This is a genomic window from Martinezella tropici (genome assembly GCF_008370325.1).
In the GTDB taxonomy this organism is placed as follows: Bacteria; Pseudomonadota; Alphaproteobacteria; order Rhizobiales; family Rhizobiaceae; genus Rhizobium; species Rhizobium tropici_B.
Genome location: NZ_VNIP01000013.1, coordinates 1 through 55746 on the forward strand (window position 1 = coordinate 1; position 55746 = coordinate 55746).

The following is a 55746-nucleotide window of genomic DNA, read 5'->3' on the forward strand; positions in this document are numbered from 1 at the left end:
CGGCCCCGCCTTGGCGCTTACCCTAGCGTGCTCATTTGAGATTGTGAGCTGACAATTCACCTGCGGGTTGTGCGAATTCATTTGCGTTGATGCGCCAAAGGTTTGGGCGCGGGATTTGCTTGAATAATGTACGCTGAGCATTTGTAGTGACAGTGGTTCGCTTCAAGAGCATACGGTATATCAGTAGTCCTTCGACAGCTACTCACCCGCGTCCATGGACCTCACTATCCGAACATCGTGCTTTCGCTGGGCGATCGATGCGCATCCTTAACATGGGAATCGCCCCCCGTTCTGATAGCACCAGCGTTGCTCCATCTGTTGCGGTGCCGGATATGGCAATCCCGTCCTCGGGTCAATGTTATCGTATCGATGGTCGATATGAGCCGCGCTCCATGCAGCTTGCTCGGCTTGCTGTTTGGCGAGCGCTTCTCGTTCATTGCCAATATCCGCCTTCTGCGCTGCGTCCACTTCCTTCGTCATGGCGACTAGCCTCGCATATGCAGGATCACGAGCGTCCTGCAACGGTGGAAGCGGAGGAGCCTCAGGCATGAATAGCGTGATACCTGTGTATTTCGGTACCACGGTATTGGAGGGTCGGCCCCAGAATGCCGCCTGATCAATTTCCCACATAGCGGCGTTCAATTGGAGCGCTTGTTCATAGGCGCGATTTACGTCTGTCAATGTAGGCGTTCCTGATGGCTCAGAAAGCGGCTGCACAGAGGGAGGGAGTGTCTGACGTGCGGGCGGATCAATTGCGCGCACCCAGCTCATCGCGGCATTGGAATATTGATACAAAAGCTCCTGATAGGCACCGAGAACCTGTTCGCGACTATGAATGTCAGGATTGGCGGCGATCGTGCGGTACGATGCGAGACTCTTGTCGTAGACAGCCCTGCTGCTCTTTTGCGCCTCTACAAACTGCTGCTGAGGATCAGGAGAGGACACGCCCGTGCACCCAGAAAGGAGCATGCCTGCACTCGCGATTGAAACACACAGTGCCCACAACGCCGACCGAACCTGGCGCGGCGTTGGGCTGATAGCAGCCGAACTGAGGGAGTTGGTGGCAAACGCAGGGGCGTAAGAGACGGTCTTAGCCAAGGCGAAATATCCTTTTTGTGCTTTGACGACAGATTGAAGGTGACGGTGGTATCACTCTTTCACGGATTCAATTGCTGACAGCATATTGGTACGGTGGGGATCATCGGCAGGCGTCAGTTCGAATGCCTTTTGAAAGTCGGCCAAAGCCGCCTTAAAATCCGATTTGCTGCGGTAAATTTCGCCTCGAATGAAGTAAGACAGGTTCGAATGATCATTAAGTTCAATCGCGCTATTGAGGTCGCGTAGAGCCTGATCGTTATCGCCCATTTTGAAATACGAAAGGCCTCGATTGGTATAGGCATAAGAATAGGACGGATCGCTCTCGATGGCTTTGGTGAAATCCGCAATGGCGCGGTCGAAATTGCCAGTCATGTTGTAGGCATCGCCCCGATCGTTGAGCGCCCTTATGTTGAGAGGGTTTAGTTGCAGAGCCCGTGTATAATCGTCGATCGCTGCGCCGAAGTTTTCGTCTTTTTCCCGGAGGCCGCCTCGTTCGATATAAATGATCTCGAAATTCTGCTGCAACGGGCCTGACAATTCGGGCTTGAGGGCAACCGCCTTGTTGAAGTCGGCCAAAGCCAAATCGTATCTGTTCTCCGCAAGGTAACCATTGCCGCGTCCGGCATAGGCTTCCGCATATTCCGGCGCCAGTGCAATGGCCATGTTCATATAGTCAATTCTTGCTTCGTGGTCGCCATTGCGGTCGGCGAGAGTTCCAAGGATGAGATAGGATTCAGGATGGGCGTCAGGCTTCAATTCCACCGCTTTTTTGGCATCAGCAATGGCTTGCTCGTAGGCGGCTTTCGCAAATTCGGCAACACCACGCCCGGCATAGGCGATGTCGGAATTCGCATCGAACGTTAGCGCTCGGCTGAAGTAATCCTCGGCAAGATCAAGCTCCTGGTTCTCAAGCTTGATATAGCCGGCGCTACTGTAAGCAAATGATCGATCCAGGGGTGTCTGCGTCACGTCTTGAGCAACGGCCAGGCATGCGGGCAATGTCGTGGCCGCGTCTTCCCCGCTTATGCATATGTCTTTGGCATATGCGGCGTCTGCGGTGCCGAAAAGTGCAAGCAACAGTACGAACCTTCGCATCAATCCCTCAGAGCCTCAAAAGGAATGCTTGCTCAACGTTGGTATAGGATTTTCATCGAGCGGCAGGGAGTAGCTAGCGTCTGCCGCGATATTCCTCCAGTCGATTCCTGAAATCCAAACGCTGGTGCACCCGTTGTGGACGATTGTGCACGGGAGGAACTCTTGCTTCACTGCCGAATAACATGATTTGAAATGATCTTGAGCGGAGATTCTTGAAATGCTGAGCATGAAGTTCGATTGGAGGGACGATTGTCGACATTCACATTGTCTTCAGACGACCGCCCAACCTGCCGGCAGACGGACCTGTTTCATCGTCTAGGTCGGAGGCGTGAGGCGATCTTTAGGGCAGCATCGTCCGTGGAGTGGTATGCAAAACCTCATGTCGGATGAGCAATCCTCCTCGTTCTCACATCAAAGTGCTCGCCTTCCGATGAAATTTGCAACCTTGCTTCCGCTTCTAACTCTCCTCTTTCTAGCATCCTGTGCGACCCCGCCGAACGAGGTTGTGGCCGACCTGTATTCGCCGAGCAAACAGTATCACGGTGAGGTGCGAAAATGCCCAGAGGTCGGCTCGATTGTGCGGGGCGAGGAGGTTCAGGCCACCGTTTTAGAGGCTGGCAGAGCGACCGTTTTATCGCGGTTTGCTGGTCTTGGAAGCGCCGTCTCGTAGGAGGAATAACAGCAATGAATTTCTGGCTCAAGGCCTTTAGCCGTCTCGCACTGGCAGCTTCGGCGGTGTCCATTTCCGTTCTTGCCAATGCTGCCCAACAAAAGAAAGATTGCTTCGGCTTCGATGCCATCGATGACGATCCGCTCGCGGCCCGCCTCTACGAGGTCCAGCCGGGTGACAAAGTCGAATTTCAGTGCCCCGAACGCTCGGTCTTCTGCAAGAAAGGCGCTTTTCTTTTGCCTGGCGATCAAGTTGTCGTCAGCAGGGTCGATGGCGACAAGGCTTGCGCTGAATATCACAGCCCGGCAAAGCGTGCAGACGACGACGAAACCGCTGGCTGGTTGCCGCTGAATCGGTTGGTTCAAAAGTCGCTCTCCCCTCATTGGGTGGGGCGCTGGGGCGACGGTGACACAACAATCACGGCAAAGCCCCAAAGTGATAAGATCCGCATCGACGCCAAGGCCGACCTCCAGTTCGGCAACGGCAGAGAAGGCGGCCAGTTTGCTGCGCTTATCGACGGTACGCAGCCTCAGGCTCAGTTCGGCTACGAGCCTGGCGATGCAGGAAAAAGCGAGAAGCTGCTTCCTTATAAGGACCAGTCTGTCCCCGGCCTTTGCCGGGTAAAAATGAGCCAGCTCGGGCGCTATCTCGTCGTCGGCGACAACCGCATGTGCGGTGGGATCAACGTCAGCTTTTCTCGGATCTACAGGCGTGTCGACGAGAAGGCATCTTCCGATCTAGAGCAGGCAAGGACATCAAAACAGTCAGCAAGTGGAGATGCGACGAATGACTATGGAATTCGTCCCTCCTATCTTGCATGCGCCGGCAAAGCAGGCGGAATTACCGTCCTAATGCGAGACTGCGTTAACGCAGAATACAAATATCAGGATGAGCGCCTAAACAGCGTTTATCGCACCCTCCTTGCAACGCTAGGAAAGGGAGCTGCGACACACTTGCGAGACGAGCAGCGAGCCTGGATCGGACAACGTGACAATCAATGCGAGGCCGATAAAGCCGGCGGTACCGCAGAGTTGATCAACGCTGTAGACTGTGCAGCGCTGGCGACTGCCGAGCGCGCCTGGCAGTTGGAGAGCCGGCTTAGCCGATAGGCAAGTTGCGACCCAGCGACGGATCCGCCCGGCCGGCTTCGTGGGGCGTCAAGAGGGCAGCGTTGCTGTTGTCTTGGGCTGCTGTTAACCCCTCATCCCAGACCGGATTCGGCTCGACAAGTGCTTCTGGCGCCACCCAGAAGGCAAGGGCAATATTGCCTGCCGGCAACTTCCATCGGTGGAGCGAAGAGGAAGACACGTTGAGTGCAACGAACTGCCCTACTGGGGCCAGAACAAGATGGGGTGGTTGCCGTCCTCCCCTCACGGCATTGCAATATGCCAAGATGATGTGGTTGTAGCCCACAGGACGGAGAAGACGGCAAAATGAAAGACACGTTGATCGGGGTGGATCTGGCAAAGAATGTTTTCGTGCTGCACGCAGCAACGATGGCGGGCGAAGTACGGTATCGAAAGAAACTGTCACGAGGACAGTTTCTCCGCTTCCTATCGGAACAGCCGCCAGCGATTGTGATTATGGAAGCCTGCGGTAGCGCCCATTACTGGGCCCGTGAATTGGTCAAAGTGGGGCACGAGGTCAGGCTGATCGCTCCGCAATATGTCCGCCCTTTCGTGAAGCGCCAGAAGAACGACGCCGCTGCCTCGCGCGGAGCTTTGTTCGACGACGGAGGCGCCCTTGGTCGGCTGATCGGTCGTCCAACCACATCGATGCAGAGCCTCGTCGCAACCGCCTTGCGCGGTTAACGGTACCGGGACGTTATTCCGTCACCTCGGCTGGTTTCGGGTCGATTAAGCCGCAGGTTGTCAAGGTGGCGGAGACAACGGAGAGGGTTCGCGACAATCGTGCGGATCCTCACGCCAGAGAGGCGCGGTCTTTGCGCCTAGGCCGAGTTGCCGAAGAAACCAGCCATGTAAACGAACCGCCCGGTGTCATCCGGCCTTACAAAGTTGTATCCCGTCGCTACCTTCATCCCGTCAGGCCGATGCATGGACCAAATCGTCAGCAACTCGCCGTGATGGATGAAAATCTTCTCCGTCTCGAAGTAAGTGCCTGGCATCTTTTTCTGGAAGTCCTGAATATGAGCAATGAGACCGGTGCGGCGCTCACCTCGACCTCCAGGATTTGTGAAGACGATATCGTCAGCGACGCTTTGCTGGAGCAACCGTTCCCGTTCATTGGCGTCGATAGCCCCATAGGCCGCAAGATATGCCTTCCAGTTATTTTTCAACGTTTCAGGGCTCACTTTAAGATCCTTCCAAGTAGCAATAGCCGCCAAGACCGCCAAGCCACTTGGATGTAGGTCCGATCCGATATACTGTCGATAATTGAAAATATATTGTTGATTATCGAAAGTCTAAATTTGGCGGACGTATTGCTTGACATCGTGCGGATTCTTCGCCCGCGAGCCGTACTCTTCGCCGGTGTCGACGCGTCGGGAGAATGGGCTCTTGGATTCCGTGAGCGCAACGACCTTCTCTTCTGTTGGGTGGAACAGGGGCAATGCCTCGTTATTCGGCCAGATCATCAATCGCTCCTGCTCAGGCAGGGAGATTTTCTCCTGATCCGGGCGTCGACGCCCTTTAGGCTCGCTTCAAGCAGCTCCGCAATTGCTGTCGATAGCGAGAGTGCCGTCACGTCTTCAAAGAGCAAGCGACTTCGGCTCGGCTCCGGCGACGATCGACAGACGACGCTTCATGCCGGAAAATTCATCGTTTCCACGGCGAACCACGATCTCCTTGAGGAGCTGCTTCCGCAAACTGTGGGAGTCTCGGCTTCCGACCCGTCCGTCGGGCGGATCCGAGCCCTGCTGGCGATGAACGAAGCGGAAGCCCGCTCGCCTGGCCCGGCGAGCGAATTCGTGATCATACGGCTGGTCGAGCTGATCCTTGTCGAAATCCTTCGGAGCGGCTTTGCCGGCATAAATGCGGAAAAGAAAGGGCTCCTGGCCGGACTGGCCGATCGATATACGGAAAGAGCCATCGCCGCGATGCATCGAGATGTCGCACGCAATTGGACTGTCGCCGAACTGGCAAAACTCTGCGGCGTGTCACGAGCGGGTTTCGCCACAAGATTCAGGCGCGTTTTCGGAGTGGGACCGATCGAGTATTTGCTGCGATGGCGCATCGCATTGGCGAAGGACGAACTCCAGAACGGTACGAAGACGGTCGCGCAGATCGCGTTTTCCGTAGGATTCGGCTCGTCGAGCGCCTTCAGCTCGGCTTTCACAAGGACAGTCGGCTGTTCCCCCACTCAGTTCGCGCGCGCATGCGGGACCGAGGCAACCGAGACACTGCAATCTGATCGGACATTGGTCAGGAAATGAGTGCCAAGGCTGCCGGCATTAAGGGTGGCTATGGTCCGAACCTCAGGCGGCTCCGAGTCAAACCCTGCCGAAATCGAGAAGCCCCATTGACGATGGTGGCGCCCCGCCGTGCGGGAGCACCAGCGGGGCGCAGCCTCGTTGCCGCTGGCGCTAACAAGGGTATCTCCAAGGCACGTCGGGATTTGCAGAGGACCTGAGCGATTGTCAATTGGCAACGGCATGCTCTTAGAGCCGGTGCACTCACGCCCGCTTTTCGATGAGCTCCAGCACCGGCGCGCCGATTAAGGGAGCAAGCCGCTGTTGTATCGCTACGATGTTGGCAAGCGGCCGCCACTGGACCGACATGCTTGCGATACGGCCGTCCTCGCCGATCCGCATATCGTCCACGCCCGTCACTTCAATACCGCCAGCCCGGATGCGCAGCATCACCGCAGCGCGCTTATCGCCCGCGATGACCTCTTCTGTCGTAAATGAGTCGACACCCGAATGCAGCACACCCAACACCTTAACGACGGCATCGCGACCAACGAATGGATCGACGACAAACGGGCTGAGCAGCACGACGTCGTCACTCAAATGTTCGCCGAGTTTGTCCACCTCGCCGGCGTCCATGGCGTTCAGAAATGGTTCTACATGTCGCATATCCATGCCGATTTTCCTTCTGTTGATTTGGATTAAATCGCATGACGCCTCCCAACCTTGTAGCGCCGGACTAGGAGTGACAGTATTGACACCATGTCAACACCAACCCTCAGTACAATTCAGCTGCAATGCTTCGTGCGGATCGTGGACACAGGATCGTTCGCCGAAGCAGGTCGGCAGCTCGGCTTGTCCACATCAGGCATCTCTAAGACGATCGCACGCTTGGAGGAGATGAGAGGAGTGCGGCTGCTCAATCGCTCGACGCACTCTCTTTCCTTAACACCGGAAGGTGAGGAACTGATCGGACTTGCCCGTGAAGCGGTTCGCAGCATCGAGCAGGTTGACACAGCCTTGACAACGGCGGCACGAGACGGTGCCCAGGGTCGCGTGCGAGTTAGCGCGCCAACCGCTTTTCTCAGCGCCTGTCTTGCTCCCCTAACTTCTGCCTTCAGGCTCGCACATCCCGATATCTTGCTCGACTTGCGTGGCAGCGATCACATGATCGACTTGGCCGAGGATGGGGTGGACATTGTGCTGCGTGCGGGAACTGTAGACGGCATCCCTGGGCATCTCCAGCGGACGCTATTCGACTTTGCGTGGGTCGCCTGCGCGTCGCCCGCCTATTTGTCCAACCGAGGAGAACCGTCGACGCCCAGTGACTTGTCAAATCACGATCTTATCGGTTTCCGCAACCAACGCACCGGGGTCGTGGATGCATGGCGCTTTGGCAGTCGCGATGGTGGAGGTTCGGAATTGCGATGGTACCCGAGCCCCGCACTGATCCTCGACGATGCCAATGCCGTTGCCCGGACAGCAATCGCCGGAGCCGGCATAGCGTGGGCGCCACACTGGCTGGTGGCGGACGCATTGCGGGCCGGCAGCTTGTCCCCCGTGCTTGACGAGTGGGCATGCGAACCGACAACGATGTGGATGATCCGTCGAAACCATGCGCTTAACCCGACGCGAATGGATCGTGTAATGACGTTCTTCAGGAAGAACGTGGCGGCATTCTGCTAACATTCCGCTTGGATCACCTCGTTGCGGCAGGCCAAACCCAAACCGGAAGCGAGCGCCAGACCTGGACCGCCAACCCCAAGGGGCCTACTGAAACCCACGGACATTGCGGGACGGTCATTTGGACGCCGGCAATACTTTCACGAGCCTCGATAGACGTTTCCCGACCTAACCGGGAATGTGATCCGCCGCATCCAACTCCTTGACGAAGGCGAGTAGGAGCATGCCGAGCCGCGCCGGCTGCTCCTGCTGGATCCAGTGACCGGCGCCATCGATCAGCTCGATGCCAGCCATCCTCGTTGCCGCCTTCGTCCTCATGAGATCCAACGCGCCCGGCGCCGAATAGGTGCCCCAATCGCTCGTGCCGCCGATGAACAGCGACGGGACATCGATCGTCTTGCCGGAATACAGGCGCAACTCAGCGTTCAGATCGGGATCGGAAAAGACGCGATACGCCTGCAGGGCCCCCTGAAATCCGGTGCGGCCATACTCCTCGGTGTACACTCCAAGTTCCGGCTCGGTGAGCCATTTGCAGGATTGGACCTCGGCGGCGGAAGGTTGGAATGGCGCGACGGTCTCTGGCATCGTCTTGCCGAGATCCATCACGTAATAAGTGGGCATCTGTGCAAGATCTACCGCGGTTCGCCCCTTCAACGGATACGGCTTGTTTCCCCGCCAGTCGCCGCTCTTGACGTAGAAAAATGCACGAAGAAACGCGTGCAGGCCTTGAGGGGGGCGCCACAGGTCATCGTTCGCCCGCCGTGAGCTCAGATATTGTTGATAATGCTCTCTGGGCGGATCGAGCGCCGCTAGCGCCGCTGCCAGCTTTTGGCCCTCATTATTCGGTTGAGCCGGCGGTGCTTCGCTGTCCGCGGTGTCGAACGGAAACGCCGGCGGACCAGGGAACGGTGCGCTCATCAGCACCACCGAGGGAAAGACGTCAGGTCGGGCGAGCGCGCAATAGGCGGCCACGGGCGAACCGAGATCGTGCCCGACGAGCATTGCCGTACGCCTATAGCCGAGCGCCGAAACCAATGCGAGAGCGTCGCGCGTCATATTCAAGAGGCCGAAGGGTGCGAGCGGCGAGTCATACTCATTCACCCAGCCGGTGGTGCGGCCAAAACCCCGTTGGTCGGGCGCCACTACATGGTATCCAGCGCCAGCCAGGATTGGGATCAGGTGTCGCCAACCGTAAGCCAGATCCGGAAAGCCGTGCAGAAGCAGCGCGAGCGGCCGGCCGGGGCTTTCGTAACCGCCCTCGAGAATATGAACGTCCAGGCCGTTGATCCCATGGATCATGCGCGAGCGGACGTTCTTGGGGAGCGTTCCCCCGCCGTATGGTGATGTCGTCAAATCAGGTCCTCCTATGGGGTTTGCGCGAGCCGGGCGAAGTGACGCTGCAGCCAGGGTGGCCGCGGCCATCGCCAGGACGGCTCGTCGGGACATCGATGGTTTGAAACGAATGGGATGACTCATGCGCTGGTCTTTTCTATGGTGATTACCATAGTATGGCGATATTCGGCGCGAAGGCGACGTCGTGCATCTCGTCGCTCAGCAGCTCTTCGATCTGACAGGCGAGCTTTCCGGTCTTGCCGATCGCGATGAGGCGTTCAGGCTGCCGACCGGTCGTGGCGATGAGTTTGCCCATGGGACGCCTGGCAGCCCGGATTCGCGAGAGAGGGCTGTCGTGAAGGGGCGCGAGATTTACGAGCCGGATCGGCATATTGATAGGTTGAAGGTGACGGTGAGGAATTTTCAGTAAGTGAAGCCCTTCAACTCGCTTGCAGCATCCTATGGAAACGCACTAAGGGTAGGGAAGTCGAACGCGCGGGATTGCAAAATTCCCAGCTATCGAACCTCCAGCGACGTCGGAAGAGGCGAAGATGACGAGCTCCGAATGGCGGGTGGGAGTACTTTTTTCCAGAAGCGGAATCAGCGAAATTACGGAAACCGAGCACTTTCTTGGTACCGCGCTTGCGATCGAAGAAATTAATGCGGCCGGAGGCGTGGTTGGCAAGCCCATCGTTCCGATCGCCTATGATCCAGGCGGCGATCAAACCGCCTATCGCAATCTGGCGCGGCGCCTGCTGGCCGACGACGACGTCAATATCATCTTCGGCGCGTCGATGTCGGCCAGCCGCAAAGCCGTGTTGCCGATTGTCGAACGGCACAACGGGTTGTTGTTTTATCCTTCGATGTACGAAGGCTTCGAATATTCCGAGAATGTGGTCTACACCGGCGCCACCCTCAATCAGAACACCTTCGCGCTCGCCGAGTATCTCCTGCGCAACCATGGACGCCGGATTTTCTTCGTCGGTGCGGATTATATCTACCCACGCGAATCCAATCGGGTCATGCGAGACGTGGTGGAGGCAAAGGGCGGCGAGGTCGTCAGCGAGCGATATCTTCCTCTTCATGCCGACGAGCAAACTTTGCGGTCGGTCATTTCCGACATCGTTCGCCTCCAGCCGGATGCGATCTTCTCGACGATTATCGGACGGCCTGCACAACGCTTTTATCGCATGTATGCCGATGCCGGCATCGATCGCAAGCGGGTTCCAATCGCCAGTTTGACCATGGCCGAGACCGAGATACGCGAGATAGGAGCCGATGCCTGCACTGGCCACATTCTCTCGGCGACTTATTTTCAGACGGTCGAGAACGAGGCGAATGACCGTTTCGTCAGGGCCTTCAAGAGCCGCTTCGGCGAAGCGGTGACCACGAGCGTCTGGTCTCAGCCGGCCTACGCACAGGTTCATCTTTTCGCCCGGGCGCTTGCCCGGGCGGGCTCGCTCGAAACCCATCGCATCTCCGAAGAAATTCTCATAGAAGATTTTCTCGCACCGGAAGGCCGTATCAACTTCGACGCTGATACCCGTCATCTCTGGCTGCATCCGCGCATCGGTGTGGCGCGGGCCGATGGTCTGTTCGACATCGCCTGGCAGGCGCCTGGTCCGATCCGGCCAGACCCATATCTGACGGCCTCGCGTTTTGAAGACGTCTGGCTGGAGGCCTGAGATGACGGGACCGAGCAGGATCATTCAGGATCTGCGGCGCGCGCGCGTTCTGGTGGTCCACCCACGCGATGAAGACGGCAACACATTGATCGCGCATCTGAAGCGCCTTGGCTGCGAGGTCAGGGCGACCTGGCCGTTGCCACCGACCTTGCCTCCCGACGTAGACACAGTCTTCCTGCATGTCGACGACATGCACGTCGAACACGCGCTACAGATCATTGACCTCCAGCAAACGGCGATCATCGCCATCCTGACCTATGAGAGCCCGACGGCGCTTCAGGCGATCATCGATCTCAACGCCCACGGCGTCATCAGCAAACCGCTACGGCCTCTCGGCATCCTCACGCAGTTTGCTCTGGCGCGTTATCGGCAGAGCTACGAAAAGAGGCTTGCCGGCAAGGTGCAGAAACTTGAGGAAACATTGAAAAGCCGCCGGCTGGTCGAAAAAGCAGTTTCGGCGCTGCGGGTCATGAACGGCCTCGACGAGGAGGCGGCCTATAAGCTTTTGCGGGAGCAGGCTACGTCGAAGCGCGTTCCCATGGCGGCAATCGCCGAATCCATCATTGCCGCACAAGACACGATGAAAAGCCTCGGATTGTCCATTGGCGTGAAAAAGTGAACTCTAAGCCCCGGCACTGTCGCTCGGCGATTTTTGAAAATGTCTGACAGAGCCGCTTGACGGTCGCATCGTTACGTGAAAGCTTAATGGCAACGAGCAGGTTTGCTCAGCGGCAGGGCTGCCGCTTTCACATTGTGGCTACGTAGCCTCTGGTTCACGGATTGAATTCCGTGCCAGAGGTTTTTTGCGTTTGGAGACAAGATTGAGCGTCAAGGCCTCAACCACGCGGACGGTAACCGTCGCGACCGTCCAGTTCGAACCGATCGTCGGTGATCGCGTCCATAATCTTGCTGCCATCGAGCAGCTGGTGAGGACGGCGAAAACCCAGGGTGCGGGGATCCTTGTCCTACCGGAGCTGGCCGATAGCGGTTACAGCTTCCGGGACTGCGACGAGGTTGCGGTAATGGCCGGCCCGGTGCCCGGCGGCCCGAGTGCCGAGGTTCTTTGCCGTCTCGCCCGGGAGCTTGGCCTTTACATCGTCAGCGGCATAGCCGAGCAGGACGGCGACCGGTTCTACAACAGCGCTCTTCTCTGCGGTCCTGACGGATATATCGGCAAATACCGCAAGCTTCATCTCTGGAACAATGAAAATCGCTTTTTCAAAAAAGGCGATCTTGGGCTGCCGGTTTTCGATCTGCCCTTCGGGCGTATCGGTATTGCGATCTGCTACGACGGCTGGTTTCCGGAAACGTTTCGCGAACTGGCGCTGGCCGGCGCCGAACTAGTCTGCGTGCCCACCAACTGGGTGCCGATGGCCGGCGCGGAAAACGCTTCCGAGCCGATGGCCAATATTCTGCACAAGGCGGCCGCCCACATCAATGGCCTTTACATCGCCTGCGCCGACCGGATCGGCATCGAGCGCGATCAGCCTTTCATCGGCCGCAGCCTTATCGTCGGTCCTCAAGGCTGGCCCGTGTCCGGTCCGGCGAGCACGGATCGCGAGGAAATCCTACTGGCGCACATCGATCTGTCGAGCGTGGCGGAAACCCGCACGCTCAACAGCTTCAATCATCTGCTCGGTGACCGCCGCGCAGATGTCTACGGGTAATGATATCAACCCAAATCAAGAAAAAGGGAACAAAATGCAAATGAAAACCATCATCCTCGCATTGGCATCGGCGGCATGCGCCACGGCAGCTTTCGCCGCCGACCCGATCAAGATCGGCGTACCGGTCGGGCTTTCCGGCGCAAACAGCGTGATCGCGCCGTCCGTCGTCCAGGCCGCCGAACTCGCCGTCGAAGAAATCAATGCCAAGGGCGGCGTGCTCGGGCGCCCGTTGGAGCTTGAGATCGCCGACGACGCATCCGGTGCGGCCGGCGCGCAAAAGGCCTTCGATTCCCTTGTCTTCCAGAAGGAGGTGAATGTCGTCATCTCCATGGAGACAAGTGCGGCGCGCAATGCCGGACTGCCGATCCTTTCCAAGGGCGACGTGCCATATATCTACACGTCGTTCTACGAAGGCAAATCCTGCAACGCCAATCTCTTCGTCGATGCCTGGGTTCCCGAACAGCAGATTCCGCCCGTCGTCGACAATTTCATGAGCAAACAGGGCGCAAAGAAATTCTTCCTCATCGGCTCGGATTATGCCTTCGGGCGCGGCATGCTGAGTTTCGCCAAGGGCTATATCGAAAAAGCCGGTACTAAGGTCGTCGGCGAAGAATATCTGCCGATGGACGGCAGCGATTGGACGGCGATCATATCCAAGATTAAGGCCTCCGGGGCCGATGCCATTATAACGTCAACGGCCGGCGGCGCGCCGAACGTGACCTTAACCAAGCAATTGCGCTCGGCCGGCGTCACTCTGCCTTACGGCAATCTCGCCGTCGACGAGGGCACCGCCAAGAGCATGGGCGCGGATGCTAAGGGCATCTTCCTCTCTGCTTCCTATGTCACCGGTATCGACAGCCCCGAAAACAAAGCGTTTCTCTCGGCCATGGACAAGAAGTTCGGCAAGGAACTACGCACGCCCAACGACCTTTCCGTTCCGCAATATGAAGCGATCTACCTTTACAAGGCAGCCGCCGAGAAGGCCGGCAGCACCGATACGGCAAAGGTTCTTAAGGCCCTTCCCGAGGTATCCTTCACCGGCCCGCGCGGCAAGATCTCGATGAACAAGCAGCATCACGCGCCGCTGACCATGTATCTTGGCCAGGTAAAGGATGATGGCAGCGTCGCGGTCGTCGATAGCTTCAAGGACGTCGATCCCGGCAACCAGTGCCCGAAGCTCTGAAACCAGAGTGGCGGGGCAGGGTGCCCCGCCTCCAGCATCGGAGTTCCAGACATGACGCTCTTTCTCGATATCGTCAGCACTGCGGCCATTCTCTTCATCGTTGCCGCGGGGCTGCTTGCGATCTTCGGCGTGTTGAAGATCATCAATTTCGCGCATGGCGCATGGTTGACCATCGGGGCTTACTGCGCTGTCGTCGTCAGCGGGTTCGGCCTCAATCCATGGCTTGCCATTCCCTTTGCCTTCCTGGTCGGAGCCGTACTCGGCGGTATTGCCGAACGGTTCATCGTCCGGCCGCTGTATCGCCGGCCGCTTGACGCCATTCTTGCAACCTGGGGGCTTGGCATCGTCATCGGCCAGCTCATTACGCTCTGGTTTGGCCGCGACGTGCAGTTCACCCCGGCGCTGCTGGCCGGCACCTTCGATCTGTTCGGCGTCGGCTATTCATGCTATCGCCTTTTCGCCATCGTCGCCGCGATCGCTCTCGGCCTCGGCTTTACCCTTCTTCTCGATGGAACACGGCTTGGTCTTTCCGCCCGGGCCGTCATCATGAACGAAACGCTGGCGCGCGTACTCGGTATTGATACGGAAAAGGTGCGGCTCGCAACTTTCATGATCGGCGCCGGCCTTGCCGCCCTTGCCGGCGTGCTGCTCGCCCCATTGACCAGCGTTGACCCGAATATGGGCGTCGCCTGGCTGACAGGCGCATTCATGCTGGTGATGGTCGCAGGTTCCTCTTTTGGCGCGCTTGCAGCCGCCTGTCTCATCTTCGGGGCCGCTCAGGTGCTCGTCAGCACCTATTTCAGTCCCATCCTCGGCGGCATCACCGTGGCCGTCCTCTGCGCGGTCGTGCTGCGTATACGCCCGAAAGGATTTGCCCGTGCCTGACAGACAGAAACTCCGGCTTGTCCTTTTGCTGGTGCTGGCGTTTACAGCAATCCTGCTGATCGTCTTTGGACCGATGTTTCTCGGCCGCTTCAGTCTCAACGTCCTCACGCGGTCGATGATCTACGCCATGCTCGCGATTACTGTCGACTTGCTCTGGGGTTACACGGGTGTTCTCACCTTCGGGCAGGCAGCATTCTTCGGTGTCGGCGCCTATGCCACCGCCATGGTTCTGACGCATATCGGCGCAAGTCCGGCCTTGTTCGTCCTTGCTCTTGCCGCCGCCATCCTCGTTCCGCTCCTGCTGGGCCTCGCGGTCGGCTGGCTGTCGTTCTATCACGCGTCGACGCCGCTTTATGCCACCGTGATTTCGCTCGTCGTTCCGATCGTCATCACGCAGCTGGTCTTCTCCGGCGGCATCTGGACCGGCTCCTCGAGCGGTCTTGTCGGCTACGACACGCTGCCGCTCGGGCTTGCCGGCTATTTTCGCCTGTCGGGCCTGTGCCTCATCACCCTGGCCGTTCTCGCGATGATCTTTGTCCGGTCCGATGCCGGTCGGTTGCTCGTGGCGATCCGCGACAACGAAGCGCGCGTCGCCTATCTGGGCATGAATCCGGCTGTGCTGAAGATCGCCCTGACCGGCGTTCTTGCCGGCATATGTGGCCTTGCGGGCTTTCTCTACGCCAACGCGTCCGGTGTCGTCGCGCCTGAGAATACCGGCTTCGTGTTCGGAACCGAACTTGTCGTCTGGACCGCGCTCGGCGGTCGCGGAACGATTATCGGTCCCCTGTTTGGCGCAATCGGCATCGATTATCTGAGCGCCAGCCTCTCCGGCGATCTGCCCTTCCTGTGGCAGCTGATCGTCGGTGCGCTCTTCGTCCTTATGATCATCGTCTTGCCGGGAGGTCTTGCTTCTCTGGTAACACGCTTCCTGCGCTCGCCAAGCTCCGGCAGCACTCTGACGTCATTGCCGGCACGCACAGCCTTCAATGATGGCGGCTTTGCAGGCAAAAGCCTTCTGTCGATCCGCGGTCTCGGCAAGTCTTATGGAAGCCTCCCCGTGCTCAAGGGCATCGACCTTGAAATTGGCGCGGGAGAACTCGTCAGCCTGGTCGGCCCTAACGGCGCCGGCAAGACCACACTGATGCGTTGTCTCTCGGACGGTACCGAGAAGATCGACGGTCAAGTGGATATCATCAGAACGAGCATCGCCGGACGCGCGCCGGAAAGGATCGTTGCGCTCGGCGTCGGCCGCAAATTCCAGGTCGCCAGCATTTTCGACAGCATGACGATCGGCCAATGCCTGAAGATGGCGCGCCTCAGCCATGAGACACCCAATCCGATGCGATCGCTTGCTGAGATCACGCTGCCGGCGGCCGCAGTCGAGATCCTGACACTGACAGGTATGGCGGATATGCTGGACAAGCCGGTATCACTGCTGTCGCACGGTCAAAGGCAGGCCCTCGAACTGGCGATGGTCGTCGCTCTCGAACCACGCATCATTCTTCTCGACGAGCCGACTGCGGGTCTTACCAAGACCGAGCGCATGACGATCGGCACCATCCTCAAGAAACTGACGGACGAGATGGGGTTCGCCGCGATCCTGGTCGAACATGATCTGGATTTCGTGCGCGACATATCGAGCCGCATCGTGGTTCTCCACCAGGGCAAGCTCGTTCTCGACGGCACGGTGAATGACGTGGTCAATTCCGAAACGGTTCGCACCATCTACGCAGGAGGCGCCCATGGCTGACGAATTCAAACTCAAGCTCAGCGGCGTATCGAGCGGATATGGCGCAGTCGATGTCGTCAATGGCGTGTCACTTACCATCCGGCCGGGGGAGATCTTCGCTCTCATGGGCAAGAACGGCATGGGCAAAACGACGCTGCTGAAGACGATCCTCGGCTTCCTGCATGTCGGCAAAGGCAAGATCGAGGTCGACGGTGCTGTTATCAGCGACAGCAAACCCGCCGAGCTGATCGCTTCCGGAATCGGCTATGCCCCTCAGGAATTGCCGTTGTTTCAGGATCTCTCCATCCGCGACAATCTGCGTCTTGCGCTCAAAGGCGACAGGGATCTGGCATCCGCCCTGGAGCGGGTCTACGGTTATTTCCCTTTCCTGAAGGACCGGCTGGCACAGAAGGCCGGCACCCTATCGGGCGGCGAGCAGAAAATGCTGATCCTCGCGCGGGCGCTGATGCTGCGTCCAAAACTGCTGCTGATCGACGAAATCTCTGAAGGCCTGCAGCCCTCCGTCGTTCAGAACATCGCCAATGCATTGAGGGATGATCGTGAGAAGCGCGGCACGACTATCCTTCTGGTCGAGCAGAACCTGGACTTCGCTCTTTCAGTCGCGGATCGCTGGGCTATTCTCAAGCTCGGGACGATCGAGGACGAAAGTTCCAATGGGCCAGACAGCCGCGGCCGTGTTCTGCAGCATCTGAAAATCTAGGGAGAGGGCGAGTGGATGACCGGTGGAACGCATTCATGCCCTATCCGGAGACCAATGTCGGGTATGCGGCCGCCTGCCCACTTTCCGGCCTTCGCCTGGCGGTCAAGAATCTTTTCGATGTTGCTGGTTATCCGGCGGCCGCCGGCAACGCCAACCCCTGGTCTTGAGCTTGTCACTTGAATGAGCGGTGAGCGAAGGTGCCCTGGCGCGCTTGTTGGCGAGCTCGTTTCTCGGGTGCGTGTCGCTATCTGCAATTCGCCGCCACTCTCGCCGCAGAGGACTTGAACAAAGGACTAGCCTCTAAGCAATCCTTGATTGATAATTCGATTCGTTAATCGCCAAGATCTCAACGACCACGCGACGGCTCGAGCGGCCATCGTGTCAGTTGATCGACTCCTACAGCTTGCGCGCAGAATCCCAGAAGGCTTGTTACGACATGACGGACATCATAGTCGCCGAAAAGACGTCCAAAACCAGTGTCGCTGGTTCGAATCCCTTCAAGAGCAGCCATTTGCAGCTTTCGTGCGAAAGCGCTCTTGCTCGAGTTGAACCTTGACGAACCATAGTGGTTCACAGATAGTCATAACGAACCAAGGAAAGTTGGGTGTTATGACTGCATTCACTGTGCGCGTTTCAGACGAAACGGCTAGTAAGCTTGACCAGATCGCGGAAAAACTCGATCGCTCTCGCTCTTATATGGCGGCCCAAGCTATAGAAGATTACGTTGCTCGTGAAGAATGGCAAATTGCCGAGATCGAGGCCGGGTTAGCTGAAGCCAATCGGGGCGAATTCGCCAGCGATAGCGACGTGGCGAAAGTCATTGGAAAATACATCAAGTCTGCTCGTCAATCATGAGCGAAAAGCGCGTCCGTTGGACGATGAGAGCGCTTCGACGGCTTGATGAGATCGGTGCACATATCCAGAAGGACAATCCAGACGCCGCAGCGCGGGTAGTCGCTCGGATCGTGTCGGCGGTAGATATGCTTGCCGATTTTCCCGCAACGGGCCGTGTTGGTCGTCTCAATGGCACGCGCGAGGTGGTGCTGGCAGATATACCGTATATTATTCCCTACCGTGTTGGGCAGGACATAGAGATTCTCACGGTCATGCATGCTCACCAGCGGTGGCCTTCAGTGCTTTAGGTGTTGCATTCCATATGAAATATATCCAGCTTGCCATTTCGCGATAAGGTACAATCAGTTCGAAATAGTGAAGCACTTCATAGGCCTGCCTCCGCCTGGCAGGGTCAGCGTCAAGCGGAAGACGGGGATGCGGACAGCTTGGCCACAGGGTCGAAGGTCGGACCTGACCTGACCGGGTCGTCATGACCAGGCGTAAAATGTCATTCCAGTTTGCCTTGATCCGCTCGTTATTGACGGGTTCGCCAACGAGCGACGCCAGGCTCTCCGGAGGGGTGTCGCCGGGGAATAGATAGAGCTTGCGATCCTTGAGACCTCGCAGCCGGGGCACGAGCTGGAAACCGACGAGATGGCAAAGGGCAAAACTCATGTCGCTGATCCCGCCGGTATCGAGTAGAGAAATTTACCGATTTAACCAGCAGCCCGACGAAGGCACTTATTTCGTTTTGGCGGCCTTAGGCTTGGGCCAGCGCGTGCAACTGACAACAAGGAATGGCCACCGTTTAAGCAGCGTTTGAAATCTCCTCTGTCAAAACCTCGAAACGCGCGAGTGTCGCGGGGCCGAAGGCCGTCGTGAGCGCCACATCAGTGGCATCACGGCCGGTCGCCATTAGAATACGGCCAATACGGGAAGCGTTGTGCCGGGCATCGACGGTATGCCAATGGCCGCCGAGATAAACTTCGAACCAGGCGCTGAAATCCATCGGGTTCGGATCCTTCGCAACGCCGATATCGCCGAGATAGCCTGTACAGTACCGTGCTGGAATATTCATGCAGCGGCAAAGCGTGATGGCAAGATGCGCGAAGTCTCGGCAGACGCCGACACGATCGTTATACGCGCCAAACGCGGTCCGGAGGGGATTTGCCTTTTGATAATCGAACGTGATGTGGTTGTGAACGAAATCAAGGATTGCTTGTACGCGGGGCCATCCGACAGGCGTGGATGAGAACTGCTCCCAGGCGAAGTCCGCCAAATGGTCTGTATCGCAGTAGCGGCTACCAAGCAGATATACCAGCACCTCATCCGGCAGATCTTTGATATCGTGCTGAAAGGCCTGTTGCGGCACAGGATCGGGCAGGCCTCCGTCGTAGATCTCGAACTCCGTCGAAATCGTGGTTAATCCCGTAGGCGCGACGATCCGGCTGCAAGCATTACCAAAACTGTCGATATAGCTCCAAGCCTCGATCGGCCGATCAAAAATTACGGTCTGTTCCGTGAGAAGATCCGCGCGACGGGAGGGGTGAATGTTGAGGACCAACAGCATAGGCGTGGCCTGCTGGCATTCATAACCGATGTGAAAGCCGGCCCGTATCTTCATTGTTGTGCCCTTTGCAAGAGTAATTCCGACAGAAACGATTGTTCAGCGGCAACGCACAGACAACGCAGGTGTTCCCCTCATTCGTCGAGCCTGGCGCTACGATCGTCGGTCGTGACATTTACCTGCACGGACATGTCGCTGAAATCGGATGGGCCGCCATCGTAGCTGCCCCAAAGGGGTATTGCCTGTTTGGGGTCGCGGGCGACACCGACCCGGATCAAGTCGCGGTTGCCGACGATACCGTTGGTGGGGTCGAATTCCACCCAGCCGGCGCCGGGAAGGTAGATCTGGCACCAGGCATGGGTTGATCCGCCACCGAGCGTCGTCGAGCCGTCGCGATCTGGAACATAGATATAGCCGGTGACGAAGCGGGCGGCGAGCCCAAGCGATCTCGCCGCCTCCATCATCAGCAGCGCAAAATCGCGACAGGTTCCACGGCGAAGCTGCAGCGTCTCCACCGGAGCTTGCGTTCCGTGAGCCGATCGGCGGGCATAGGTAAAGCCCTCACGGATCGCGTAGCACATTGTCATGAGCAAGTGCCCGGTTTCCGTGGGTTGACCGATCCGCACGAATTGCCGCGCCCATTTGCCGACTTCATCCCCTGGATCAGGATAATGGCGATGAACGGTCCATTGCAGATCAAGCGCTTCCTCCGGATCGTATGCGAAAGGATAGGTCAGGGCCGCCCCATTGATTTGAAGGTCGATGGCAACGTTCGGCGTGTGGTCGAGGCGAATGGTTGTTTCGAAGCGAAGTTCTCGCGAGGCTTCAGCAAACCCGATTAGCGCGACGCAATTGCCAAACACATCATGGATCCATCGAACGTAGTCCGGCAGCGGATCAACCTGCAGGTGGGAACTCAATAGCGTCTGGTCGAAACTATCCCTTGGCCTGAACATCAGACGGTGCTCGCCGAATTCGACCGGTCTCATATATCGATAGTCCGTGACGTGCCGGACGGAAAATATGGTCATCCAATCTCCGACATGGCTGGCGGCGAGCCCAAATTGCGAAGTCTGTGGTTCGAGCAACCCACCGCTTGGTTTGGCAACTCGTCTCATATCAAGCATCGCGGTCTCTTGGACGATAAGCAAGGACAATCCGTCGATGGTTGCCAAAGCGTGTGATCCGGCCACAGGCAAGGAGAGGGTTCGCTGGACAGTCGGCGTCTGCCACGCTTAACGATTACAGCACTGATGGTGATAACGCCATTGGACGTATCGCTCAGCCGCATTTAAGTGGCAAGGGCCGATCGATATTCTCAATTTAGCTGCCAATTCTCAAATTATCTGCAACGCTAACTGCTTGATATTATTGGAAACGAGATTCTTACGATTAGCGGGTCTTCCTCACTTTGTGTGGAGCTCAGCCAATTTGATCGGCATCATCCGCGCTCTCAGAAGCTCCGGCCCGGCTCTGCCGTACATTGCGCGCTTAATCGTCTTCAAACGGTTGATCTGACCTTCTGCCTGACCGTTGCTCCAAGGCAGATCGATGGCGTTACAGACGGCATCGATATCGCGGCGAAGTACACGGGCAAAACGGGCCAAGAAGGCGAGACCAGAATGAATGGCATCGTCGATCCATTGCTCGAGTTTCGCCGAGGTTTGGCCGCGAAATATACCGCGAACTCGCATTGCGAAGCTGCGCAAAACGGCGAATGTTTGTGACCCCTGCTTAAGTGCATTAACTTTCCGCGCCTGATTGATGGTCAATGCACCGCGCGGCTTTATGCAGAGAGTAGCGGCGACAATGGGTGAGATCAAATGACCGGTTTGCGGATCACGGACAGGCAAATTGTCAGGTGCTCTGTCGGAGAGCCCATTCCGAGCCGGCGCCGCATCGGCCTTATCCTCATCCGTTTCCTGCCTCTCGGCGCGGCGCCAAGTCGCTAGGAGGCGTTCCAGATTAGAAAAGCTGCCTGTGTATCCTCGGTGCTTGATATCGTGAAACAAATGCCGCCCACGGCGGTTGCCATCCTTCCAACACTGGGTGAGGAACGCTTCGAAGTAGAGAGGAGATGTCGGCTGTAGCGCGCCTCTGCGTCGATCGGGTGCAGTTTCAAACGTCAGCCATTTTGTAATGCTTCGTCGGCCATACGACCGAAGCTTGTCGGTGATCATCACCCGTGGTGGCCGGCACTGGCCCTTCAACAGCTTGCGCATCAGGCGTTTTGCCGCCTTTGCATTGCGGCGGCCTTGCACGAGAACCTCCAGAACAAAGCTGTCCTGATCAACGGCGCGCCAGAGCCAATGTTTCTTGCCCCGGATCGATACGACGGCATCATCGAGGTGCCATTTGTCGCCGAACCGACCGGATGAGCGCCGGCGGATCTCGTTGGCAAAAGTACGGCCGAATTTCTCAGCCCACAGCCGGACGGTCTGATGCGAGACAATGATGCCACGCGCAGCCAGCATGTCCTCGACCATCCGCAGGCTGAGAGGAAAGCGGAAATAGAGCCACACAGCGTGGGCAATGATCTCAGCGGGAAAGCGATGGCGGCGATAAAGCGGATTACGATGCGTCATGGCTCGTCATCGCATATCGAGTTCCACGTTTCGTTAAGTTGACGATGCCGTTCGACGCCGTGCGGGCGGAGGAGAATTTGAGTGAAGTAGCGGCCAGGCAGAGATCAGATCAGCAGATTGGCGACGGTCACTCGGCCGCTTTTCGCGGATTTGGCGGGAAGGATGCTCGGAGAACGCATGCTACCGCTCAATTGACGGAGTCATCACACAAAGTGAGGAAGACCCCGAATTAAATGGAAGGTGACACTACGATCACTCTTCCGCTCAGATTGGCAAAACGAAGATCTTCTCCGGAAACGCCTTTTCGACCACGTCCAGGAAAGCGCGAACCTTGGCGCCGACCAGACGGCGCGAACTTTGCAGCGCCCAGATTTCAACCGACGGGCCGGTGTGGGTTCCCCAGTAAGCAAGTCGGCCCGCCTCGATATCGTCAGCGACAAGGAGCTTTGGTAACAAGGCTGCGCCCGCACCCGCCAGGACGGTATCGCGAACCATCAAGAGCGATGACAGGCGAATGACCGGCTCCGGCTTGAGGGCGATATCCATTCCCGCCCCCGAACCCATCCGCCAGACGACACCCGGCGGGGTGGCATCCAGGAGGACAGCCTTCACAACGCATGCTTCGTTGTCCGTCTTCGGCAGAGGGCGCGGCATGTCGGGGGGCGCCACAATCAACCGCTCGTCATTGAGAAACCGGCGACCGACGAGACGATCGTCCGGCGAAGGGTCGATCCGGATAACGAGGTCATAGCCATCCTCAACCGGATCGATCTTGCGATCGTCTGCAACGATCTCGAGCTGGACCTCCGGATAAGCGAGAGCGAAACGGGCGCCTATCCTGGGAAGCGCCACATGGGCGAACACCACTGGTGCGCTGACCCGCAGCCTGCCCCTCGGAGTAGACGCACCCAGGACGACAGCCTCTCTCGCTTCGGCGATTTCCGACAGCGGTCCATAGGTACGCTCGTGGAGCGCTCGCCCTTCATCAGTCAATCGCAGACTCTGGGATCCACGCTCGATCAACCTCACACCGAGGTTCTGTTCCAGTTCCGCAACCCTGCGCGAGAGGGTCGCCTTTGACCGTCCGGAAACGCGGCTGGCTCGCCCGAACCCACCATGGGCAGCGACGAGGTTGAAATCGGATAGGGCCTGCAAATCCATATCGCTGTTCCGAAATTGAGACGAGGTATCTCTATATTGCCATCTGTTGATCGTTATCGAAACAACTATTTTCCTCTTCGAGACACACCGTCTCTTCGCCACGTTTTGAGGAGTTTTCGACATGGCCATTCTTATTACCGGCAGCACGGGGACCATCGGGTCCCAGGTCCTCGCCCATCTGCAGGGTCGCGACATTGACATTCGCGCCCTAACCCGCTCACCCGAGACGGCGCAGCTTCCGTCCAGCGTGACGCCGATCCGCGGCGATCTTGCCGATCCGGATTCGCTGCGCGCGGCGCTCGACGGCGTCAGCACATTGTTCCTGCTGGCACCGAACGTCGCCGACGAGCTGACCCAAGCCATGCTGGCGCTGACGGTTGCGCTCGAGGCAGGCGTCAAGGGCATTGTCTATCTGTCGGTGTTCAAGGGAGAGGCCTATGCGGACGTGCCGCATTTCGCCGGCAAGCACACGGTCGAGCGGATGATCGAGGCGCTGGACTTGCCTGCGACAATCCTGCGCCCGGCCTATTTCATCCAGAACGACCTTCGCCAAAAGGACCCGCTTACGAAGTTCAGCGCGTATGGCGCGCCGATCGGCTCGAAGGGGATTTCGATGGTCGATATACGTGATATCGGCGAGGCTGCCGCCATCGAACTGCTCCGCCGGGAACAGGCGCCCGTACCGCTCGCCCGCGAGACCTATGAACTGGTTGGTCCGGACAGTCTGACCGGGGAAGCCATCGCGGCAATCTGGAGCGAGGCGCTCGGCCGCGCGATCCGTTATGGCGGAGACGATCTCACCGTGATGGAGCAGCGGATGAAGGCCATGCTGCCCGCATGGCACGCGCTCGACCTGCGCCTGATGTTCGGTCGCTACCAGACGGACGGTGCGGTCGCGACCACCGGCGACATCGCGCATCTCACCAAGCTGCTCGGTCGCGCGCCCCGCTCCTACGCGACCTTCGCAAAGGACGCCGCCGCCCAGTGGGCGAAGGGCTGAGTTCCACACGGTACATCAAACAAGGAGACGGTCCATGACCACCATTCATCCTCTTTCGCCTCAAGACGCTACGGCCGTTGCCGCGATGCGGCAGGCTGCGTCAGCTCATAAGGGCGAGGCCCTCGGTCCGGAGGCACGGCCGATGTTCGACGCAATGCTCACTGCCACTCCTGCCGCTGCAGGGATACGGGTCGAACCGGCGACGGTCGGCGGCATCAAGGGCTTCTGGCTACGCCCCGATACGGCGCAGCCAGCGGCACGGATGCTTTACGTCCACGGTGGCGGTTATGTGCTTGGCTCCGCGTTGGCATTGACCAACTTCGCTGGACAGATCGCCGCGTGGATCAACGCCGATACTTTTGTGCCCGACTACCGGCTCGCGCCCGAACATCCATTCCCGGCCGCGATCGACGATGTGGCCGCCGCCTATCGCGGCCTCGTGGCGGAAGGTGCCGAACGGATCGCGGTGGTGGGCGACTCTGCAGGCGGCGGCCTGACGCTGGCGTTGCTATCGATCCTCGTCGGCGAAAAGGCCAAGGGAGTCCTGCAACCCGTCGGTGCCGCCGTGATGTCCCCCTGGACCGACCTTGCTCTCGACGGCGCCAGTTTCGAGACTCGTGCCGAGGCGGACCCCATATTCACGAGGGATGTGTTGCAGGTGTTCGCAGATGCCTATCTTCGCGGCCATTACGCTTATGATCCGAAGGCGTCGCCGCTTTATGCCGATCTTAAAAACTTGCCGCCGATTCGGATCGATGTCGGCGACGACGAAGTCCTGCTCGACGATGCGGTCCGCTACGCCGAGCGCGCGCAAGCGGCAGGCGTGGACGTCACACTATCGGTCTGGGAAGGTATGCCACATGTGTTCCAATCCTCCCTCGATCGCTTTCTTGCAGCCGAGCAGTCCGTGAAGGCAATTGGTGATTTCCTTCGCCAACGGCTCGTTGACGCGGCCCATATATCAACACGGTTGGAGGTTTGACATGAAAATCCTGGTATTAGGCGCCACGGGCGCGACCGGACGGCTGATCGTGAGGAATGGCTTGGACGACGAGCCATTCCAGTCCTTTGTTTCACTCTTATGATTTTTGATCCACAGGTTGGGATGCTTCCCGCTTACGAGGCTAAGATCGATTCCGGGGAAAGGGCAGGAGCCGCAGGGAAATCGATTGGTACGTTTGTTGTGGCGTGGAGGTAGTTTGTAACCGTCTTGTCACCGATCGTAACGATGGCATCGATGAGATTCTCTTTTGTCCAGCCGGCGGTCAAGAATGCATCAACAAGCGCAGGATCTGCGTGCCCACGGCTGATGGCGATATCTCGCACCAGTCTCGCCAGCGCGTCCAGCTTCGGATCGAAGGAGGCTCGTCCCTTGCGGATCTCAAGGATTTGATCAGGCGTGAAGCCGTTCATTCCGGCAATAATTGTGTGAGCGGCGAGGCAGTACCTGCACTCATTGACTTGACTGACGACCAGATTGACAACTTCACGCGCTTTCCCAGTGATGCTCGATCTGGCGTTTTGAAGTGCCAGATAAGTCCCGAGGGCGTTCTCGGAATGGGCAAGTGTCGCATAGAGGTTCGGCACCACCCCGAGTTTACTTTTAAGCTGGTCGAAGAGCTGCTGATTAGCGGACGAGACTTCGTCGCGCGTTGGGACATTGATGTGGTTCATCGTGCTTCTCCGTTATATCGGCGAGTTTCGACAATCGCCGCTGGTAGAAGCCTTGCGACATTTAGGTGCCCGCGATAACAGCCCTTGATCTTATGCCATTCATACGCAAACTGAATGGATGTCTGATACGTTCACACACTACCGCACCTTCGTTCGCGTCGTTGAGACCGGCTCTTTTACCTCCGTCGCTCGCGAGTACAACACCTCGCAGCCGACGATTTCTCGTCATATTGCCGTCCTCGAAGATCATCTGGGCTGCCTTTTGTTTCAACGTACAACAAGGGCACTGACGCTCACCGACGACGGGCGCGTCTTCTACGAATATGCCCGCCGCACGCTTGAGGCTGCCGCGGAGGCTGAGAGCACTGTCGGACGTCGAAAAGGAACGCCAACCGGGATGTTGAAGTTAGCGTGCTCTGGGGTCTTCGGCCGTCTGCACGTGATCCCCCGGCTGCCGCGGTTTCGCACACTTTTCCCGCATGTACAGATAACGCTAATGATGGAAGACAGGTATTCCGACCTGGTCGAAGAGGGCATCGATCTGGCTATCCGCATCGGCGAAGTCGGCGACACCTCCTTGGTTGTCCGGAAGATCGGAAGCTCGCAATTTTCTGTGGTCGCCACTCCAGAGTATCTGGCCGGTCGTCAAATACCGCTGCACCCGGTAGAGTTGCTCGGCCACGACTGCATCGTTTATCACCGAACCATGACGGGGCCGAAGTGGAGCTTCATCGGTCCAGATGGGCCGTTCTCAATCACTGCGGGCGGTCCGATATACGTCAACACGACAGAGGCGGTTCGCGAAGCGGTTCTTCAGGGCTTAGGGATAGGGCAGGTCCCCACTTGGCATTTCATCGACGGGGAAATTGAGAATGGTCAACTTCGGGTTCTTCTCCGAGGGTTCGAAACTTCACCTTTGCCGATAAGTGCCGTCTATCCGTCCCGCCGGTACTTGCCGCATAAGGTGCGCGCGGCAATCGATTTCTTTGCTTCGGAATTTGACGCAGATCCTAGGCTGCGGGCGAGGCGACAAGATTGACACATTTCTCCGCTTCACCGAGAGGGTTGTTTAGATGGATTTGAGCAGCGTTTTGCGTAACGTGCCCATATGCGCGCGCATCGTCAGATCAGAGGAGAGATCGAGTACCTGGCGCGTGCGGCCATGGGAAAGTCAGACTGAATTTCTCCCTCATTGATCGCGTAGCAGAAGCGGCGTTCCACCGGCGCCGCGCCGGCAGCTAAGGCATCCTTGAGGAACTGCGTGACCTCAGCGTGTCCGCGATCGGGTCTGAACCAAGGGTGGCAACGAACGCTCGCTCCCGTTTTCTTGATCGCAGTCATCCTTTCCTCTCGCCAATTTGATGAGGCAGGAAATTGCTCTCCATGACGCGCTGCGTTAGGTGGCTGATGGATCAACAGAGGTTTTCCGTCCCATGCTATCGCGTCTTTCTACCGTTGTTCTACTTCTACTCGCCATGCCGTCCGTCACCGTTGCCAGTGTCGCTTGTGGCGGCAATGTCGCATGCCTAGTAGCAGGTGGAAACTATCGGATCGAGTTGCCCAAGGAGGGTAATGTGAAGGGCATGTATGTGTATTTTCACGGTTACAAAAGTTCGGCGGAGCTGCAGATGCAGCAACGTTCGCTTGTCGACATGACCCTCTCGCATCACCTCGCCTTCGTCGCGGTGGACGGAATCGATGGCAGTTGGTCGTTTCCCCACAGCGCTCGTCCCGGACGGAACGAAAGGACTTTTGTCGCCGATGTTCTCGATGATCTGCGACAACGCTATGGTTTTACGCCTGATAGAACCGTCATCGGAGGTTTTTCCATCGGCGCCTCGATGGCCTGGTACACGGCTTGCCAGCAAGGGGACAAGGCAGTCGCCATGATCACCTTCTCTGGCGTCTTCTGGGACCCGCTTCCAAAGGCCGAGGATTGTGTCGCGAATGTTCCACCGATCATCCACTTTCACGGCACCGCCGACCAGACCTTTCCATTGGCCGGCCGCGCCCTTGGCGCAAGCTTTCACCAGGGAAACGCCTTTGACAGCATGGCGATCCTGCGTTCACGCGCCAAATGTGATGTAAAGAATGCGAAGACAATCACGCTCGACGGCATCAAGTGCGACGATGTCCCCGGCTGCATCCGGGGAGACAGCATCATGTGCATTCACAATGGCGGCCACGAGGCCCGCGCCGACATGCTCGATGCTGGTTTGACAGCCATTGGCTTTCCACGCTGATGGTATTCCCGAAAATTAGCTGAAGCTCTTTGTAACAACCGGGCAGCACCTTGCGAACTAGGAGGCAGCAAGTGTTCAGCCTTGGCGAAGTTCGTCCCGGACGTTCGGTCCAACCGTTACAAAGGAAACTTGATCATGCTGCATTCTATCGTATGTCCCAGCATCGGCCATTCCATCATTCATCACTTCGGAGAAGGTGCGGCTGTCTGGGGGCAAGTAATCACACCAAGCATCGCGCACCTTATTCAGTCCCAGCGCGAACTCCCGATTGATTTCTCTCGTGTCCGCCCCGGTATTGTCTTCGAAGTCGAGACCGCCGCCGCGATGCTGCCACATGTCATCGATGCTTCGACATTGCGGCTTCATGTCGGGGCGACTCCATTTCGCCACACGGCCGGTCGGCCGTACGCGACGATCGAATCCGTTGTACGCATTGATGTCGGCGGCGACTGCACCCTTAAGGTCTGGGGACGCGCTACGGCAGAGGATCGGCTGCTGCAGGAGCAATCTCGTACCCGCGATGCCGCCTCGACAATACCGGTTATCTTTACCGTGACATTCTGGGAGATCTCACGGGCAAGCGATAGCAGCTTCGACCAACTGCGGCGCGAATCTGCCGATAAGGATCGCGAGATTCAGCGGCTTCGGTCTCAAGTCACGCTCGCAATGTGTTCGCAGTAGCGCCTCTGCACAGAACGCACGAACTCGTGAACGGTGCGAGATGTAACGACCGACAGATAAGCTGCGTATCGGGGTCGTTCGTCTCAACCGCAAAGGAAAAGACCATGACTTTCATCCCGCGAATTGTGCCCATTGCGGCGGCTACTGTTCTTGCATTGTCGTCGGCGTCGATCGCCTTCGCCGACGAAATTTATGTAACCAATGGCGTCGCCATCAACGGTTACGACCCCGTTGCCTACTTCACCGATCACAAGCCGGTTAAGGGCACGCAGGAATTCTCGACCTCCTACAAGGATGCGACGTTCTATTTTGCTTCAGCGTCGCATCGTGATGCATTCGCGAAGGATCCGGAACATTACGCTCCCCAATATGGCGGATACTGCGCCTACGGGACCGCTGAGGGCCACAAAGCTCCTACCCAGCCGCAGGCCTTCACGGTCGTCGATGACAAACTCTATCTCAACTACAACGACAAAGTTCTCGGAACCTGGCGCTCGGATATCAGCGGCTACATCAAAAAGGCAAATACCAACTGGGACGCGGTGAGAGCGCAGCCTGCTCCATGACTGACGCTTTCACCAAGAGCCGCCTGCCCAAGTTTCTGGGCGGGCGGGACGCTGAAGCTATTTTGGGATCCCAAAGCATGATCAATCCACCTCGTATTTCGCATCACCATTCGAACCGACTTCGCGAGTGTCAAAGGTCGGTGGTGACCGATCTTAACGCCCTCATCGATGCTGCGACCGCCATTGGCTGGGACAGGCAGGAGGTTATTGCCGGTCTCGCCGATCTCTTGGACACCGAACCTTCGGATGCGGATAGCTTGCTGCGGGCAATGGCCGGCTATGTTGGTCAGCCGACGCGACACGTCGCATAACCCCTCGTATTTTTGTGTTCTATGAGCAAGGCATGCGCTCCCTAGCCTCTATCTTCTTTCTCATTTCTGTCGCCGGCTCGGTGTCCGCGGCCGAGACGCCGCTTGCGATGAACGATGCGTTCAAGTTTTCGGTAGATCGGACGAATAGCGGTGGCATTCATATGCATTGGGAAATGCCGCCAGGATACTATCTATACCGGCAGTACCTTTCTGCCAAAGCCTCCGACGGTAGCCCCATTCAATTGCTGACCATGCCGGGTATCGAAAGAGACGACCCCAATTTCGGCAAGTCGGAAGTCTACTTTGATCGCGCCGATGCGGAAATCGGTTCTGTCAGTTCCGCAGTGACCGTCACCTATCAGGGGTGCCAGGAGCACGGTCTCTGCTATCCTCCCGCTCGACGTGCCATCGATCCTGGAACGCTAGCGGTCTCTGAAGAGCCTGTGTTTTCTCCGCCGACAGGCGGACACTCGGCATGGTCCAAGACCGCACCAGCAGACAAAACAAACGATACACAAACATCCGCGAGCGTCGCACCCGTGACAGCAGCGGCGGGTCAGGACGATATCGTCGGTGGCCTGCTGTCACGCGGCGGTGTTCCGCTTCTTCTTGTCACGTACGTCGCGTTTGGCTTCCTCTTGGCGTTTACGCCGTGTGTCTTCCCGCTTTATCCGATCCTTGCCGCCACGCTCGCGCGAGAAGGAGAAAAGCTGAATGTGCGACGCGGCTTCGTTCTGTCTGCAAGTTATGCAATCGCACTCGCCTCAGCGTTCGCGATTTTCGGGGCGGCGGCGGCCTGGACGGGAAAAAATCTGCAGATCGCCCTGCAATCACCAATCACGACTGGCGCCGTTAGCGTCACTTTTCGCCCTCCTGGCGCTGTCGATGTTTGGACTGTATGAACTACAACTTCCCTCGGCATGGGTGGCAGGTCTTAGCCGCTTCGGCAAGCGAGGCGGTGGCTCGGTTGGGTCGGCTGCGGTGCTTGGATTCTCTTCCGCGTTCATCATAGGTCCATGCGTGACGGCGCCACTTGCGGGGGCGCTGCTCTACGTTGCTCGCACCGGAGATATCGCTCTCGGGGCAGGCCTGCTGTTTGCGCTCGGACTTGGCAAAGGTATTCCGCTGATCATTTTCGGGACCGCCGGCGGTCAGGCTCTGCCGCGAGCGGGAGCATGGATGAGCTCCGTCAAGCATGTCTTCGGCTTTGTTTTTTTCGCATTTGCGATCTGGATGGCGGAGCCGGTGATTCCCGAATGGTTGCCTCTTGGTCTCTGGGGTGTCTGGGCTATGGCGATTGCAGTTTTCCTGGGGGCGTTTGATGTTACAAAGGGTCGCAGCACGCCGATGCGAATGGGCCTGCAGGCACTGGGTCTGATCGCGGCCGTCTATGCTGTGATACTCATCGTCGGCCTCGCGGCCGGTTCCATCGATCCGGTACGACCGCTCAACGGGCTTGGCGGCGTGCAAACCGTCTCTCGGACAAACCCGGAAGCGCGGATGGCACTGCTTACTTCAAGGTCGCAGCTCAGTGCTGAGCTCGATGCGGCGCGTTCGGACGGAAAGGCGAGCCTTGTCTATTTCACCGCCGATTGGTGCGTGAGTTGCCGCTCGATCGATCGCAATGTTTTTTCCCAGAAGAAGATTGCTGATGCCCTCACGCCGCTGAAGACGTTCAAAGTCGACCTTACGAATATCGGTGCCGATCAGCGCGATCTGATGCGTGCACTAGACGTCGTCGGACCGCCGACGATGATTTTCTTCCGCGCGGATCAACGGGAAGCAAAAGCTGGCCGACTAGTCGGCGAATTCGGCGCCGATCAAGTCTTGAAGGCAGTTTCGGTCGCGGGTGCCGGCACCTAGTCGCACGGTCGTCAAATTCGAGAATAGGAGAAGGATATGTTCAATCGCAGGCAATTTCTGTCGGTCGTGGCTGGCAGCACTCTTGCATCCACCCTGCCAGTAAGGTCCGGCTTTGCCGCCCAGCTGACACAGAAGGAAGTGTTTCGCGATCCCGATGCTCCGGTTCTCGGGAATCTGAAAGGTGACGTGACGATCGTTGAGTTTTTCGACTATCAATGTCCCTATTGCAAAAAGAGTCATCCGGACGTCAAGGCAGCCGTTGCCGAAGATGGCAATGTCCGGCTGGTCATGAAGGATTGGCCTGTGTTCGGCGACGCATCCGTATTTGCGTCGCAAGCCGTGCTCGGCGCAAACGAGATCGGCGCCTACGAAAAAGCCATGGATGCGTTGATGGCAACGCCCGCCTCTCTGAGTGAAGACGATGTGAAAAGGCTTCTGACCACGGCAGGCCTCGATCTCTCAAAGATTGCAGAGGCTGTTCAACAGAACGACAAGAAGATCTCCGACCTTCTTACCCGAAATTATAATCAGGCAATGGCCTTTAATTTCGCTGGTACACCGTCCTTCGTTATTGGCACGGCAACCTATTCCGGTCTTCTCGGTAAGGATCAGCTTCATGATGCGATTAAACAGGCTCGCGCGACCTGATCACAGATGAAACCCCGATATAGGAGGAATGAATTGAAGGAGACTCAACAACTGTGGGAATGGCGCGAGAAGATCGCAAATCTCTACTACGAGGTACGTTCTAGCCCGGACGCGGTTGCTGCCTGGGGGCTTTGGTGCGACACCCGTTCGACCCTGTTTCGCGACCATCCTCAGTCGCCAATTGAACCGGCGGACCGCAAGGCGTTCGAAGGGCCGACTATATTTCCTTACGATCCCTCACTGCGTCTGACGGTGCAGCTTGCCCCAGTAACGTCGGAACGGATCACCGTCGCAACAGGAGCGGATGGTGACCTGTCGATGCATGCGTTCGCCCGCACAAGCGGGCTGGAGGCCAGATTGGGCGGCGAATTGACCCTTTACTGGATTGAGGGGTACGGCGGTGGCGTGTTCCTGCCGTTTGCCGACGCGACCTCGGGGACCGAGACGTACGGTGGTGGCCGATATCTCCTCGACACCATCAAGGGAGCAGATCTTGGGGTTGTCAGCCCAGACGGCACACTGGTGCTCGATTTCAACTTCTCCTATTTTCCTTCGTGCGCCTATTCGTCCCGCTATGTCTGCCCACTAGCGCCGTCGGGCAATCGACTGAAAGGCCCGGTGAGAGCCGGGGAACGGCTACCTATCTCGAAATGAGCAGTGCCGGCGCAGAGGTCTGAATCTTGGTAGTCGGCCAATCAACCGTTTTTGAAGTTTGGGCCGACAAGGAAGCTTATTCTACTGATATTCGAACGTTTGCGCCAAGCGGTGCTCCCATGTCCACACGTGGCGCGTTGGAGACATGGCAGCCCGTGCTTTTGGGCTAGAACAGCCGTCTCGTCAGGGCGGCAATCCTTACGCTGAACGCCGTTCCTCCCATTCAACCTTGGTGTTCGCCCCCTTCAGGCTACCGGTTGTTTTCCAGATCCCATAGAAGGGCGAGGATGTCGTCGCGATCCTGATCGACATGCGGCGGCGCCCGGTCAAAGCGCACTGGGGTCGCTGACATCTTCAGCGGATTTCCGAGAAGCCGGAGAGGCGGTCCATCCTGCGTCGGCACCTCCACCACCATCTCCCGTGCTAGCGTGTGCGCATTGGAAACGACTTGATCGATCGTTGCCACCCGGCCGGCGGGTACTTGAGCTGCGATAAGACGCCGTTCCCAGTTTCCCGCCGTGTCGGCGCGGAAGGCATTGGTTACCAGTTCATCCAGCGCGTCGATGTTGATGACCCTGTCGCGGTTGCGGGCAAACCGTTCGTCGTCGATAAGTTCAGGCGTCCCGATCACCGCGCAAAAGCGTGCAAATTGCTGATCATTGCCGACGGCAATCGCGATCTCCCCATTGGCGGTCGGGAAGGTCTGATAGGGCGCGATGTTGGGATGCCGGTTGCCGATGCGCCCTGGCACTTTGCCGGAAACGAGATGGTTCGTCGCCGCGTTGATCAGCCATGCCACCTGTGTGTCGTAGAGGGCGAGATCGATATACTGGCCCTCTCCGGTGTGATCGCGATGACGAAGGGCGGCGAGAATGCCGACGGTGGCATACATGCCGCACATGACGTCGGCAATGCCAAGGCCGACCTTGACAGGACGACCGCCATTGGCGTCGCTGTCGCCGGTAATGCTCATGATCCCGCCCATGGCTTGGATCAGGAAATCGTAGCCGGTGCGATCGGCATAAGGCCCGGTCTGGCCGAAGCCGGAAATCGCGCACCAGACGATATCCGGTTTGACCTTCCAGATGTCGTCGTAGCCGAGGCCGCGGCGGGCCAGATCTCCCGGCTTGTAGTTTTCGACGACGACATCGGAAATCGCCGCCAGCCGTTTGACGAGGGCTACCCCCTCGTCGGTGGCCAGATCGACCGCGATCGATCGCTTGTTGCGGTTGGCGGAAAGAAAATATGCGCTGAGATCACTGTCGCTGCCGTCGGCATTCGGGACAAAGGGTGGACCCCAGCCACGCGTGTCATCACCATTGCCGGGCCGCTCGACCTTGATGACATCGGCTCCGAGATCGGCGAGAAGCTGTGTCGCTGTCGGACCGGCAAGGATACGGGAGAGATCGAGGACACGCAGACCTGCTAGACTGGCGGGTTTCTGATGATCGGGCATTGATGCCTCACGATTTCCAGGGGGAGGATTTGAACCAACGGACGAGGTAAGCCGTGCCGAGCAGGGTCATGAACCCGAATAGGTTGCCGACGCCCTCGGCGGCGGCCGTACGGCCGGCGTGATCAAGCGCAATACCGATCGGCTGAGCGATCACCATGCCGGTGATGAAGACGGCAAGCGATTGCTGGCCGACGACGGTCAAAACCCGAACGATCGGACCGCGCAGCCGCGCACCTTTCTCGCCGACCACATGGACGGCGATGTAGCAGAGCGCCATGAAGTGAACAAAGCGCAGCAAACCGAAGTCGGTCTTGTCGGTGAGTGGAGCAATGCGCGCCGCGGCCATCTGGAAAAAGGGGTGAACCTCCTGGAAACGGACCCATGCGAAGGGCACCGTCGCGATCACGATGGCGACAGCGAGCGCCATCAGGCGGCGGTCGTAGCCTGGTGCCGGTAGGGCGCCTCGCATCAAGAAGAAACCGGTGAAGAAGAGGAACTGCCAGCCGAACGGATCGAAGAACCAGGGGCGATCCGACCATGGCTCTGCCGGCAACCGCGTCAGGCCGAACTGCGCGGCAAGCCATATACCGGACATCAGCAGGAATGGCAGGTAGCGGTTCGCCTTCGACGCGAAGATCATTACTGGCATCAGCGCCAGGATGACGATGTACATCGGCAGGATATCGAAATAGTTCGGCACGTAGGTCAGCGTCAGCAAGCCCACCAGCAGATGGCCGGGATCCTTAATGAACGGGACAAGGTTCAGACTGTCGACATAAGTGACGCCATCATAGCGCGTTCCGGCGACCACCATGATGGCGGCAACCACGATGAAGACGGAGATATGAGCCCAGAAGATCTGCCAGACGCGCTGGGCCACGCGCGCGATCAGCGCTATTGCGCCGTTGCGGTCATAAGTCGAACCGAATGCGATGGCCGAGGCCATGCCGGATTGGAAGACGAACATCTCGGTCGCATCGGAGAAGCCGAAGCGGGCGGGAATCCAAAGCGCCCAACCGTCGCTGGGGATGTGCGCAAGCAGGATAATGAGCATGCCGACGCCGCGGAAAAAGTCGAGGCGCGGGTCGCGTGGACGTCTTGTCTTCTGACCGAGCGGCGCTATCGCGGGTGCGGCATCAGAAGGCACCGTCGTAGGCGCTGGAATCAAACCTGCAGGCAATGAGGCTAAAACTCTTGCGTCTGCCGGCAGCCTCAAGCTCGTTACGGAAGTCATCGATCGTCTCCACATTCACGCCGTAGCCGCCGAACCCAAAGGCCACGGCGGCAAAATCTGTCTCACCGAGGGTGACCCCCGCTGGCGCTAGGCCGGCCGAAGCCTGTTTCATCGCGATCAGCGCGAGGCTGCGATCCTGAAACAGGACGATCGTCAGCGGCAAGCCGAGATCCCGAACGGTCGCAAGTTCGCCAATACCCATCTCCAGGCCACCATCCCCCATGACCGCAAACACCCGCCGCGAGCGGTCGGCGACTTTTGCGCCGATCGCCAGCGGCAAAGCGGCGTTCATCGTGCAGAAGCCCGCCGACTGCAGGAGGGAGAGAGGTCTCGCCGCGCGCCATTTCTGCGAGAGCAGAATACGGTGGGCACCGCTGTCGACCGTGACCAGGCCATCTGTCCCGGCTGCTTCATTCAACTGATCGACAATGGCATGCGGACCCCACGCGTCCCTGGTCGAGAAGACGCGGTCAAGCTCGGCTTTCGCCTCGGCCGGCTCGCCGCCCGCCCAGGCCTTGCGCTCGACGAGCGAACCGTTGAGCGCCTGTAACATGCTTCTCGTTTCCGCCGAAATCCACGTTCCAGCATGATGCATCCCATGGTCGGGCAGTGTTTTGGAAATATCGATGAGCTTCGTCTGGTCGGCCCCGAAATCGAGCCACCCAAGCCGCATTTCGATTGGGTCATAGCCAAAGGCAAGCACCAGATCCGCCTTCTCGAACAAGGGGAGCAGAACGCGGTCGGCAAGCGGCGACAGGCCGGCGCCGCCAAGCGACAGCGGGTGGTCCTCGGGGATAATGCCCTTCGCCTTGTAGGTCGTGATAACAGGTGCTCCAATCGTCTCGGCCAGGTGTTGCAGCGATGGGCCGGCGCTGCTGCGTACCGCTTCCAGGCCGGCGATAATCAACGGCCGGTCGGCCACGCGGATACGCTCTGACAGAGCGCGAACGGCCGGATCGGTCACCCCAGCGCTTGTGTTAAGACGGTTCGGGGGGACGGCCACCGAGACATTCGGAACGATCATCGCTGCCACGGCGGGCGAAAGGTCGAGATGCACAGGGCCCATCGGCTCCGCCGTCGCGATTGCAAGGGCGCGAGCGATGGTAGAGGTGGCGCTTTCCGGTTCGATTTCGAACGAAGCTTTGACGAGCGGACGCAGAAGCTGCGCGTGGTCGATCACCTGATGGGTATAGCGAGCCCGGGTGGCTCGATCGACAACGCCGGAAATGACGATCAGCGGAACGCGCTCCTGGACCGCGTCAGCGATGCCGTTGACTGCGTTTGCAAGACCCGGGCCGACAGTCGTTACCAGTAGTTCGGGATTTCCGGTAATGGCGCTGGCACCCGCTGCCATGATGGCGGCTGACGTCTCGTGACGTGCCAGGTTAAATGCGATGCCAGCAGCCTGCAAGGCATCGATCAGAGTGACGACCTCTCCGCCCGGCACGCCGAAGGCATGACGCACCCGGTATGCGTGGAGCGTCTTTGCCACGATATCGGCAACGCGATCAGTTTTTTGAGATTGAGACATTGCAAGCAAGCCATTTCACAGAGGGATATCTTGGGTGAGAAGCCTGCCCGGCGGATGGATGGTGGGACCGGGCAGGCCTCTTGTGCGACACCTTAGCGTTCGGTCTGGCGGACGACGAACGCGACGACGGTGCCGAAGAGGATATGGCCGATCAGTGAGGCCCAGGTCAGCGTGATGAAGCCGAGAAATGCAGGCAATCCAGCGAGCAAATGAGCCATAACATAAAGAGCGAATACCCAGAGGCCGACGCCGAAGCCGATACCCGTCAGAAGCAGCGGCAGTTTCGGAACGATCAGTCTCTGCAGGGGACGTGCAATGAACAGATAGCCGATCGGATAGAAGATGATGCCGACAGTCGCGTGAATAGCCTCGGCCAGCAGCAGATTGTTGAAGCCGAAGACCGATTGGACAAGGGCTGCAGGTTCTAGTGGGCCGCCGACCCAGAGTGGAGTAATGAGGCGGGCCCAGATCTCCCAGGTAATATCGGCCGCGAGGCCGGCGAGCACGATCGTGCGGCCAAGACTTGGCTGGATTTCGGGAAAGACGCTTGTCTTGTTCATTTCCATCATAGACATTGAACTTCTCCTTTTCGAAAAGATGATCAGGCCGACAGGCGCATGCCGACGGAGCGTTCGATCGACTCGAAAAGCCGGTCGTCAGCCTTCAGCTGCTGGCGGATTTGGCCGATGCGATAGACAGCAGCGCTATCGCCGCCGGCGCCGACCGCCTTTGCCAAGGCGAGAACGAAAAAGTCACGCTGGGCATTGCTGCCACCGATCTTCGGCAGATTGGCAACCATTCGATCGATCATCCGCTGATCGGCGGGCGCATCGAGGCCGGCAAGAACTCGCGCCATCGGAACGCCGATCTCAGCAGCGATACGGGCCTGATCGTCCATGCCGAGAGCCTTGACATCGATCTGGGCCACAAGTTCTGAGACGCCCTCGCGATCGCCGACCGCCACCAGTGCGGCCAGGTTATGAAGGGCCGCAAAGATCAACGTCGTATCGCTTTTGCGCTGTTGAGCGATTTCGGCAACATCCATCCAGCGGTTGCCGACATGCACCCCCGATTGCTCAAGGCGCCACAATAGCGAGATCGCATTGGCCATATCCCGGAAGTCGTCCGTCTGCTGCGGCCGGACTTCGTCATCGTAAAGTTCGAGGACGCGATCATGGTCGCCGCGCTCAAGGTGAAGCAAGCCGAGATGCCAGGCCATGTGGAACGAGAAATTGTTGCATCGTGACCAGGCTTTACGGCTGCCCTCCAGCCAATCGATGCCTTGCTTGGCGTCGCCTTGCATCTCGAAAACGTGAGAGACGGCGTGCAGACCCCAGGAATCGTCCGGTTGGAGCGCCACCGCCCGCTGGCCGACTTTCAAAGCTTCATCGTACCGTCCGTGTTCCTCGAGCGAAAACGCATGGCAACCCAGCACAAAACCCGCAGCATTGCTTGCCGGGTCGATAGACCGTGCAGCACGGGTGCTGGCAGCCAGCATGCCGCCGGCATCGCCGATCATGAAACGAAGCGCGTGGGCGAGCTTGAACGGCAGGAATGTCGCGGGGCGATCTTCGAAACCGGTATCCAGAATTCGGGCGGCCTGCGCAAAGAGACCACTTTCTGCGGCTTCAAGTGCTGCGACCAAGATACGTTCATCGGCTGTCCCGCCGTTCTTTTGCACAAGAGCGGCGCGTGCATCAACAAGTGCTGCGGTAGCGACCGTTGTCAGTTCCGAGCGAGCCAGAATGAGATTGGCGAAACCCTTCAGCGCATGGCCAGCAACATGATGTGGATCTGCTGCAAGCGTCGCTTGCAGAGCAGCTCCGGTATTCGGCCTGTGCGCGGCGATTCCAAATACCGCATTCTCGAATGCCCGCTGTGCTTCTGCATTTTCCGTGCCGGTTGCGAGATCATATGCATCGCGTTTCATGCTATTCTCCTTGAGGAGGGCCCATCAGCTCGATTGGAAAATCTGAAGCTCAGGTCCGACAATGGCATTTACGGTTGTGCCATCGGGTTCGTTACATCGGTCGGTATTTTTTTCGGTGCTGCAGCAAAGAGTCTTGAGCGTAATGACAATGGAAAAGTTTTAAAACATATGTAACAAAATGGATGTCTAGTTCGTAAGAAGCACAACAGCATTCACATCGGCTGAATGAGGGAGACCCCAATGCAAGACGCACCAAGCAGTGGAATCGTCGTGATGGTGACAGGCGCAGCTGGCAATCTCGGTGGAGCAGTCGTCACCGAGTTGTTTGACAGCGGCGCGAAAATCGCGGCCGTCGAGCGACATCTACGAGATCCCGGTTTTCGCGCGAAAAGCGGGCAAACAGGCGAAATCCTAGAGCTCGACGGCATCGACCTGGCCGACCTTTCCGCATGTCAGGACGCCGTTCGGCGATCGCTTGACGCATTTGGCCGGATCGATGCCTTGGTCAACACGGTTGGCGGTTTCCAAACCGGTGCAGTCGCGGAGCAGGATTACGATCAATGGGACCATATGTTCCAGATAAATGCCCGCACCGCCTACGCGATCAGCGCTGCGGTCCTGAAACCGATGCAGCAAGTAGGTTACGGGCGTATCGTTCACATTGCAGCGGCACCCGGGCTGAAGGCTGGTGCCAACCAGGCGGCCTATGCCGCGTCGAAGAGCGCGGTTATCCGCCTGACGGAAGCGATCGCCGCCGAGAACCGCAACAAGCGTATCACGGCAAATTGTATCCTGCCTGGTACAATCGACACGCCGCAAAATCGGGCCGCAATGCCGAGTGCAAAGACCGATGGCTGGGTCCAGCCGGCCGATATCGCCAAGCTGATCGGCTTTCTTATTTCGCCGGCTGGTGGAATTGTCACCGGCGCGGCGATCCCGGCAATCGGACCGGTGTGAGGATCTCATGTTTGGTTCGACCGATCCGGTATCCGCAGGATTGATGCTGTGGGCGGGCATTGGCCTTATCGTTGCCGCAGCGTTTCTGCTTTATGGCTTCGACAAGGTCGACCCCGGTGCTCACGATGCCTATGCAGTGAGGCCTCTTCTGATCCCCGGCCTAGTTCTCCTTTGGCCGGTTGTCGTCTGGCGCTGGCGGAGCCTCGCGAAGGGAGCAAAGTAATGCAGCGTCGACATCGTCGCGCCCACACGGCGATCTGGAGCGGACTTGCAATCGCTCTCCCACTTTTGCTTGCCATCATCATTGCAAGCGCTTCGAAACTACCGCCCGACGCGCCGGCGATCCGTCTCGACGGCAAAGTCACTGAGGGGGCGCAACCATGAGCGTATCCTACAGGCCGGTCATCTGGAACCGGACCAAGATGATCTACGACGGCGTCCTGCTGGCGGGGATCGCGATCTACATTCTGATCTTCCTGAAAGCTGGCCCGCTCCTATCGCCGGCGTTGCGCGATGTCGATCTTCCCACCCAGCGTATGCGGGCTTTCGGTTCTCTGGCGCTGCTGATGCTGACGATCGTGCTTGCGATCGGACCGCTCGCGCGCATCGATACACGCTTTATTCCGCTGCTCTACAACAGACGTCACTTCGGCGTGATGACTGCGATCGTCGCCGCGACGCATGCCTATTACGTGCTCGGCTGGTATTTTTCTTACAGCCCGACGCCGCAACTGACGGCACTTTTTACCAGCAATACCAGCTTCACAAGTATTGCAGGTTTTCCCTTCGAGCTTTTCGGCGTCTTTGCGCTTATCATTCTAGCTATTCTCGCAGCTACCAGCCACGACTTTTGGCTCTCCTTCCTGACACCGCCCTTGTGGAAGGCGATCCACATGAGCGTTTATTTTGCTTACGCGGCGATCATATTGCATGTGGCGCTTGGGGCACTGCTCGATCGCCACGATCTCGCCCTTGGGCTACTGCTGGTCGGCGGTTTGGTGCTGCTCTCAACGCTGCATCTGATCGCTGGACGCCGCGAAGTTGAGGCCGATGCTGCCGCTTCCGCCAAAGCCCCAGAGGAGCCTTGGATCGTCGTCGGTGATCTTACCGAGATCGCCGAGGGCAGGGCGATCATCGGCGCGTCTCCAGGGGGCGAACGCATCGCGGTGTTTCGCTCAAAGGGCGGCTTGTCAGCCGTGTCGAATGTCTGCTCGCACCAGAACGGGCCGATCGGCGAAGGCAAGGTCGTTATCGGTTTCATCACGTGTCCGTGGCATGGCTACCAATATCGCCCGGAGGACGGCTGTTCGCCCCCGCCCTTCCGCGAGCGTATCCGTAAATATCGTGTCCAGCTTCGGGGATCGAGCGTGCTCGTCGATCCCGAACCATTACCACTCGGAACGAAACTGGAGCCGTTTCCAATTCCGGCAGACGTGCTTGCTGCGCCTGCAAGCACGTCAAAGCAAGGAGGAGCGTGATGCTGAAGCCAGCTGAACGCGGATTTTTTGTTGGCTATTTCAAGAAGGTGCCGTCCGATGTCAGGGCACTGATGATCGGCTTCATCGTGTTTTTTGTCGCCGGCATGGCCTCAGCTTCGGTGCTCCTGTCTCTCAATACTGAAAGTCCCGGCGCCGGGAGCTACGCCGACGAACTGCATGGCGAGCATCTGACAGGCACGATGGAGGTCAAGCCATATCCGATATTGCGCGTGCCCGGCACTGGAACGACGCCGCCGCGCGCCATCATGCTGGCGGGTTCGGGCAAATTCGGTGTTGACGACCGGGCCCTCCCCCTTGCCGGCAAGGCCGCTCGGGTGGGCGGCATCTTCGTCAAGCGTGGAGATCTCGAAATGCTGCTCGTCGGCGGCGGAGACGAATTGAAGGCCGCTGACCCGCAGGCTTCCGCGGCTCCGGTGCTCTCGCCGCCGCAGAATCTTGGGCGCTGGCGATTGACGGGTGAGATTTGCGATGGAAAATGCGGAGGGGGCGCGATGAAGCCGGGGACGGGCCTCGCGCACAAAGCCTGCGCCAATCTTTGCATTTCAGGCGGGGTTCCGCCCGTGTTTGTCTCAACCGCGCCGGTTGATGGCCGCATCTTCTTTATGCTCGCATCTAAGGACGGTGGACCTATGCCGGCAGGGCTGCTCGACAAGACCAGCGTGCCAGTGGTGCTTGAAGGAACTATCGAACGCCGCGACGACCTATTCATCTTCAAGGTCGAGCGCTTCGCCGGCGGAGCAGGCGCATGACCGATCGCGTCTCAAGCTTTGGACGTCATTTGTTTGGTCTGTCGCTGGCGACGATCGCAGCAATTGTGATCGTCGTCATCTGGGAATATGGTCTCGACTACCTCGACGGCACGCCATTCGAGGAATTGCGATACGTGATCTTCGGCATCGCAGCGATCGGGTTGCTTTCGGGTTTGAACAGCGTCATGCCAAAATTGATGCGGTAGTCGGGCACGTTAAGTGGCAAAAGGGCTTGCCTCTTAGTCGTTGAACGATCGCGAACAATGACACTGGCACTTGTGCGCCAAGTGCTTGCAAGGAGGCTTTCACGACTTTGGCGGTTCGCGCTGGTGTTTTCTCTTGAGCCTACAGTCCCTGATCATCTGGAGACCACCATACGAGAGATCAATCGCACGCTCCTGGCGGCAAGGACGGCATTTTTTTGCGCACACCACCGCCGATCTGTAACGTTTTCCGGTGTCGTTGCGAAAAGAGTTGGCTCACCTTTTCCCTGCGGGGTGAAGGCCGAGAGTCGATCCTAACATTCGTCCAGAAAGGCAGGTCATCGTGGAAATCAATATCGAAGATACACCCAAGGAAATCGATGAGGAGCATATTCGTCATCACGCCTATATGCTCTGGCTCGAAGACGGTCAGCCCGAGGGAAAAGCTGACGAGCATTGGCACAGGGCGCGAGACGCCGCCGCCAAAGAAACGGTAGCTGAACCCAAGAGCTCAAAGAAGAAAATCTCGTGATATATTCGGGCAGGCAGTCACCTGCCCGAAACCCACTCCGCACTGCTGTTGGTTCCATGATCTTTAATGCTTCGATCTTCAAGACCACCGAAGGCAAACGTCTCCTCGGAACGGCGGATGGCGTTGGTTGGCGCCGATGGGGACCCTATCTGGCGGAGCGCCAATGGGGAACTGTACGGGAAGACTACAGTGCCAATGGTGATGCATGGAATGCGCTCACCTTTGACCATGCTCGCAGTCGCGCCTATCGCTGGGGTGAAGATGGAATTGCCGGCTTTTGTGATCAGAGCATGCGATGGTGCCTGGGATTGGCGTTGTGGAACGGCCGGGACGAAATACTCAAGGAACGGCTGTTCGGCCTCAGCAATGAGCAGGGCAATCATGGAGAAGACGTCAAGGAGGTCTACCACTACCTCGATGCCACACCGACGCACTCCTATCAGAAGATGGTCTATCGCTATCCGCAGGATGCCTTTCCCTATGAAGATCTGGTACGCGTTAACGGACAACGCTCGCGGTTGGAGCCGGAGTACGAACTTGCCGACACCGGCATTTTTGCCGATGGCCGCTTTTTTGATATCACGGTCGAATACGCCAAGGCGGCACCCGATGACATCCTGATGCGGATATCGGTCAAGAATGCTGCACGCAGCGCCGCTCGCATCCACGTTCTCCCGCACATCTGGGCACGAAACACATGGTCATGGAAACCCGGCGGTGAACGACCAGTCCTCAATGCGACTGCGTCGGGCGACGTGCTTGCGTTCCGTGCCGGCAAGAAGACGTGGCGCTGGAGCAACGACGGTGCCGCGAAGCTGCTGTTTTGTGAAAACGAAACCAACGCGCCTCTTTTGTTTGGATCGCCGGGCCTTGGCCCGTTCAAGGATGGCATCAACGATTACGTCGTCAACGCAATGAAGACCGCCGTCAGCGCCGATGGACGCGGAACCAAGGCGGCGGCACACGTCGTTCTCGATCTGCCGGCGCTAGGAAGCCGGGAGATCCGGATACGCTGGCGCCCGGACGGCATTGCAAACGAACCTTTCGAAGATTTCGGCGTGATCTTCAACCAGCGCATCGCAGAGGCAAACGAATTTTACGAGGTTGTGCAGGCCGGTATCCCTAATGCAGATGCTCGCAAAATTCATCGGCAGGCGGTCGCAGGCATGCTGTGGTCAAAGCAGGTTTATTACTTTGACGTTCCGATCTGGCTGGCCGGGGACCCGGCTCAACCAACGCCGCCAACCGAGCGGCTGCAGGGCCGAAACGCCGGCTGGCGCCATCTCAACAATGCCGACGTCATCTCAATGCCGGATACGTGGGAATATCCTTGGTATGCGGCCTGGGATCTCGCTTTCCATTGTGTATCGCTCGCTCTGGTCGATCCGGGGTTTGCCAAGGATCAGCTCGTTCTTTTCACACGTGAGTGGTTCATGCATCCGAACGGCCAGCTCCCAGCCTACGAATGGGAGTTCGGCGACGTCAATCCGCCGGTTCATGCGTGGGCAGCGCTAAAGGTCTATCAGACGGACCGTAACCATACCGGTGTCGCCGATACCGATTTTCTAAAGAGAATATTTCACAAGCTGATGCTGAACTTCACCTGGTGGGTCAACCGCAAGGACAGTGGGGGCCGAAATATCTTTCAGGGTGGCTTTCTCGGTCTCGATAACATCAGCCCGTTCAATCGCTCGGAAATCCTGCCGGACGGCGCTTCAATCGACCAGGCCGACGGCACGGCCTGGATGGCTATGTATGCGCTAAACCTGATGCGCATTGCGCTCGAATTGTCGATGACGGATCCCGTGTACGAGGATATTGCGACAAAATTCTTCGAGCATTTCCTCTCGATCGCCGGCGCGATGGCTGACGTAGCAGGCAGCGGGCAAAGCCTTTGGCACGAAGCCGATGGCTTTTTCTACGACACGCTCCATACGAGAGGGGGCCAGATCCAGGCGATTCCAGCAAGGTCGATGGTTGGACTCATCCCGATCTTTGCAGTCGAGGTCCTCGATCAGGCGATGCTCGACAAAGTTCCGGAGTTTTCGAAACGCCTGCACTGGTTCCTCCAGCACAGGCCGCAGCTCGCAAACCTGGTTCCCAAATGGACTGAACCTGGATCAGACGAACGAATCCTCCTTTCGTTGTTGCACGGCGATCGCCTCAGAGACCTGCTTCGCCGCATGCTCGATGAGGACGAGTTCCTTGCTGACTTCGGTGTGCGATCGATGTCGAAGGCTCATCTTGAGGCTCCTTGTGATCTTGCCTTTGCCGGTATGCGCTTTGACGCCACCTATACGCCCGGTGAGTCCGTGAACGGACTCTTCGGGGGCAACTCAAATTGGCGAGGGCCGATCTGGATGCCAGTCAACTTTCTGCTCATCGACTCCCTGCGGAAGTTCCACGCCTACTTTGGCGAGAATTACCGTGTGGAATGCCCTGCCGGTTCGGGTGTCATGCTCAGTCTCGCCGGCGTCGCCGACGAACTGAGCCGACGCTTACAACAGCTTTTCACCGCAGACGCCATCGGGCAGCGAATCTCGCTGGCGTCGGATTCGGTGATTGATGACAATCTGCTGTTCCACGAGTATTTCCACGGCGATACCGGCGAGGGCCTCGGCGCGTCCCATCAAACTGGCTGGACCGCGCTTATTGCGAATCTCATCCAATGGTAACGTTTTGCTCTTTGGACGTCGCGATTGATCGCAACCACTGCTGAAACGGCGATCGAATTTTAGGAGGTGGCCTGCGGATAATCAGGAGGATGCGATTGCTGCGTGAAGGTCATGCGAGGCGGGTGTGCAGACGTTGGAGCCACCATCCCAGCCACGGGAAGACGAGGAACAGCAATTTTTTTGCCCGCGATTGTAACGAAACGAGTTTCCCCAGCGAAGTCGGACGAGGATTGACCTTGTCGCTTGGGGACATTTGATGACGGCTGAAAATCTGCTACACGACCACTCGAAGGCGCGCGAATTCTTAAATGAGGCAATGACATTTCACGCTTCTGGCGATCTTGACCGCGCGGAGCAGTGTTATGTCGAGGTGCTGAACCATGGCTACCGGGCCGCGGACATTTTACCGTTGCTCGCCGGCGTAGTCGGAGCCAGGGGAAAGTACGAGACTGCGATTTCTTACTGGAGCCAGCTACTTCAGATCCGACCCGACCACCCGGTTGCGCTTCTGGAAAAAGGCGCTCTGCATTTGAAGGTTGGAGAGGCGGTGGAAGCAGTCCATTGCTTCGAGGCCGCCACGCTGGGCTCCCCAGGCAATATGCTTGCCCTCAACAATCTTGCTGTCGCGCTTACCCAAGCCAATCGACAGCACGATGCTCTGGAGAAGTTCCGCACTCTGGTGCGCCATCAACCGGGAAACGTTCTGGCTCAACATCAGGTACGCCGCTTAACGTCAAGAATCGTTCCGTTCTGGCATATTCCCATGCTGAACGACGCTCGCCGCAATGACGCCTTCGAAGCGGCCATCACAAAGGCAATCGCCGAGCGAGGGCCAGATGCGCGCGTTCTCGATATAGGCACCGGCAGCGGGCTCCTGTCGATGATGGCTGCGAGAGCCGGGGCAAAACATGTTGTCACCTGCGAGGTCGTGCCGGTGATCGCCGCGACCGCAAAAGAGATTGTCGAGCAGAATGGCTTTTCCGATCGCATCGTCGTCGTCAACAAGAGCTCATCCGAGCTTGTTGTCGGTCAGGACATTGACCGCCGCGCCGATATCCTTGTTTCCGAGATCCTGTCCAGCGACCTTCTTGCCGAAGACGTTCTCTCGACCTTCGAGGACGCGCACAAGCGGCTGATCAATGACGACGCTCTCATCATCCCGCGCAGCGCTATAGCGGTAGGCTGCCTTGTGGAGAGCGAGATCTTGAACAAATATGCATTTGTCGACAGGGTTTCAGGCTTTGATGTCTCCGGTTTTGCGTCCCTCGCGCCGAACAAGCTTCCCGTGCATGGAACAATGACGGAATGGAAGCGGTTGTCTCACGATGTCGACCTCCAGGTCGTTGATCTCACCGGTACGATCCACAGCGAGGAATACCGCGTGATCGACATTCCAGTTACATTCAGTGGAATGGCGGCCGGCATGGTGCAGTGGCTGAAAATCGACCTTGCCGAAGGGATCGAATTCGAGAACCATCCTGACGATTATTCCGATGGGGGATGGTTGCAGATCCTGCATCCTTTCCAAACACCGGTACCTGTCGAGGAGGGTTCGGTGTTCAGGGTCATCGTTGGTCATGATCGCAACAGTTTGGTCGTCATGGCGGCACCCGCCACCGGCTGAGAACGTCCTGCAATTCTTTGCTCACGAGAGGAAAGTCGGTGCCACAACAGATCAAGGCCTTCGTCTTCGATGCCTACGGCACGCTTTACGACGTCCAGTCGGTCGAGCAAGTTGTAGAGGGTGCCTATCCGGGCTACGGGAGCGTGATCACGGCCATATGGCGAATAAAGCAACTTGAATATACCTGGCTGACGTCGCTGATGGGGAGATATGAGGACTTTTGGAACCTGACGAAGCGCGCCCTTGAATACACGCTGCGCTCGCTTCATCTGGATGCCAATCCACAACGTGTAGAAAATCTCGCCGCCGCCTATTTCAGTCTCCAACCTTACGACGACGCACGAGATTGCCTGGAGCGCTTGGCGACGCAAAAGCGTGCAATTCTCTCGAACGGCAGCCCTGCGATGCTGTATAGTCTGGTGAAGAACTCCAGCTTCGAGCGATTTTTCGATCGCATTTTGAGCGTTGACAGCAGACGAGTATTCAAACCGGCCAAGGACGCCTACGCCTTGATCGAGCAAGAGCTTGGCGTGACACCCGAACAGGTGGTCTTCGTGTCGTCGAACGGATTCGATATCTGCGGCGCGAAGAATTATGGTTTCACGGTTGTGCGTGTTGCACGCTCTATCAACCGTGTCGGGACCGCGTTCCCTCTGAAGATCGACGAGCGGGCGTTATTCGATCTTCTGCGCGCTCAGGCCGAAACGTTGGATCAATCGGCAGATGTGACTGTCCGTTCGTTGGCAGAAATTCCTGACTTATTCGGCGGCCCCGGACGAGGCGCCTGATGTACCTTTATGTTAAGGCAATCCATGTCTTTGCCGTCATCGTCTTTATTGCAGGGATGCTGACAACGGCATTTGCTCTACGGGCAGTCGCGACAGTGCCACAGGATGTAAGCGCCCGCCGGCTCGGGGGAATCGTTCTGCAGTGGGACGGGCTGGTCACGACGCCGGCGCTCGCTGTGGTTTGGGTTGCAGGCTTCACGATGGCATTCGGCGCCGGTTGGAGCAGTTCGCTCTGGCTTTTGCTGAAGTTGGTTCCAGCCGCCTTCCTGACCGGTCTGCATACGCTTCAAGGGATTGCTTTGAAGCGTCAGCTCCGGGCAGGGCAATCGACCGCGCTGCTCCGCTGGTTGCCGCTTGCTATCATTCTTACTTTTGCGACGATCGATTGGTTGGCTGTCACCAAGCCGTTCTGAAGTGACGTAACAACCATTTCTGACTGGTACCTGTCTTTCTTGTCACGTGTAGCGTTTTGACCGGCTTAGGATGGAGACGCTGTTGACGCCCGAGTTACCCATCCGCTGTTTTCTTCGTTCGATACCATCTCTATGCCGGACTCAGCAGCGGTCCTGCATTGCCGGTGGGCAATGTTGTTGACGAGCAACCCGTAAAACGCACCGGATAGAAGAGCAGATAGCCGCTCCTCTTGCCAGACCCGCGGCTTGAATGTCGTCCAGTTTTTTCCTTCAGTGCGGTCGCGAAAAATAGCTCGACGGCTACGCGCATCCGAGACCGCCTTGGTTCTATCGAGCGTATAAAGATTTGAGCGAGAAAGTCGCGTTGCCATCGCCACTTCGTGACAGATCTGACTCAAACTCAAATGTGAATCGTTCCCGCCTTGAATTCTAGAACAAACGAATTAAAACCATAAGAACGGAAAATTGGGAGCCACCCGGCGGACGTTATGGGCGTGCAAAAGACACTGGCGGCTTTCAAGCAGGAGTTCGCGCGTACCGCGCCTGAAGGACGCGTGGCGCTGTACGAGTCGAAAATCGCAGAATTGCGAGTGAGCTCTCTATTTGATGGCGCCCTTCGAACGGGCGAAAGCGTGCCCGATTTCCGTCTGCTTGGTGCGAAGGGAAACCTAGTTTCGCTCCATGACGAAATTGCCTCCGGCCCCATCGTTGTCACCTTCTATCGCGGTGGATGGTGCCCGTACTGCAATTTGCAATTGAAGGCGTACCAGGAAATCCTGCCACAGATACAGTCGTATGGTGCTAAACTCATCGCCATCTCGCCCGAACTTCCCGATCAGTATCTGACCACAGCCGAACAGAATGCCCTGGCGTTCGACGTCCTGAGCGATCTTGGCAACAGGGTCGCCAGATCGTTCGGTATCGTGTTTACCTTGCCGGAAGAGCTACGTGCCGCGATGATTGCCAATGGCAAGGCGCTGCCCGGAATCAATGGCGACGAAAGCTGGGAACTCCCTGTTCCGGCGACCTTCGTTATCGACACAAACGCTACCGCTGTTCTCGCGCATATCGACGTTGACTACCGCAACAGGCTCGAGCCTGACGAAATTGTCGCCGCACTCAAATCGCTTTCGCTTCAATGAATCCGGACGCGTCACTTGCCCCTGCCGCTGAGGGCCGGCGTCCGTTCACTCACCTGCTTCGGAGATCCAGATGATCCGCTTTTACTTTCACCCGACGCCCAACCCCGCCAAGGTGGCGTTGTTTCTGGAAGAGGCCGGCCTTGCCTATGAGATTATCCCCGTCGATACCAGCAAGGGGGAGCAGCATTTGCCAGCCTTCCGGACGATCAATCCAAACGGCAAAGTGCCTGCCATCGTAGACACGGACGGCCCCGGTGGAAAGGAAACAAGGGTTTTCGATTCCACGGCGATCCTCATCTATCTCGGTGAGAAGACCGGCAAGTTTTTGGGCTCACCTGAGGACCGACCCGAATTGCTCTCGTGGCTGATGTTTCTCGCCTCCGGCCTGGGACCGTTCTCGGGTCAGGCTGTCCACTTTCAGCATGCTGCTCCTGAAGGGCTTGACTACGCGGTCAACCGTTATCGCCGCGAGGCTGAACGGCACTATCAGGTCTTGGATGATCATCTGGAAGGAAGGTCCTTCATTGTCGGCAGCGACTATACGATCGCGGACATGTCAGCATGGGGGTGGCTGGACCGGGCTTCGCGGGTGCTGAAGGGGGCGGAAGATCCGTTCGCGGCCTATCCCAATCTGAAGCGGCTGTTTGAGATGGTCGATGCTCGTCCTGCGGTCGCACGCAGTCGCGAAGTAGGAAGGGATCACGCCTTCAAGCGGGTCAACGACGAGGAGACGAAGAGGGCCCTTTTTCCGTCGAACTACCCGCCGGCAAAGTGAGTCGAGAATAATGCATTTCCGAAGTAAAAGACTGCTCCCTCCTTCGTGGCGGACGCATCATTCCGCCATGAGACTGGCGCCTGCGACGCAGCTAGCGACGCTCTGTAAATGCGGCAGGGTCGCTGAAATCCGCTAGTCGGTCGCGGCCGAAAGGATGGGGCCGCCGTTGGGTCGCTGTATAAGCAACGCTGTCTTCAAGCCCACATCGGCACGAGGCAACAAAAACGAGGCCTTGCTCCCGTCCCAGGTCCCGAGCCTGTCCAAGCTCCGAACGACGTGGGTATGCTGCAATGTCGCACCGCCGTTTTCTCCGCGTGCTACCGGCACGGCTTCCACCCGCGGATCGTAGCGCACGAGCCATACATCGGCGTCCTCGGTTTCGGAGCCGGCGCCGACTTCGGCCCGGCCATTGTTAAAAGTCAGCGTAGGCCCCTTTAGCGGAGGAGTTTCGGTAAGTAGAGCCTCGACTTCGGAGAGGCTGTTTCCGACAGCCGTCGTCGCGCCGTTGAAGACCATCTGGGGTGTGTACGGACCGGCTTGTCTCAGGCCCGGCTCATAGGTCACCTGGCGTTCTGTAAATTCAGGCTTTCCGTACGTGTCCTTCCAGCCGAGATAGTCCCAGTAGGTCACGGAGAAGCTGAGTGCCAAAACATCCTTCCGGTTGCTGATCTTGATAAGGTTCGCATTGGCCGGAGGGCAGGACGAGCAGCCCTGACTTGTGAATAATTCCACGACGGTTGGCTGCCGGTCCGCTGCCGCCACGGGCATTGCCGCAGTTGCTGCTAAAGAACCAAAAAGCATGAATCTGCCGATGCTGCCGGGATATTTCATGATGGGACTCCCAATCAAGGCCGCGCCGGACGATCCGAGCGGTTGATGGGAATTCGCCGACGAGGCGAACATCGTTACACCTTCACGTCTTAGTGATCGGAAGATGGCGATGTAACAGCAGATCATCGGCGCGCGTATTGGAGACGATACAAATCACTGTCCGGAGAGATCATGAACCCGCTTCGCCCCATACTTCTTGCCGCAACCCTGGCTGTCGCTCCAGCCTTGGCTGCTCCGGCGCTTGCCCAACCGGTCTCGTTCGATGCGAAGGACGGTGTGAAAATTTATGGAGACTTTCGCCAGGCCGAGGGGCGTTCGCGTGGAACGATTCTCCTGTTTCACATGGCCGGTTCCAACAAGAGCGAATATGCACCGCTGGCGCCGGTTCTCAACAAGGCCGGGTTCAGCACCTTGGCCATCGACCAGCGCTCGGGCGGCAATCTCTGGGGCGACGTGAACAAAACCGCTGCAAAGGCAAAAGGCGGTTCAGAGTTCGCCGACACAATTCCCGATCTTGAGGCCGCCATCGCCTATGGCAGTCTACAACATGCAGGCCCAATTGCCGTTTGGGGCTCGAGCTATTCGTCAGCGCTCGTGTTCGTTCTTGCCGCCCGTCACCCCGAGGTGAAAGCGCTTCTCGCGTTTTCACCGGCGGAATATATCCAGGGATATTCGATCGAAGGGGAGGCGGCCAAGCTTTCGATTCCCGTCTTCATTACTTCAGCGCCCGACGGCGGTGAGATATCGAGCGGCGAGGCTCTGGCGAAGGCGGTGCGCGATCGCAGGGCGGTGCAATATATCCCGAAGAACGGCGTACACGGGTCGTCGACACTTCGGACCGACGAGGATCCGCAAGGAGCGTCGGAAAACTGGAAGCACGTCATGGCGTTTCTTGACGATGCCTTTCCGCGAACCTGACGTGGCGGTCTGTCAGAGCCAGCTAACGCGCCGGCTCTGGCGTGATTGTTTCAACCCGGCAGGTGATCGGCCAATACGTCTGGCTGCTTTATTTCCAACGCGCCTTCGAAGAGTTCGTCATATTTCGCCATCAAGGCCGCTGCAATCCGGCCACTGAGATGAGCCTGTCGTCCCTCTTCCCCTTCGAACGCGTCAAAGATCCCGAAGGTCGACGTATCGAAACGAACAGCAAACCATGCAACGGTCAACGGCTCCTGCTGCGCCAGCGCCTGTGCGCTTTTAAGGAAGGCCGCAACCTCCTCCTCTTTCCCGGACTTGGCTTTCAATTGAACGAATAGTGCAACCTTGGTCATGATTATCTCCTCTTTTTCAAAGCGCTGAATGGCCACTCACGGCCTCTTCGAGTGCTGATTTCATGGTCAGGAATCGTTCATCAACCGCGCCAGGATTGTCGCGATTGGCCGCGATCATCTTGGCGCGTGCCTCGCCGCCACGGATGACTTCGAAGGCATCGGATTCGATACCATCGATCAAGGCGTCCGCCACGGCACTCGCCGGCTCCCGGGTAAAGCCAAGTTCAGGCCCGGCCTTTGAGCTTCTCATCATCGGCGTGTCCGTTGGCCCGGGATAAAGCGTTAACACGTGGATGCCTTCGCCTTTCAACTCCCGGCGCAGCGCCTCGCTGAAGTGTGAAAGGCCTGCCTTAACCGCAGCGTAGGTTGTATAGAACGGCGCGCCGATGAGGGCGATACCGGACGTTACGTTGACAACTAGCGCATTGCCTGACGCTCGCAGATGAGGGAGGGCTGCCTGCGTCAGGAGGATCGGGGCGACTAGGTCGACCTCGACCATCGTCCTTATCTCTTCCTCGGTCGTCGTTTCCAAACGTCCTGCGCGAACACCACCAGCATTGTTCACTAAAATATCCAGGCTGCCAAGGATCTCAATTGCCTTATCGAGCGACAAGGCTCGCCCATCAGCCGTCGCAACATCAGCACAAAAGCCGGATACTGGCAGGCAGCCCGCTTGAAGATCTTTGACGGCTTTGGAGAGCCGTTCGGCATTTCGTCCGGTAACCACTACTCTCGCGCCCTTTCCAAGTAACGCTCGGGCGATGGCCAATCCGATACCACTGGATCCGCCGGTAACAAGAACACGTTTTCCTTCCAGATTCATCACTTGACCTCGCTTAGATTATTTTCGGTTTGGCTCACGCAGCCCAGGAAGACCGGAGCGCCTCGATAATTGCTTCCGGAGGAAGCCGCCTGCGGTAGTCTATTTCCGCATGAGCCAGCCGGGCGCGGCCATTGTTGCCGATGACAAACGTTGCGGGTATCGGAAGTTCGCCGCTGTCATCTCCATTAACAGCTGGCAGATCGACACCAAAAGAAGAGGAATAGGCAGCTTTAAGGTCGTCGGGAAGCTTATAGACGAGACCGAACTGTCGAGCGACCGCATTGCCGGCATCGCTGAGGACGTCGAACGTCAAATTGTTCTTCTCGATCATCCATAGGGAGCCGTCGGGCTTCTGCGGTGAAATCGCAATAAGGCAGCCGCCAGCATCAGCAATTGCAGGCAAAGCCCGTTCGTAGGCGGCAAGCTGGATGTTGCAATACGGACACCAGGTACCGCTATAGAAGGACAAGACCACCGGGCCACCGGCGAGCGTTTCCAGCAGTGAAATTGCTTCACCCCTGACGCCGGGGAGGGAGAATTCCGGGACTAGGTCACCAGACTTTAAAACACTGTCGAACGGAAACGTAGCTGTCAGTTCCTCGATCTTTGCGTTCAAGAACGCCGCGGCGCCGGGAGGTGCACTCGCCTCGAAGCTCGCGTTTTGGTCAGCGAGTTCTTGTTCAAGGCTCATTACCATCCATCCCTGTTTATGTTGGACACGTCCACGATTGCGTTTTAAATCAGTCGTTATAAAATGTATCTCTCAAACTTCCGGTTATGCTGGAGGCGCGATCAAATTTTTGAGAGTTGATGTCATGGCCCGGCCGAGAGAATTCGATGAAGAGAAAGTCCTGGAGCTGGCTGTCGAGCAGTTCTGGGAAAGGGGTTATGAGGCAACATCGATCCGAGACCTCGCCCAAGCCATGGGGCTGACGACCGCCAGCGTCTATAACGCCTTCGGAGACAAGCGCGCTGTCTACCGCCGTGCTTTGGATTTCTATATCGAGCGCAGCTTCGGTGATCGTGTCGGACGGTTCGAATCAAAGCCGCCGCTGCTTGCCATCAAAGCGTTTTTCGATGAAATCATCGAGCGATCGCTCAGCGATGTCAAACGCAAGGGCTGCATGTTGGTAAATTCCGCTCTCGAGGTAGCGCCTCACGACGAGGAATTCCAACGGGTCGTGGCCGAGGTGCTGGTGCAGGTCGAAGGCTTTTTCCTGCGTTGCGTGCGGAGGGGCCAAGACGATGGATCGATAACCAACGGGCAGGCTGCCTCCGATCTCGCCGGAACGCTTCTGAGCACTTTGCTGGGAATCCGAGTCCTAGCGCGCACGCGACCCGAACGAGCACTGCTTGAAGGCCTCATCAAACCCGTTCTCGGCTTGCTCGAACCTGCTGCGGCAACGCAATTGGAATCTGCGGTACCATGATCACATGCCACTTCGTTCAATGTCATTTTGCCATTCGTGCAGCCTTCGAAAAAAAACGGGAGCCCAGCTGTAACGATTATTCTTGTTCTCTCGAAATAGAGCGTATCGGATGAAGAATCCGGCGCGTGAAGAAGAATGGGCTTCCTGGATGCGATCCGCAATCGCGGGCGATAGCAGGGCCTATCAAAAACTGCTGATAGCCGTGGCGCCCCATCTGCGTGTGATGGCCCGTAAGCGATGCGAGCAGTATGGCGCGCCGGCAAGCGAGGCCGAGGACGTGGTACAGGAAGTGTTGCTGGCTATACATCTAAAACGCGGTACCTGGGATTCATCTCGACCTCTGGGTCCGTGGATGGCTGCTCTTGTTCGCAATAAGTTGATCGACAGCCTTCGCAGACGAGGGCGGCAGGCGAGCGTTCCACTGGAGGACGTCATCGCGATACTTGAAAGCGAGGAACGACTGGACGCTGGCGATCGCATGGATGTCGAGCAGATCCTGGCGCGCCTTAAGGATCCACAACGGACGATCGTAAAATCGATCTCGATCGAAGGTTCGAGCGTTCGCGAAACGGCGGAACGATTGAAGATGACGGAGGTTGCCGTTCGTGTGGCGCTCCATCGCGCCCTGAAAGCCCTATCCGCTCTGTATTCGGAGCAAGCCAAATGAAGACAGACCATCTCATTGAACTGATCGTGCAGGATGCTCCCGTTCGTTCCAATCTGAGCCATATGCTTCAGCAGGCGACGATCGCCGCGACACTGATCGTCGCGATCGCCTTTTTCTCTGCTATCGGTTTGCGTCCTGATATCGACAGCGCGATGGAAACCGTACGCTTCCTGTTCAAATTCGTGATCACCATCGCGTTGGCAGCAACCGGCAGCATTGCGATGTTCCGTATTGGCAAGCCGGGTGTGCCCTTGAAGTTATCGGCCTGGAGCCTGTTGATCCCCTTGGTCCTGGCGGTCGGGGCGGCAATCGTCGAG

60 protein-coding genes and 5 pseudogenes (1 of these 65 only partly in view) are annotated in these 55746 nt (G+C 58.0%); 43 read left to right on the plus strand and 22 right to left on the minus strand.

Features of this window, described 5'->3' with window-relative positions:
• Positions 1-267: 267 nt before the first annotated feature.
• Positions 268-1098: a hypothetical protein gene (locus FP026_RS24900; protein ID WP_149637269.1), complete on the minus strand. Its 831-nt coding sequence runs from the start codon at positions 1096-1098 to the stop codon at positions 268-270.
• A gap of 51 nt (positions 1099-1149) precedes the next feature.
• Complete coding sequence (locus FP026_RS24905; protein WP_188112677.1) at positions 1150-2175, minus strand: tetratricopeptide repeat protein; 1026 nt, start codon at positions 2173-2175, stop codon at positions 1150-1152.
• 702 nt (positions 2176-2877) lie between these two features.
• Between FP026_RS24905 and FP026_RS24910 the strand changes: the two genes are divergently transcribed.
• Positions 2878-3972, plus strand: coding sequence for a lysozyme inhibitor LprI family protein (locus FP026_RS24910; protein ID WP_188112678.1), 1095 nt, complete (start codon positions 2878-2880; stop codon positions 3970-3972).
• A 324-nt stretch (positions 3973-4296) separates the two neighbouring features.
• Positions 4297-4569: pseudogene (locus tag FP026_RS24915) on the plus strand (IS110 family transposase); the annotation flags it as partial.
• Positions 4570-4811: 242 nt separating this feature from the next.
• Here the strand turns inward: FP026_RS24915 and FP026_RS24920 are convergent.
• The gene (locus FP026_RS24920) at positions 4812-5174 is read right to left on the minus strand and encodes a nuclear transport factor 2 family protein (RefSeq protein ID WP_188112679.1); all 363 of its coding nucleotides are present in this window, start codon (positions 5172-5174) and stop codon (positions 4812-4814) included.
• Positions 5175-5315: 141 nt separating this feature from the next.
• Here FP026_RS24920 and FP026_RS24925 point away from each other — a divergent pair, with 141 nt between their 5' ends.
• Entirely contained in the window at positions 5316-6254 is a 939-nt protein-coding gene (locus FP026_RS24925; RefSeq protein WP_246665452.1) for an AraC family transcriptional regulator, read from the plus strand.
• A 240-nt stretch (positions 6255-6494) separates the two neighbouring features.
• On the opposite strand, the gene FP026_RS24930 is transcribed toward FP026_RS24925, so the two are convergent.
• Positions 6495-6902, minus strand: coding sequence for a nuclear transport factor 2 family protein (locus tag FP026_RS24930; protein WP_149637274.1), 408 nt, complete (start codon positions 6900-6902; stop codon positions 6495-6497).
• Positions 6903-6989: 87 nt separating this feature from the next.
• Between FP026_RS24930 and FP026_RS24935 the strand changes: the two genes are divergently transcribed.
• The gene (locus FP026_RS24935; protein WP_149637275.1) at positions 6990-7913 is read left to right on the plus strand and encodes a LysR family transcriptional regulator; all 924 of its coding nucleotides are present in this window, start codon (positions 6990-6992) and stop codon (positions 7911-7913) included.
• A 165-nt stretch (positions 7914-8078) separates the two neighbouring features.
• Here the strand turns inward: FP026_RS24935 and FP026_RS24940 are convergent, their stop codons facing one another.
• Entirely contained in the window at positions 8079-9263 is a 1185-nt protein-coding gene (locus FP026_RS24940; RefSeq protein ID WP_246665438.1) for an alpha/beta fold hydrolase, read from the minus strand.
• A gap of 157 nt (positions 9264-9420) precedes the next feature.
• Here FP026_RS24940 and FP026_RS24945 point away from each other — a divergent pair.
• The 11 genes and pseudogenes from FP026_RS24945 to FP026_RS24995 form a co-directional block, all read left to right on the plus strand.
• Positions 9421-9672, plus strand: a pseudogene (locus FP026_RS24945) (hypothetical protein); the annotation flags it as partial.
• Positions 9673-9793: 121 nt separating this feature from the next.
• Positions 9794-10927 carry a transporter substrate-binding domain-containing protein gene (locus FP026_RS24950; RefSeq protein ID WP_149637276.1) on the plus strand — a complete coding sequence of 378 codons (1134 nt, stop codon included), beginning with the start codon at positions 9794-9796 and terminating at the stop codon, positions 10925-10927.
• Between the two features lies 1 nt (position 10928).
• Positions 10929-11546, plus strand: coding sequence for an ANTAR domain-containing response regulator (locus tag FP026_RS24955; protein WP_149637277.1), 618 nt, complete (start codon positions 10929-10931; stop codon positions 11544-11546).
• 202 nt (positions 11547-11748) lie between these two features.
• Positions 11749-12594, plus strand: coding sequence for a nitrilase family protein (locus FP026_RS24960; RefSeq protein ID WP_149637278.1), 846 nt, complete (start codon positions 11749-11751; stop codon positions 12592-12594).
• 34 nt (positions 12595-12628) lie between these two features.
• Entirely contained in the window at positions 12629-13777 is a 1149-nt protein-coding gene (locus FP026_RS24965) for a substrate-binding protein (protein ID WP_149637279.1), read from the plus strand.
• A gap of 51 nt (positions 13778-13828) precedes the next feature.
• The gene (locus FP026_RS24970) at positions 13829-14662 is read left to right on the plus strand and encodes a branched-chain amino acid ABC transporter permease (protein ID WP_149637280.1); all 834 of its coding nucleotides are present in this window, start codon (positions 13829-13831) and stop codon (positions 14660-14662) included.
• Positions 14655-16412, plus strand: a complete 1758-nt coding sequence (locus FP026_RS24975; protein WP_246665439.1) for a branched-chain amino acid ABC transporter ATP-binding protein/permease — start codon at positions 14655-14657, stop codon at positions 16410-16412. Before FP026_RS24970 ends, FP026_RS24975 begins: the two co-directional genes overlap by 8 nt.
• The gene (locus FP026_RS24980; protein WP_149637282.1) at positions 16405-17112 is read left to right on the plus strand and encodes an ABC transporter ATP-binding protein; all 708 of its coding nucleotides are present in this window, start codon (positions 16405-16407) and stop codon (positions 17110-17112) included. Before FP026_RS24975 ends, FP026_RS24980 begins: the two co-directional genes overlap by 8 nt.
• Before the next feature lie 11 nt (positions 17113-17123).
• A pseudogene (locus FP026_RS24985) lies at positions 17124-17264 on the plus strand (amidase family protein); the annotation flags it as partial.
• A 457-nt stretch (positions 17265-17721) separates the two neighbouring features.
• Positions 17722-17967 carry a CopG family ribbon-helix-helix protein gene (locus tag FP026_RS24990; protein ID WP_149637283.1) on the plus strand — a complete coding sequence of 82 codons (246 nt, stop codon included), beginning with the start codon at positions 17722-17724 and terminating at the stop codon, positions 17965-17967.
• The gene (locus FP026_RS24995; protein WP_149637284.1) at positions 17964-18254 is read left to right on the plus strand and encodes a type II toxin-antitoxin system RelE/ParE family toxin; all 291 of its coding nucleotides are present in this window, start codon (positions 17964-17966) and stop codon (positions 18252-18254) included. The genes FP026_RS24990 and FP026_RS24995 overlap by 4 nt, the downstream gene beginning before the upstream one ends.
• On the opposite strand, the gene FP026_RS25000 is transcribed toward FP026_RS24995, so the two are convergent.
• From FP026_RS25000 to FP026_RS25020, 6 genes and pseudogenes are all read right to left on the minus strand, one after another.
• Entirely contained in the window at positions 18217-18621 is a 405-nt protein-coding gene (locus FP026_RS25000) for a Tn3 family transposase (protein WP_149637285.1), read from the minus strand. The two genes, FP026_RS24995 and FP026_RS25000, sit on opposite strands and share 38 nt — an antisense overlap.
• A gap of 133 nt (positions 18622-18754) precedes the next feature.
• Complete coding sequence (locus FP026_RS25005) at positions 18755-19570, minus strand: transglutaminase-like domain-containing protein (protein WP_149637286.1); 816 nt, start codon at positions 19568-19570, stop codon at positions 18755-18757.
• Between the two features lie 77 nt (positions 19571-19647).
• Entirely contained in the window at positions 19648-20544 is an 897-nt protein-coding gene (locus FP026_RS25010; RefSeq protein WP_149637287.1) for a transglutaminase family protein, read from the minus strand.
• Positions 20545-20919: 375 nt separating this feature from the next.
• Positions 20920-21669 (minus strand): annotated as a pseudogene (locus FP026_RS30325) (transposase); the annotation flags it as partial.
• Positions 21667-22098, minus strand: a pseudogene (locus FP026_RS30330) (IS6 family transposase); the annotation flags it as partial. The pseudogenes FP026_RS30330 and FP026_RS30325, both read right to left, overlap by 3 nt.
• 264 nt (positions 22099-22362) lie before the next feature.
• Positions 22363-23259: a LysR family transcriptional regulator gene (locus FP026_RS25020; protein WP_149637289.1), complete on the minus strand. Its 897-nt coding sequence runs from the start codon at positions 23257-23259 to the stop codon at positions 22363-22365.
• Between the two features lie 121 nt (positions 23260-23380).
• Between FP026_RS25020 and FP026_RS25025 the strand changes: the two genes are divergently transcribed.
• Both FP026_RS25025 and FP026_RS25030 read left to right on the plus strand, forming a co-directional pair.
• Positions 23381-24259, plus strand: a complete 879-nt coding sequence (locus FP026_RS25025) for an NmrA/HSCARG family protein (RefSeq protein ID WP_149637290.1) — start codon at positions 23381-23383, stop codon at positions 24257-24259.
• A gap of 34 nt (positions 24260-24293) precedes the next feature.
• Positions 24294-25241: an alpha/beta hydrolase gene (locus tag FP026_RS25030; protein ID WP_149637291.1), complete on the plus strand. Its 948-nt coding sequence runs from the start codon at positions 24294-24296 to the stop codon at positions 25239-25241.
• A 134-nt stretch (positions 25242-25375) separates the two neighbouring features.
• Here FP026_RS25030 and FP026_RS25035 read toward each other — a convergent pair whose 3' ends face one another.
• A complete protein-coding gene (locus FP026_RS25035) occupies positions 25376-25933 on the minus strand; it encodes a carboxymuconolactone decarboxylase family protein (protein ID WP_149637292.1) in 558 nt (185 codons plus the stop codon).
• A gap of 118 nt (positions 25934-26051) precedes the next feature.
• Here FP026_RS25035 and FP026_RS25040 point away from each other — a divergent pair, with 118 nt between their 5' ends.
• Positions 26052-26972, plus strand: a complete 921-nt coding sequence (locus tag FP026_RS25040) for a LysR family transcriptional regulator (RefSeq protein ID WP_149637293.1) — start codon at positions 26052-26054, stop codon at positions 26970-26972.
• Between the two features lie 83 nt (positions 26973-27055).
• On the opposite strand, the gene FP026_RS25045 is transcribed toward FP026_RS25040, so the two are convergent.
• The gene (locus FP026_RS25045) at positions 27056-27274 is read right to left on the minus strand and encodes a hypothetical protein (RefSeq protein WP_188112680.1); all 219 of its coding nucleotides are present in this window, start codon (positions 27272-27274) and stop codon (positions 27056-27058) included.
• 59 nt (positions 27275-27333) lie between these two features.
• On the opposite strand from FP026_RS25045, the gene FP026_RS25050 reads away from it, so the two are divergent.
• From FP026_RS25050 to FP026_RS25085, 8 genes are all read left to right on the plus strand, one after another.
• On the plus strand, positions 27334-28176 hold the full coding sequence (locus FP026_RS25050) for an alpha/beta hydrolase family esterase (protein ID WP_246665440.1): 843 nt from the start codon (positions 27334-27336) through the stop codon (positions 28174-28176).
• 135 nt (positions 28177-28311) lie between these two features.
• A complete protein-coding gene (locus FP026_RS25055; protein WP_149637294.1) occupies positions 28312-28857 on the plus strand; it encodes a hypothetical protein in 546 nt (181 codons plus the stop codon).
• 104 nt (positions 28858-28961) lie between these two features.
• Positions 28962-29423 carry a YHS domain-containing (seleno)protein gene (locus FP026_RS25060; RefSeq protein ID WP_149637295.1) on the plus strand — a complete coding sequence of 154 codons (462 nt, stop codon included), beginning with the start codon at positions 28962-28964 and terminating at the stop codon, positions 29421-29423.
• The gene (locus tag FP026_RS25065; protein ID WP_149637296.1) at positions 29420-29734 is read left to right on the plus strand and encodes a hypothetical protein; all 315 of its coding nucleotides are present in this window, start codon (positions 29420-29422) and stop codon (positions 29732-29734) included. Before FP026_RS25060 ends, FP026_RS25065 begins: the two co-directional genes overlap by 4 nt.
• Before the next feature lie 32 nt (positions 29735-29766).
• Positions 29767-30636, plus strand: a complete 870-nt coding sequence (locus FP026_RS25070; protein WP_149637297.1) for a protein-disulfide reductase DsbD domain-containing protein — start codon at positions 29767-29769, stop codon at positions 30634-30636.
• Between the two features lie 277 nt (positions 30637-30913).
• Complete coding sequence (locus FP026_RS30335; protein ID WP_188112681.1) at positions 30914-31597, plus strand: thioredoxin fold domain-containing protein; 684 nt, start codon at positions 30914-30916, stop codon at positions 31595-31597.
• 36 nt (positions 31598-31633) lie between these two features.
• Positions 31634-32245 carry a DsbA family protein gene (locus FP026_RS25080; RefSeq protein ID WP_149637299.1) on the plus strand — a complete coding sequence of 204 codons (612 nt, stop codon included), beginning with the start codon at positions 31634-31636 and terminating at the stop codon, positions 32243-32245.
• Positions 32246-32251: 6 nt separating this feature from the next.
• Positions 32252-32899 (plus strand): DUF1684 domain-containing protein, encoded by a 648-nt coding sequence (locus FP026_RS25085; RefSeq protein WP_149637300.1) that lies wholly within the window; start codon positions 32252-32254, stop codon positions 32897-32899.
• 250 nt (positions 32900-33149) lie between these two features.
• On the opposite strand, the gene FP026_RS25090 is transcribed toward FP026_RS25085, so the two are convergent.
• From FP026_RS25090 to FP026_RS25110, 5 genes are all read right to left on the minus strand, one after another.
• Positions 33150-34355: a CaiB/BaiF CoA transferase family protein gene (locus tag FP026_RS25090; RefSeq protein ID WP_149637301.1), complete on the minus strand. Its 1206-nt coding sequence runs from the start codon at positions 34353-34355 to the stop codon at positions 33150-33152.
• Positions 34356-34362: 7 nt separating this feature from the next.
• Positions 34363-35520 (minus strand): OpgC family protein, encoded by a 1158-nt coding sequence (locus FP026_RS25095; protein WP_149637412.1) that lies wholly within the window; start codon positions 35518-35520, stop codon positions 34363-34365.
• Positions 35492-37120, minus strand: coding sequence for a thiamine pyrophosphate-binding protein (locus tag FP026_RS25100; RefSeq protein ID WP_149637302.1), 1629 nt, complete (start codon positions 37118-37120; stop codon positions 35492-35494). Before FP026_RS25100 ends, FP026_RS25095 begins: the two co-directional genes overlap by 29 nt.
• Positions 37121-37212: 92 nt before the next feature.
• The gene (locus FP026_RS25105) at positions 37213-37695 is read right to left on the minus strand and encodes a hypothetical protein (protein ID WP_149637303.1); all 483 of its coding nucleotides are present in this window, start codon (positions 37693-37695) and stop codon (positions 37213-37215) included.
• Positions 37696-37721: 26 nt separating this feature from the next.
• Positions 37722-39050 (minus strand): tetratricopeptide repeat protein, encoded by a 1329-nt coding sequence (locus tag FP026_RS25110; RefSeq protein WP_149637304.1) that lies wholly within the window; start codon positions 39048-39050, stop codon positions 37722-37724.
• 240 nt (positions 39051-39290) lie between these two features.
• Here FP026_RS25110 and FP026_RS25115 point away from each other — a divergent pair, with 240 nt between their 5' ends.
• The 13 genes from FP026_RS25115 to FP026_RS25170 all read left to right on the plus strand — a co-directional run bounded on the left by FP026_RS25115 (position 39291) and on the right by FP026_RS25170 (position 50407).
• Positions 39291-40007: an SDR family NAD(P)-dependent oxidoreductase gene (locus FP026_RS25115; RefSeq protein ID WP_149637305.1), complete on the plus strand. Its 717-nt coding sequence runs from the start codon at positions 39291-39293 to the stop codon at positions 40005-40007.
• Positions 40008-40014: 7 nt separating this feature from the next.
• Complete coding sequence (locus tag FP026_RS25120) at positions 40015-40230, plus strand: hypothetical protein (RefSeq protein WP_149637306.1); 216 nt, start codon at positions 40015-40017, stop codon at positions 40228-40230.
• Entirely contained in the window at positions 40230-40391 is a 162-nt protein-coding gene (locus tag FP026_RS30340; RefSeq protein ID WP_188112682.1) for a hypothetical protein, read from the plus strand. Before FP026_RS25120 ends, FP026_RS30340 begins: the two co-directional genes overlap by 1 nt.
• Positions 40388-41485, plus strand: coding sequence for a Rieske (2Fe-2S) protein (locus FP026_RS25125; protein ID WP_149637307.1), 1098 nt, complete (start codon positions 40388-40390; stop codon positions 41483-41485). The genes FP026_RS30340 and FP026_RS25125 overlap by 4 nt, the downstream gene beginning before the upstream one ends.
• Positions 41485-42255 (plus strand): hypothetical protein, encoded by a 771-nt coding sequence (locus tag FP026_RS25130; RefSeq protein ID WP_149637308.1) that lies wholly within the window; start codon positions 41485-41487, stop codon positions 42253-42255. Before FP026_RS25125 ends, FP026_RS25130 begins: the two co-directional genes overlap by 1 nt.
• A complete protein-coding gene (locus FP026_RS25135; RefSeq protein ID WP_149637309.1) occupies positions 42252-42461 on the plus strand; it encodes a hypothetical protein in 210 nt (69 codons plus the stop codon). The genes FP026_RS25130 and FP026_RS25135 overlap by 4 nt, the downstream gene beginning before the upstream one ends.
• 340 nt (positions 42462-42801) lie before the next feature.
• Positions 42802-42990, plus strand: a complete 189-nt coding sequence (locus FP026_RS25140) for a DUF2934 domain-containing protein (RefSeq protein ID WP_149637310.1) — start codon at positions 42802-42804, stop codon at positions 42988-42990.
• Between the two features lie 56 nt (positions 42991-43046).
• A complete protein-coding gene (locus FP026_RS25145) occupies positions 43047-45665 on the plus strand; it encodes an MGH1-like glycoside hydrolase domain-containing protein (RefSeq protein ID WP_246665444.1) in 2619 nt (872 codons plus the stop codon).
• A 256-nt stretch (positions 45666-45921) separates the two neighbouring features.
• Positions 45922-47289, plus strand: coding sequence for a 50S ribosomal protein L11 methyltransferase (locus FP026_RS25150; RefSeq protein WP_149637414.1), 1368 nt, complete (start codon positions 45922-45924; stop codon positions 47287-47289).
• Between the two features lie 38 nt (positions 47290-47327).
• Positions 47328-48077, plus strand: coding sequence for a haloacid dehalogenase type II (locus tag FP026_RS25155; protein ID WP_246665445.1), 750 nt, complete (start codon positions 47328-47330; stop codon positions 48075-48077).
• Complete coding sequence (locus FP026_RS25160) at positions 48077-48490, plus strand: CopD family protein (RefSeq protein WP_149637311.1); 414 nt, start codon at positions 48077-48079, stop codon at positions 48488-48490. Before FP026_RS25155 ends, FP026_RS25160 begins: the two co-directional genes overlap by 1 nt.
• A gap of 488 nt (positions 48491-48978) precedes the next feature.
• Positions 48979-49632 (plus strand): peroxiredoxin-like family protein, encoded by a 654-nt coding sequence (locus tag FP026_RS25165; protein ID WP_149637312.1) that lies wholly within the window; start codon positions 48979-48981, stop codon positions 49630-49632.
• A 70-nt stretch (positions 49633-49702) separates the two neighbouring features.
• Complete coding sequence (locus FP026_RS25170) at positions 49703-50407, plus strand: glutathione S-transferase family protein (RefSeq protein ID WP_149637313.1); 705 nt, start codon at positions 49703-49705, stop codon at positions 50405-50407.
• 132 nt (positions 50408-50539) lie between these two features.
• Here the strand turns inward: FP026_RS25170 and FP026_RS25175 are convergent, their stop codons facing one another.
• Positions 50540-51238, minus strand: coding sequence for a DUF1223 domain-containing protein (locus tag FP026_RS25175; RefSeq protein WP_149637314.1), 699 nt, complete (start codon positions 51236-51238; stop codon positions 50540-50542).
• A 171-nt stretch (positions 51239-51409) separates the two neighbouring features.
• Here FP026_RS25175 and FP026_RS25180 point away from each other — a divergent pair, with 171 nt between their 5' ends.
• Complete coding sequence (locus FP026_RS25180; RefSeq protein ID WP_149637315.1) at positions 51410-52156, plus strand: alpha/beta hydrolase; 747 nt, start codon at positions 51410-51412, stop codon at positions 52154-52156.
• Between the two features lie 50 nt (positions 52157-52206).
• On the opposite strand, the gene FP026_RS25185 is transcribed toward FP026_RS25180, so the two are convergent.
• The 3 genes from FP026_RS25185 to FP026_RS25195 are packed head-to-tail and all read right to left on the minus strand — an operon-like array spanning position 52207 to position 54023.
• Positions 52207-52509, minus strand: coding sequence for a putative quinol monooxygenase (locus FP026_RS25185; protein ID WP_149637416.1), 303 nt, complete (start codon positions 52507-52509; stop codon positions 52207-52209).
• Between the two features lie 16 nt (positions 52510-52525).
• Complete coding sequence (locus FP026_RS25190) at positions 52526-53332, minus strand: SDR family NAD(P)-dependent oxidoreductase (protein ID WP_149637316.1); 807 nt, start codon at positions 53330-53332, stop codon at positions 52526-52528.
• Positions 53333-53366: 34 nt separating this feature from the next.
• Positions 53367-54023, minus strand: a complete 657-nt coding sequence (locus FP026_RS25195; RefSeq protein ID WP_149637317.1) for a peroxiredoxin-like family protein — start codon at positions 54021-54023, stop codon at positions 53367-53369.
• Between the two features lie 124 nt (positions 54024-54147).
• Here FP026_RS25195 and FP026_RS25200 point away from each other — a divergent pair, with 124 nt between their 5' ends.
• The 3 genes from FP026_RS25200 to FP026_RS25210 all read left to right on the plus strand — a co-directional run.
• Positions 54148-54762 (plus strand): TetR/AcrR family transcriptional regulator, encoded by a 615-nt coding sequence (locus tag FP026_RS25200; RefSeq protein WP_149637417.1) that lies wholly within the window; start codon positions 54148-54150, stop codon positions 54760-54762.
• Between the two features lie 109 nt (positions 54763-54871).
• Complete coding sequence (locus FP026_RS25205; protein ID WP_149637318.1) at positions 54872-55429, plus strand: sigma-70 family RNA polymerase sigma factor; 558 nt, start codon at positions 54872-54874, stop codon at positions 55427-55429.
• Positions 55426-55746: the 5' portion of an NrsF family protein gene (locus FP026_RS25210; protein ID WP_149637319.1), read on the plus strand. The gene runs 315 nt beyond the window's last position; only the first 321 of its 636 coding nucleotides appear in the window; the start codon lies at positions 55426-55428; its stop codon lies off the right edge, out of view. The genes FP026_RS25205 and FP026_RS25210 overlap by 4 nt, the downstream gene beginning before the upstream one ends.

What these genes read in the sequence shown, in the direction of transcription:
- FP026_RS25020 (WP_149637289.1), bottom strand. Translation starts at nt 23,259, where the DNA reads ATGGATTTGCAGGCCCTATCCGATTTCAACCTCGTCGCTGCCCATGGT.
- FP026_RS25185 (WP_149637416.1), bottom strand. Translation starts at nt 52,509, where the DNA reads ATGACCAAGGTTGCACTATTCGTTCAATTGAAAGCCAAGTCCGGGAAA.
- FP026_RS25080 (WP_149637299.1), top strand. Translation starts at nt 31,634, where the DNA reads ATGTTCAATCGCAGGCAATTTCTGTCGGTCGTGGCTGGCAGCACTCTT.
- FP026_RS24935 (WP_149637275.1), top strand. Translation starts at nt 6,990, where the DNA reads ATGTCAACACCAACCCTCAGTACAATTCAGCTGCAATGCTTCGTGCGG.
- FP026_RS25145 (WP_246665444.1), top strand. Translation starts at nt 43,047, where the DNA reads ATGATCTTTAATGCTTCGATCTTCAAGACCACCGAAGGCAAACGTCTC.
- FP026_RS24980 (WP_149637282.1), top strand. Translation starts at nt 16,405, where the DNA reads ATGGCTGACGAATTCAAACTCAAGCTCAGCGGCGTATCGAGCGGATAT.
- FP026_RS25100 (WP_149637302.1), bottom strand. Translation starts at nt 37,120, where the DNA reads ATGTCTCAATCTCAAAAAACTGATCGCGTTGCCGATATCGTGGCAAAG.
- FP026_RS25045 (WP_188112680.1), bottom strand. Translation starts at nt 27,274, where the DNA reads ATGACTGCGATCAAGAAAACGGGAGCGAGCGTTCGTTGCCACCCTTGG.
- FP026_RS25200 (WP_149637417.1), top strand. Translation starts at nt 54,148, where the DNA reads ATGGCCCGGCCGAGAGAATTCGATGAAGAGAAAGTCCTGGAGCTGGCT.
- FP026_RS25035 (WP_149637292.1), bottom strand. Translation starts at nt 25,933, where the DNA reads ATGAACCACATCAATGTCCCAACGCGCGACGAAGTCTCGTCCGCTAAT.
- FP026_RS24910 (WP_188112678.1), top strand. Translation starts at nt 2,878, where the DNA reads ATGAATTTCTGGCTCAAGGCCTTTAGCCGTCTCGCACTGGCAGCTTCG.
- FP026_RS24955 (WP_149637277.1), top strand. Translation starts at nt 10,929, where the DNA reads ATGACGGGACCGAGCAGGATCATTCAGGATCTGCGGCGCGCGCGCGTT.
- FP026_RS25105 (WP_149637303.1), bottom strand. Translation starts at nt 37,695, where the DNA reads ATGTCTATGATGGAAATGAACAAGACAAGCGTCTTTCCCGAAATCCAG.
- FP026_RS25180 (WP_149637315.1), top strand. Translation starts at nt 51,410, where the DNA reads ATGAACCCGCTTCGCCCCATACTTCTTGCCGCAACCCTGGCTGTCGCT.
- FP026_RS25175 (WP_149637314.1), bottom strand. Translation starts at nt 51,238, where the DNA reads ATGAAATATCCCGGCAGCATCGGCAGATTCATGCTTTTTGGTTCTTTA.
- FP026_RS25065 (WP_149637296.1), top strand. Translation starts at nt 29,420, where the DNA reads ATGACTGACGCTTTCACCAAGAGCCGCCTGCCCAAGTTTCTGGGCGGG.
- FP026_RS25060 (WP_149637295.1), top strand. Translation starts at nt 28,962, where the DNA reads ATGACTTTCATCCCGCGAATTGTGCCCATTGCGGCGGCTACTGTTCTT.
- FP026_RS25005 (WP_149637286.1), bottom strand. Translation starts at nt 19,570, where the DNA reads ATGAAGATACGGGCCGGCTTTCACATCGGTTATGAATGCCAGCAGGCC.
- FP026_RS25170 (WP_149637313.1), top strand. Translation starts at nt 49,703, where the DNA reads ATGATCCGCTTTTACTTTCACCCGACGCCCAACCCCGCCAAGGTGGCG.
- FP026_RS25055 (WP_149637294.1), top strand. Translation starts at nt 28,312, where the DNA reads ATGCTGCATTCTATCGTATGTCCCAGCATCGGCCATTCCATCATTCAT.
- FP026_RS25135 (WP_149637309.1), top strand. Translation starts at nt 42,252, where the DNA reads ATGACCGATCGCGTCTCAAGCTTTGGACGTCATTTGTTTGGTCTGTCG.
- FP026_RS25085 (WP_149637300.1), top strand. Translation starts at nt 32,252, where the DNA reads ATGAAACCCCGATATAGGAGGAATGAATTGAAGGAGACTCAACAACTG.
- FP026_RS25070 (WP_149637297.1), top strand. Translation starts at nt 29,767, where the DNA reads ATGCGCTCCCTAGCCTCTATCTTCTTTCTCATTTCTGTCGCCGGCTCG.
- FP026_RS25110 (WP_149637304.1), bottom strand. Translation starts at nt 39,050, where the DNA reads ATGAAACGCGATGCATATGATCTCGCAACCGGCACGGAAAATGCAGAA.
- FP026_RS25090 (WP_149637301.1), bottom strand. Translation starts at nt 34,355, where the DNA reads ATGCCCGATCATCAGAAACCCGCCAGTCTAGCAGGTCTGCGTGTCCTC.
- FP026_RS30335 (WP_188112681.1), top strand. Translation starts at nt 30,914, where the DNA reads ATGAGCTCCGTCAAGCATGTCTTCGGCTTTGTTTTTTTCGCATTTGCG.
- FP026_RS25040 (WP_149637293.1), top strand. Translation starts at nt 26,052, where the DNA reads ATGTCTGATACGTTCACACACTACCGCACCTTCGTTCGCGTCGTTGAG.
- FP026_RS24930 (WP_149637274.1), bottom strand. Translation starts at nt 6,902, where the DNA reads ATGGATATGCGACATGTAGAACCATTTCTGAACGCCATGGACGCCGGC.
- FP026_RS24950 (WP_149637276.1), top strand. Translation starts at nt 9,794, where the DNA reads ATGACGAGCTCCGAATGGCGGGTGGGAGTACTTTTTTCCAGAAGCGGA.
- FP026_RS25165 (WP_149637312.1), top strand. Translation starts at nt 48,979, where the DNA reads ATGGGCGTGCAAAAGACACTGGCGGCTTTCAAGCAGGAGTTCGCGCGT.
- FP026_RS25130 (WP_149637308.1), top strand. Translation starts at nt 41,485, where the DNA reads ATGCTGAAGCCAGCTGAACGCGGATTTTTTGTTGGCTATTTCAAGAAG.
- FP026_RS25120 (WP_149637306.1), top strand. Translation starts at nt 40,015, where the DNA reads ATGTTTGGTTCGACCGATCCGGTATCCGCAGGATTGATGCTGTGGGCG.
- FP026_RS24995 (WP_149637284.1), top strand. Translation starts at nt 17,964, where the DNA reads ATGAGCGAAAAGCGCGTCCGTTGGACGATGAGAGCGCTTCGACGGCTT.
- FP026_RS25190 (WP_149637316.1), bottom strand. Translation starts at nt 53,332, where the DNA reads ATGAATCTGGAAGGAAAACGTGTTCTTGTTACCGGCGGATCCAGTGGT.
- FP026_RS25205 (WP_149637318.1), top strand. Translation starts at nt 54,872, where the DNA reads ATGAAGAATCCGGCGCGTGAAGAAGAATGGGCTTCCTGGATGCGATCC.
- FP026_RS25160 (WP_149637311.1), top strand. Translation starts at nt 48,077, where the DNA reads ATGTACCTTTATGTTAAGGCAATCCATGTCTTTGCCGTCATCGTCTTT.
- FP026_RS30340 (WP_188112682.1), top strand. Translation starts at nt 40,230, where the DNA reads ATGCAGCGTCGACATCGTCGCGCCCACACGGCGATCTGGAGCGGACTT.
- FP026_RS24990 (WP_149637283.1), top strand. Translation starts at nt 17,722, where the DNA reads ATGACTGCATTCACTGTGCGCGTTTCAGACGAAACGGCTAGTAAGCTT.
- FP026_RS25125 (WP_149637307.1), top strand. Translation starts at nt 40,388, where the DNA reads ATGAGCGTATCCTACAGGCCGGTCATCTGGAACCGGACCAAGATGATC.
- FP026_RS24965 (WP_149637279.1), top strand. Translation starts at nt 12,629, where the DNA reads ATGCAAATGAAAACCATCATCCTCGCATTGGCATCGGCGGCATGCGCC.
- FP026_RS25030 (WP_149637291.1), top strand. Translation starts at nt 24,294, where the DNA reads ATGACCACCATTCATCCTCTTTCGCCTCAAGACGCTACGGCCGTTGCC.
- FP026_RS24970 (WP_149637280.1), top strand. Translation starts at nt 13,829, where the DNA reads ATGACGCTCTTTCTCGATATCGTCAGCACTGCGGCCATTCTCTTCATC.
- FP026_RS25115 (WP_149637305.1), top strand. Translation starts at nt 39,291, where the DNA reads ATGCAAGACGCACCAAGCAGTGGAATCGTCGTGATGGTGACAGGCGCA.
- FP026_RS25195 (WP_149637317.1), bottom strand. Translation starts at nt 54,023, where the DNA reads ATGAGCCTTGAACAAGAACTCGCTGACCAAAACGCGAGCTTCGAGGCG.
- FP026_RS25000 (WP_149637285.1), bottom strand. Translation starts at nt 18,621, where the DNA reads ATGAGTTTTGCCCTTTGCCATCTCGTCGGTTTCCAGCTCGTGCCCCGG.
- FP026_RS25010 (WP_149637287.1), bottom strand. Translation starts at nt 20,544, where the DNA reads ATGACCATATTTTCCGTCCGGCACGTCACGGACTATCGATATATGAGA.
- FP026_RS25150 (WP_149637414.1), top strand. Translation starts at nt 45,922, where the DNA reads ATGACGGCTGAAAATCTGCTACACGACCACTCGAAGGCGCGCGAATTC.
- FP026_RS25025 (WP_149637290.1), top strand. Translation starts at nt 23,381, where the DNA reads ATGGCCATTCTTATTACCGGCAGCACGGGGACCATCGGGTCCCAGGTC.